This window comes from Cupriavidus sp. F041 (assembly GCF_057814235.1).
Window position 1 is genome coordinate 55,702 of record NZ_JBVASY010000001.1, and the last position, 57,671, is coordinate 113,372.

The 57,671-nt window shown below is 64.8% G+C and carries 46 protein-coding genes (1 of these 46 running past the window's edge); 29 read left to right on the top strand and 17 right to left on the bottom strand.

Annotated features, from left to right (window positions below; genetic code table 11):
- Positions 1–319 precede the first annotated feature (319 nt).
- Together ACZY0R_RS00270 and ACZY0R_RS00275 are read right to left on the bottom strand one after the other, a co-directional pair.
- Positions 320–589 (bottom strand): hypothetical protein, encoded by a 270-nt coding sequence (locus tag ACZY0R_RS00270; protein ID WP_488856619.1) that lies wholly within the window; start codon positions 587–589, stop codon positions 320–322.
- A 156-nt stretch (positions 590–745) separates the two neighbouring features.
- The gene (locus tag ACZY0R_RS00275) at positions 746–1,771 is read right to left on the bottom strand and encodes a sigma-54 interaction domain-containing protein (protein ID WP_488856620.1); all 1,026 of its coding nucleotides are present in this window, start codon (positions 1,769–1,771) and stop codon (positions 746–748) included.
- A 332-nt stretch (positions 1,772–2,103) separates the two neighbouring features.
- On the opposite strand from ACZY0R_RS00275, the gene ACZY0R_RS00280 reads away from it, so the two are divergent.
- Positions 2,104–3,513 carry a sigma-54-dependent transcriptional regulator gene (locus ACZY0R_RS00280; protein WP_488856622.1) on the top strand — a complete coding sequence of 470 codons (1,410 nt, stop codon included), beginning with the start codon at positions 2,104–2,106 and terminating at the stop codon, positions 3,511–3,513.
- 146 nt (positions 3,514–3,659) lie between these two features.
- Positions 3,660–4,511: a sensor histidine kinase gene (locus tag ACZY0R_RS00285; protein WP_488856623.1), complete on the top strand. Its 852-nt coding sequence runs from the start codon at positions 3,660–3,662 to the stop codon at positions 4,509–4,511.
- Between the two features lie 442 nt (positions 4,512–4,953).
- Here ACZY0R_RS00285 and ACZY0R_RS00290 read toward each other — a convergent pair whose 3' ends face one another.
- On the bottom strand, positions 4,954–6,900 hold the full coding sequence (locus ACZY0R_RS00290; protein ID WP_488856625.1) for a hybrid sensor histidine kinase/response regulator: 1,947 nt from the start codon (positions 6,898–6,900) through the stop codon (positions 4,954–4,956).
- Between the two features lie 554 nt (positions 6,901–7,454).
- Here ACZY0R_RS00290 and nthA point away from each other — a divergent pair.
- The 5 genes from nthA (at position 7,455) to ACZY0R_RS00315 (ending at position 11,548) form a co-directional block, all read left to right on the top strand.
- Complete coding sequence (gene nthA, locus ACZY0R_RS00295) at positions 7,455–8,147, top strand: nitrile hydratase subunit alpha (RefSeq protein ID WP_488856626.1); 693 nt, start codon at positions 7,455–7,457, stop codon at positions 8,145–8,147.
- Positions 8,144–8,815: a nitrile hydratase subunit beta gene (nthB, locus tag ACZY0R_RS00300; RefSeq protein ID WP_488856627.1), complete on the top strand. Its 672-nt coding sequence runs from the start codon at positions 8,144–8,146 to the stop codon at positions 8,813–8,815. The genes nthA and nthB overlap by 4 nt, the downstream gene beginning before the upstream one ends.
- Complete coding sequence (locus ACZY0R_RS00305) at positions 8,808–9,197, top strand: nitrile hydratase accessory protein (protein ID WP_488856628.1); 390 nt, start codon at positions 8,808–8,810, stop codon at positions 9,195–9,197. Before nthB ends, ACZY0R_RS00305 begins: the two co-directional genes overlap by 8 nt.
- Positions 9,198–9,451: 254 nt before the next feature.
- A complete protein-coding gene (gene ribA / locus ACZY0R_RS00310) occupies positions 9,452–10,048 on the top strand; it encodes a GTP cyclohydrolase II (RefSeq protein ID WP_045238727.1) in 597 nt (198 codons plus the stop codon).
- A gap of 162 nt (positions 10,049–10,210) precedes the next feature.
- Positions 10,211–11,548: a sensor histidine kinase gene (locus ACZY0R_RS00315; RefSeq protein ID WP_488856629.1), complete on the top strand. Its 1,338-nt coding sequence runs from the start codon at positions 10,211–10,213 to the stop codon at positions 11,546–11,548.
- A gap of 33 nt (positions 11,549–11,581) precedes the next feature.
- Here ACZY0R_RS00315 and cqsA read toward each other — a convergent pair whose 3' ends face one another.
- From cqsA to ACZY0R_RS00335, 4 genes are all read right to left on the bottom strand, one after another.
- On the bottom strand, positions 11,582–12,904 hold the full coding sequence (gene cqsA / locus ACZY0R_RS00320; protein ID WP_488856630.1) for an alpha-hydroxyketone-type quorum-sensing autoinducer synthase: 1,323 nt from the start codon (positions 12,902–12,904) through the stop codon (positions 11,582–11,584).
- An 884-nt stretch (positions 12,905–13,788) separates the two neighbouring features.
- Positions 13,789–14,208: a hypothetical protein gene (locus ACZY0R_RS00325; protein ID WP_488856631.1), complete on the bottom strand. Its 420-nt coding sequence runs from the start codon at positions 14,206–14,208 to the stop codon at positions 13,789–13,791.
- A 160-nt stretch (positions 14,209–14,368) separates the two neighbouring features.
- A complete protein-coding gene (locus tag ACZY0R_RS00330) occupies positions 14,369–14,902 on the bottom strand; it encodes a GGDEF domain-containing protein (RefSeq protein WP_488856632.1) in 534 nt (177 codons plus the stop codon).
- Entirely contained in the window at positions 14,874–16,073 is a 1,200-nt protein-coding gene (locus tag ACZY0R_RS00335; RefSeq protein WP_488856633.1) for a site-specific integrase, read from the bottom strand. The genes ACZY0R_RS00330 and ACZY0R_RS00335 overlap by 29 nt, the downstream gene beginning before the upstream one ends.
- 136 nt (positions 16,074–16,209) lie before the next feature.
- On the opposite strand from ACZY0R_RS00335, the gene ACZY0R_RS00340 reads away from it, so the two are divergent.
- Complete coding sequence (locus tag ACZY0R_RS00340; RefSeq protein WP_488856634.1) at positions 16,210–17,178, top strand: DNA-binding protein; 969 nt, start codon at positions 16,210–16,212, stop codon at positions 17,176–17,178.
- A 91-nt stretch (positions 17,179–17,269) separates the two neighbouring features.
- Here the strand turns inward: ACZY0R_RS00340 and ACZY0R_RS00345 are convergent, their stop codons facing one another.
- Positions 17,270–18,139, bottom strand: coding sequence for an alpha-amylase family protein (locus tag ACZY0R_RS00345; RefSeq protein WP_488856635.1), 870 nt, complete (start codon positions 18,137–18,139; stop codon positions 17,270–17,272).
- A gap of 688 nt (positions 18,140–18,827) precedes the next feature.
- On the opposite strand from ACZY0R_RS00345, the gene ACZY0R_RS00350 reads away from it, so the two are divergent.
- Complete coding sequence (locus ACZY0R_RS00350; protein WP_488856636.1) at positions 18,828–19,775, top strand: hypothetical protein; 948 nt, start codon at positions 18,828–18,830, stop codon at positions 19,773–19,775.
- Between the two features lie 169 nt (positions 19,776–19,944).
- On the opposite strand, the gene ACZY0R_RS00355 is transcribed toward ACZY0R_RS00350, so the two are convergent.
- The 9 genes from ACZY0R_RS00355 to ACZY0R_RS00395 all read right to left on the bottom strand — a co-directional run bounded on the left by ACZY0R_RS00355 (position 19,945) and on the right by ACZY0R_RS00395 (position 31,244).
- Positions 19,945–20,826 carry a type VI secretion system accessory protein TagJ gene (locus tag ACZY0R_RS00355; RefSeq protein ID WP_488859456.1) on the bottom strand — a complete coding sequence of 294 codons (882 nt, stop codon included), beginning with the start codon at positions 20,824–20,826 and terminating at the stop codon, positions 19,945–19,947.
- Between the two features lie 151 nt (positions 20,827–20,977).
- Positions 20,978–22,807, bottom strand: coding sequence for a glutamine--fructose-6-phosphate transaminase (isomerizing) (gene glmS / locus ACZY0R_RS00360; RefSeq protein ID WP_488856637.1), 1,830 nt, complete (start codon positions 22,805–22,807; stop codon positions 20,978–20,980).
- Between the two features lie 306 nt (positions 22,808–23,113).
- Complete coding sequence (locus tag ACZY0R_RS00365) at positions 23,114–24,769, bottom strand: DUF2334 domain-containing protein (RefSeq protein WP_488856638.1); 1,656 nt, start codon at positions 24,767–24,769, stop codon at positions 23,114–23,116.
- 10 nt (positions 24,770–24,779) lie between these two features.
- Positions 24,780–25,262, bottom strand: coding sequence for a hypothetical protein (locus ACZY0R_RS00370; protein WP_488856639.1), 483 nt, complete (start codon positions 25,260–25,262; stop codon positions 24,780–24,782).
- Between the two features lie 60 nt (positions 25,263–25,322).
- A complete protein-coding gene (locus ACZY0R_RS00375) occupies positions 25,323–26,948 on the bottom strand; it encodes a bacteriophage N4 adsorption protein A (protein WP_052685997.1) in 1,626 nt (541 codons plus the stop codon).
- The gene (locus ACZY0R_RS00380) at positions 26,945–28,999 is read right to left on the bottom strand and encodes a glycosyl transferase family protein (protein ID WP_488856640.1); all 2,055 of its coding nucleotides are present in this window, start codon (positions 28,997–28,999) and stop codon (positions 26,945–26,947) included. Before ACZY0R_RS00380 ends, ACZY0R_RS00375 begins: the two co-directional genes overlap by 4 nt.
- A 35-nt stretch (positions 29,000–29,034) precedes the next feature.
- Positions 29,035–30,333 carry a non-hydrolyzing UDP-N-acetylglucosamine 2-epimerase gene (gene wecB, locus ACZY0R_RS00385; protein ID WP_488856641.1) on the bottom strand — a complete coding sequence of 433 codons (1,299 nt, stop codon included), beginning with the start codon at positions 30,331–30,333 and terminating at the stop codon, positions 29,035–29,037.
- Positions 30,330–30,524, bottom strand: coding sequence for a hypothetical protein (locus tag ACZY0R_RS00390; RefSeq protein ID WP_488856642.1), 195 nt, complete (start codon positions 30,522–30,524; stop codon positions 30,330–30,332). Before ACZY0R_RS00390 ends, wecB begins: the two co-directional genes overlap by 4 nt.
- 450 nt (positions 30,525–30,974) lie before the next feature.
- The gene (locus ACZY0R_RS00395; RefSeq protein ID WP_488856643.1) at positions 30,975–31,244 is read right to left on the bottom strand and encodes a hypothetical protein; all 270 of its coding nucleotides are present in this window, start codon (positions 31,242–31,244) and stop codon (positions 30,975–30,977) included.
- 171 nt (positions 31,245–31,415) lie between these two features.
- Between ACZY0R_RS00395 and ACZY0R_RS00400 the strand changes: the two genes are divergently transcribed.
- From ACZY0R_RS00400 to ACZY0R_RS00495, 20 genes are all read left to right on the top strand, one after another.
- Positions 31,416–33,248: an acyclic terpene utilization AtuA family protein gene (locus ACZY0R_RS00400; RefSeq protein ID WP_488856644.1), complete on the top strand. Its 1,833-nt coding sequence runs from the start codon at positions 31,416–31,418 to the stop codon at positions 33,246–33,248.
- A gap of 249 nt (positions 33,249–33,497) precedes the next feature.
- On the top strand, positions 33,498–34,268 hold the full coding sequence (locus tag ACZY0R_RS00405; protein WP_488856645.1) for an AraC family transcriptional regulator: 771 nt from the start codon (positions 33,498–33,500) through the stop codon (positions 34,266–34,268).
- 98 nt (positions 34,269–34,366) lie between these two features.
- Positions 34,367–35,179, top strand: a complete 813-nt coding sequence (locus tag ACZY0R_RS00410; RefSeq protein WP_488856646.1) for a TIGR03084 family metal-binding protein — start codon at positions 34,367–34,369, stop codon at positions 35,177–35,179.
- Positions 35,176–36,078 carry a phosphatidylglycerol lysyltransferase domain-containing protein gene (locus ACZY0R_RS00415; protein ID WP_488856647.1) on the top strand — a complete coding sequence of 301 codons (903 nt, stop codon included), beginning with the start codon at positions 35,176–35,178 and terminating at the stop codon, positions 36,076–36,078. The genes ACZY0R_RS00410 and ACZY0R_RS00415 overlap by 4 nt, the downstream gene beginning before the upstream one ends.
- Positions 36,079–36,298: 220 nt before the next feature.
- A complete protein-coding gene (locus tag ACZY0R_RS00420) occupies positions 36,299–37,921 on the top strand; it encodes an acyl-CoA carboxylase subunit beta (RefSeq protein WP_488856648.1) in 1,623 nt (540 codons plus the stop codon).
- 62 nt (positions 37,922–37,983) lie between these two features.
- Positions 37,984–39,138, top strand: a complete 1,155-nt coding sequence (locus tag ACZY0R_RS00425) for an acyl-CoA dehydrogenase family protein (RefSeq protein WP_276285953.1) — start codon at positions 37,984–37,986, stop codon at positions 39,136–39,138.
- Positions 39,139–39,170: 32 nt separating this feature from the next.
- Positions 39,171–41,171: an acetyl/propionyl/methylcrotonyl-CoA carboxylase subunit alpha gene (locus ACZY0R_RS00430; RefSeq protein ID WP_488856649.1), complete on the top strand. Its 2,001-nt coding sequence runs from the start codon at positions 39,171–39,173 to the stop codon at positions 41,169–41,171.
- Positions 41,172–41,228: 57 nt separating this feature from the next.
- Positions 41,229–42,014 carry an enoyl-CoA hydratase/isomerase family protein gene (locus ACZY0R_RS00435; RefSeq protein WP_488856650.1) on the top strand — a complete coding sequence of 262 codons (786 nt, stop codon included), beginning with the start codon at positions 41,229–41,231 and terminating at the stop codon, positions 42,012–42,014.
- Positions 42,015–42,109: 95 nt separating this feature from the next.
- Positions 42,110–43,699, top strand: a complete 1,590-nt coding sequence (locus ACZY0R_RS00440; RefSeq protein WP_488856651.1) for an acyl-CoA synthetase — start codon at positions 42,110–42,112, stop codon at positions 43,697–43,699.
- Positions 43,700–43,950: 251 nt separating this feature from the next.
- Entirely contained in the window at positions 43,951–45,363 is a 1,413-nt protein-coding gene (gene tnpC, locus ACZY0R_RS00445; RefSeq protein WP_488856652.1) for an IS66 family transposase, read from the top strand.
- Positions 45,364–45,554: 191 nt separating this feature from the next.
- Positions 45,555–46,166, top strand: coding sequence for a methyltransferase domain-containing protein (locus tag ACZY0R_RS00450; protein WP_488856653.1), 612 nt, complete (start codon positions 45,555–45,557; stop codon positions 46,164–46,166).
- A gap of 273 nt (positions 46,167–46,439) precedes the next feature.
- The gene (locus ACZY0R_RS00455) at positions 46,440–47,312 is read left to right on the top strand and encodes a branched-chain amino acid ABC transporter permease (RefSeq protein WP_428180351.1); all 873 of its coding nucleotides are present in this window, start codon (positions 46,440–46,442) and stop codon (positions 47,310–47,312) included.
- A 7-nt stretch (positions 47,313–47,319) separates the two neighbouring features.
- The gene (locus ACZY0R_RS00460; RefSeq protein WP_276285818.1) at positions 47,320–48,396 is read left to right on the top strand and encodes a branched-chain amino acid ABC transporter permease; all 1,077 of its coding nucleotides are present in this window, start codon (positions 47,320–47,322) and stop codon (positions 48,394–48,396) included.
- 13 nt (positions 48,397–48,409) lie between these two features.
- Entirely contained in the window at positions 48,410–49,207 is a 798-nt protein-coding gene (locus ACZY0R_RS00465) for an ABC transporter ATP-binding protein (RefSeq protein ID WP_488856654.1), read from the top strand.
- Entirely contained in the window at positions 49,204–50,016 is an 813-nt protein-coding gene (locus tag ACZY0R_RS00470) for an ABC transporter ATP-binding protein (protein ID WP_488856655.1), read from the top strand. Before ACZY0R_RS00465 ends, ACZY0R_RS00470 begins: the two co-directional genes overlap by 4 nt.
- An 87-nt stretch (positions 50,017–50,103) precedes the next feature.
- Positions 50,104–51,933 (top strand): AMP-dependent synthetase/ligase, encoded by a 1,830-nt coding sequence (locus ACZY0R_RS00475; protein WP_488856656.1) that lies wholly within the window; start codon positions 50,104–50,106, stop codon positions 51,931–51,933.
- Positions 51,934–51,960: 27 nt separating this feature from the next.
- Positions 51,961–54,219, top strand: a complete 2,259-nt coding sequence (locus tag ACZY0R_RS00480; RefSeq protein WP_488856657.1) for a 3-hydroxyacyl-CoA dehydrogenase NAD-binding domain-containing protein — start codon at positions 51,961–51,963, stop codon at positions 54,217–54,219.
- 89 nt (positions 54,220–54,308) lie between these two features.
- Positions 54,309–55,481 (top strand): ABC transporter substrate-binding protein, encoded by a 1,173-nt coding sequence (locus tag ACZY0R_RS00485; RefSeq protein WP_488856658.1) that lies wholly within the window; start codon positions 54,309–54,311, stop codon positions 55,479–55,481.
- An 82-nt stretch (positions 55,482–55,563) separates the two neighbouring features.
- Positions 55,564–57,174, top strand: a complete 1,611-nt coding sequence (locus ACZY0R_RS00490) for a class I adenylate-forming enzyme family protein (protein ID WP_488856659.1) — start codon at positions 55,564–55,566, stop codon at positions 57,172–57,174.
- 219 nt (positions 57,175–57,393) lie between these two features.
- Positions 57,394–57,671, top strand: the beginning of a protein-coding gene (locus tag ACZY0R_RS00495; RefSeq protein WP_488856660.1) for an AraC family transcriptional regulator. 580 nt of this gene lie beyond the right edge of the window; 278 of the gene's 858 nt are visible here — the first part of the coding sequence; its start codon is at positions 57,394–57,396; the stop codon falls past the right edge of the window.

The window sequence follows — 57,671 nt, forward strand, 5'->3', positions numbered from 1 at the left end:
CGCTCACAAACTGCTTGGAATGTAATGGGGGATCACCAGGAAAGCCAGCCCGCGGACGATGCACGGCCAAAGGGAAAGCGGCGGCGCGACCAGGCCACCGTGGGACCGGGCAAGGGAAATTTTTGCCATAGTTCCTCGGCAGCAGCCCGGTAGATCCGGTGAAAAGTGCCGTATTCGGCATCATAGGGACGAGAGTGCGAACTGCCGTGCACCTGGAACCTTGCCTCTCAGGATGAAGTGGACGTCCCAGACATCGAAAGCCTGGCCCGGCACGCCGGACTGCGCACCTGCCGAATCAAAGCGGCCTGGTCAGGCCGGCTCAATCAAACTCTACATAGATCTCGCCGCGCGGGCCGTCATAGCCCAGGCGCGGTAACTTGCCGTGCTCGCGGCTGGAGCGGGCGAGAGCGCGGAGCTCAGCCTTGCGGGTGGGCTCGCGCAGCATGCGACGGGCACCGGTGCTGATTTCGACGGGGCCGCACTCCGGGTTATTGCACTCGAACCGCACCCACTGCCCGTAGCTGCCGCGACGGGGCTGGGCTTTGGCCTCAGCGCCGCAAAGAGGACAGATTTCTTGTTTTTCCTTCATAGGCTGATTCTATCGTCGAGACCATGCCGGACATTGCAAACAAGTGTGCGCAGTCCAGTGCCGCGCGGCTGCCCCTCTTCCGGGGGGGATCGCCGGACGCGAGGTGAGTGCTTCTCACGGTGCAGGCAACAGCCGCGCCACCGGCAGGCAGGCGAATCAACCCGCGCGGTACGCGTCGAGCCGGTTGTACAGCGTCTTGAGACTGATGCCCAGCGATTGGGCTGCCTGCCGCTTGTCGCCGTCGAAGCGCGCCAGCGTGGCCAGGATGATCTCGCGCTGGGCGTCGGCCAGCGACGTCCCGATGCGCACGTTGACGAAACCGTTCAGCGTCGCGGGGCGGGGCGGCTGGGTAGAGATATTGGGGTTGGCGATATCGACGACACGGTCGGCCAGGATAAAGGCACGGTAGATGGTGTTCTTCAGTTCGCGCACGTTGCCGGGCCAGCCGTAATGCCGCAGGCGTTCCAGGGCGGTGGAAGCGAAGGTCTTCTCCGTCCCCTCCATGGCATTGAATTCCGTAAGGAAGTGCCCGGCCAGTTGCGCGATGTCCTCGCCGCGCTCGCGCAGCGGCGGAATGTGCAAGGGAAACACGGCGAGCCGGTAGAGCAGGTCTTCGCGCAACTGGCCGGCGCGCACGGCTTCGACCGGATCGCGGTTGGTGGCGGCGAGAATCCTCACGTCGCACACGATCTGCGCGTCGCCGCCCACGCGGTGGAAGGTGCGCGTCTCCAGCACCCGCAGCAGCTTGATCTGCATGTCGGGCGCCATCTCCGTAACTTCATCGAGGAACAGCGTGCCGCCGCGTGCCTGCTCGAAGTACCCGTCCTTTTGCTGGATGGCGCCGGTAAAACCGCCTTTCTCGTGGCCGAACAATTCCGACTCGATCAGCGTTGCGGGAATCGCGCCGCAATTGACCGCGATGAACGGCCCGGCCCGGCGGGCGCTGCGGTCGTGCACGGCACGCGCCACCAGTTCCTTGCCGGTGCCGCTCTCGCCAACCGCCAGCATCGTGACCTCGGTAGCGGCCACGCGGTCGATCTGCGTCAGCAGTTGCTGCATGACGGGCGAAGAACTCTGCCACAGCAACGCCGTGGGCCCGCCCGGGACAGCGTCACGGCGCGGCGCACCGCCGGCCGGCGCGGCGGGACGAGGGGAAGGGGCAGGGGGATCGCAACTTGTCATCGGCAACCAAGGGAGGGTTTCAGCCTAATCCTATCGCCTGCGTTGACCTGAAGCCACTGTTTTGATCGGCTGGCACGCGTTCGTGCATTTGGTCCGATCCGCGCGTGAAGTTGTCAGACGGACACTGGTACCGGTGCCGGTGACGCCTGCCTAGAATAAGACGTATCCCCGGATTCACCCTTGGCGCCGAGGCGCATGCTCGCCGTGTTCAGACATAGGGCCCGCGTTGTGTTTGCCGTCGCCCGCATGGAACATGCCCGAACGACGCACCCGGATTGCCCGCGGTCCCCGCGGCGCATCTGGTGGCGTTGTACGCTGCCGATACGGAATATATGCCTCACATTCTGATCGTCGATGACGATGAAAATACCTGTGCTGCACTGTCGGAGATCGCGGCGGCTGAAGGCTTTACATCCGCCACAGCCGGCGATCTGCGCGAGGCCTGCCTGCAAATCGGCTGGCAGATGCCCGATGCCGTGCTGGCCGACCTGAAGCTGCCCGACGGCAACGGCATGGACCTGTTCAATGAGGTCGGCACCGCAGGCGTCGAAGTGATCCTCATGACCGGCTACGCCAGCGTGGAATCCGCTGTCGACGCCTTGCGCCGGGGTGCAACCGACTACCTGGTCAAGCCGATCAACGTGACACGGCTGTGCACCATCCTGAAACGCATCGCCACCACTGGCGACCTCAAGGCAGAGATCCATTCGCTGCGCGGCGAGTTGCGCCGCTACGGCCGTTTCGGGCGGCTGCTCGGCAGCTCGGAGGCCATGCAGGTGGTCTATGACCAGCTTGGCAAGGTTGCACCTACCGAGGCCACCGTGCTGCTGGTGGGAGAGAGCGGCACCGGCAAGGAGCTGGCCGCGCAGACGCTGCACGAGCTATCGGCCCGCCGGCGCCAGCCTTTCCTGCCGGTCAACTGCGGCGCCATTTCTCCCACGCTGATCGAATCCGAGATGTTCGGCCACGAGCGCGGCAGCTTCACTGGCGCCGAGCGCCAGCACAAGGGCTACTTCGAGCGGGCCGACGGCGGCACGCTTTTTCTCGATGAAATTACCGAGATGCCTATCGAACTGCAGGTCAAGCTGCTGCGCGTGCTGGAATCCGGCGCCTTCATGCGGGTCGGCACTAACCGCGAACTGCATGCCGACGTGCGCGTGGTGGCCGCCACCAACCGCAATCCGGAAGAAGCCGTGACCGACGGCAAGCTGCGCGCCGACCTCTATCACCGGCTCAATGTATTCCCGATCGAATTGCCGCCGCTGCGCGCGCGTGGCGACGATGTGGTGCAGATCGCCAATACGCTGCTGGAACAGATGAACGGCGAGCACGGCACCCAGCGCCGCTTCGCACCGGAACTGTTGGACAGCCTGTTACTGCATGCGTGGCCGGGCAATGTGCGCGAGCTGCGCAACTTCGTGCAGCGGGCCTACATCATGGCCGACCGGGACTTGATTGCCGATGCCCATGTGCCGCTGCAGGTGGCGGCGGCGAACCCGGCCGCCACCGCCGTGGTGTCGGTGCCGGTGGGCATATCCCTGGCGGACGCCGATCGCCAGTTGATCTTTGCCACGCTGGAGCAATGCTCCGGCGTAAAGAAGCATGCCGCCGAGATCCTCGGCATCAGCCTGAAGACCTTGTATAACCGCCTGGAGGAATATGCCTCGAAAGGCGAGCTACCCGAGTGGCTGCGAGCCAATGGCGCGGGCGCCGCGCAGAACGGAACCACGGCGTCGAACTAACGTGCGGTGCGCGTGGTCCGGCACGCGTCAAGCCTGCCGGACAAGTGCCTGATTGCGGCTTTGGTCCGCGCGCATGCGGCGGTTCCGCCGCGCGGTATGCTAATTGCATGGCAACCGGGTGAGCACGCCGCCCGCACAAGGTACCGATGTCGCAGCAACACAACTCCTCCGAAGACCCCGGCGCACCCGGCCAACCCGCGTCCCGCGACTCGCATGAAACGCATGAAGCATGCGAGCCACGGGAACCGGTCCAAAGCAGCGCCGAAGTCGCCACGCTGATCGGCCAGGTCGCACATGACCTGCGCTCCGCGCTCAACGGGGTGCAGAGCTGGGCCTATGTGCTGGACCACTCGCTGGACATGCCACCCACCTCGGCGCAGCGCGCGCTGGCCGGTATCCGCACCGGCATGCTGCAGCAGCTAGGCCTGATCGAACACATGGAAGAGGCCGTCGCGCTGCTCACGGACGACAGCCCGCCGCAATGGCAACGCGTGGATCTGCTGGCGGCGCTGGAAGCGGCCATGGACGCGGCACGCTCCATGGCGCAAGCGCGTGCCGTGAACCTCGCGGCGGCACATGTGGACAGCCCGGATGGCACCTCATCGAACCACGCATTGGTAATCGATGCCGACCCGCGCCGCCTCGAACCGCTGCTGCGTTATCTGCTGGTGCATTGCATCCGCCACGCGCGCAACGCCGATACGGTCGAAGCACACCTGAAGCCAGAAGCGGGCCGCATCCGCCTGCGGATCACCGAGAACCGGGCTCCCAGCGACGCCCGCAGGGACGAGCGCGTCGCCGTGCTATCCGACTTCTTCAGCAGGCGCCCCCCCGATGGCGGCGCATCGGCGCCGCGCCAGGGTACCGCGTTGCTGCTGGCAAGGCGGCTCGTGGAAACTCAGGGCGCGCACATCGTGGCGGAAGGACAGGGGTGCTCCACGGACAGTGGATCCGTATGCGTCGCAGTGAGTTTCCCGGTCCATGCGGAGCGGGGCTGACCTAGCCCGGACCCCGTAGTTTTTACCGGTTTCGGCATAAAGTGCATGGTGCCCGCATGCGCGGGCATCGTCTTTTTTGCATGCCGTTGTGCCTTGCGTGGCGGATCGGCGGCTCCCGCAGGCTGGAGTTCGCTGATTCCAGCAGAGGCAGCCACACGGCCGTCACAGGCGGAGCCCCGGTGTTCTGCGTCCACTCAGGCGCGCTGCGGCGGGGGCGCTGGCAAATCCCCTGGAGGCGGGTCGCTGACAGGCGCCGGGGGATCGGGATCGGGCACTGCCGGTTGTGGAACGTCGGGGTCGGGTGGCGCCTGATCGGGTTCGGGCGTGATGTGGAACTGATTCCGCATATGTCTCTCCTGGGTCTGTAGCGCGGCCGGTTGCGGGGTAAACCGAGTTGCGGTCATAGGCAAGGGCGGGGCAAGCGCCTGGCTCAGGCTCGGGCTCAGCTGGCTTCCCCCGGTTCATCCAGGATACGCGACAGCGCCTCCAGGTCCACCGGCTTGACCAGGTGGCGATCGAAACCGGCCTGCGTTGTACGCTGCCGGTCCGCCGGCTGGCTGTAGCCGGTCAGCGCCACCAGGCGTACGTGCTGCAATTCCGGGATGGTCCGCAGGCGCCGGGCGATCTCAAAGCCGTCCATGGCCGGCATGCCGAGGTCGAGCAAGATGACGTCGGGCTGGGTCTTGACCGCGCGCACGATGGCGGCGGGACCGTCGATGGCGGTCACCACCGTGTGCCCCATGGCTTCGAGTGTAAGGGCTATGGCCTCCAGCGCGTCGATGTTGTCGTCCACCACCATCACCGTGCGCGGCGTGCCCGGCGGGGACCTGAGCTTGCCGACCTCTGGCCGCCAGCTCTGCCAGGGCTGGGCGGGCAGTTCCACCACGAAGGCGCAGCCAAGGCCAGGGCCGGCGCTCTCGGCATGGACATTGCCGCCATGCAGCTTGACAAGCTTTTGTACCAGCGAGAGCCCGATACCCATGCCCTCCTGTCCGGCGGCGGCAGGGCGCTTGTCGCCGTGATGCGCCGTGGCCGGATCGAAGATGGCCTGCAGCGCTTGCGGCGACAGCCCGGGCCCGTTGTCCCGCACCTTGACGGTAAGCAGGCTGCCGTCGCTCGTGACTTCAAGCGCGAGCTGGCCGTCCGGCTGCGTATATCGCGCGGCGTTGTGCAGCAGGTTGCTGAAGATCTGGGTCAGCCGCACCAGGTCTCCGCGCACGGGCATCGGTCCTTCCGGTACGCTCAGCCGCAGCGAGTGGCCACGCGCGTCGATCAGCGGGCGCACGGCTTCCACAGCGGTGCTCAGCGCCGTGCGCAACTCGACAATATCGTCGCGCAGCACAATACGGCCCTGGGTGAGGCGCGAGATATCGAGCAGGTCGTCGACCAGCCGGGTCAGGTGATGCAGTTGGCGGGCGATGATGTCGCGGGCCTTGAAGGTCTCCTCGCGCGTGGGTGCGCACCGCATCAGCAGGTCGGCAGCGCTGCGCATCGGCGCGAGCGGGTTCCGCAGTTCGTGGGCCAGCATGGCCAGGAAATGGTCCTTGCGGTGGTCTTCTTCCAGCAGCATGCGCTCGGCGCGCTTTTGCGGCGTGATGTCCTGGCAAATGCCGGCCACGCGATAGAAGACGCCCGCCGTATTGCAGACCGGGAACGCGCGCGCGCGGACTTCGCGCACCACGCCATCGCCCCGCACCAGCCGGAACTCGGCATCCATGTGGCCGTCCGCCATCATCGCGCCGAAGGCCAGTTCCATGCGTTCGCGGTCCTCGGCCTGCACGCAGTCCAGCCAGGTGCGCGGGTTGTGCTTCAGTTCCTCCAGAGGACGGCCCCACAACCGCGCGAACGACGGGCTCATGTACAGGAACTGGCTCTCCGCCGGATCGAGGATCCACAGCGCATCGGAAAGGTTCTCGGTCAGCTGGCGGAACAATTCCTCGTTCTCGCGCAAGGCTTGCGAGGACTGGCGGCAAGCTTCCTCGGCCTTGCGCATGCGCAGCAGGGCCTTGATGCTCGACACCAGTTCCTCCGCTTCCACCGGCTCGCTCAGGTAACTGTCGGCGCCGCCATCGAGCGCCTGCACGCGGTGGCGCGACTCGGTCAGCGCGGCAGAGGTCTGCAGCACCAGAGTACTGGCGGTTTCGGGATCGCTTTTGATCAGCCTGCACACTTCCAGCCCGTTGATGTCGGGCAGATTCACATGCAGCAGCACCAGGTCCGGGGCGTGCTGGCGGATCAGCGACAGCGCGGCCTGTCCGCTCGCGGCCTCCAGCACGGAGAAGCCGGCGCGTTGCAGGATGCGGCCCTTGACGTAGCGAGACCCGTCGCTGTCGTCGACATTGAGGATCAGGGGCCGCCCGGCGGCGTCTGGAGAGGGCAGAATGTTCATGGCAAGCTCAGCGATATTGGGTATCGAACGAGGCGGCCGGACGCGCGCGCGCGGGGTAATGGGCGGGGATCACCGGCGCATCCACGGGGGATGCGCCGGTGATATTGATGATGGCAGGTTCGCCTGTAAGAGCTTGTAAGAACTACAAGGAAGTCCGGGCTCTCATCGGTAGATTCTGCATGTAGTGTTCGCGCCACGAGTCTCCCCTTGCTGAGCGCAATGCCTGGCGTTCCTTTGCAGGCCAATGTTGGCGGGCGAGCCACGCAACCAAGCCAGTCCGCTACGGCTCATGCGGCGGGCGGGATCGCAAAAATCGCGCAAAAGCCGTGCCCGCGTGTAGACACCTGGACACCAAGACACCAGGGGACGCCCGGAATGCGGCGGCAAGGAACGGTAACGTGCGCGCGGCGCCGCCGCCGCGGGCGCCTTCACCGGATGCCGTGCCACCGGTGAGGCCGGCGCCGCGCAGCCATAAGCGGCCGGATTGCCAAGTGCAGCAGGCGCGACCATACTGGCCGTTCCGCAGTGTCAGAGCCAGAACGAGCCCAACGCCGATGCGCCAGGATCCTCCCCACCCGCCGAACTCCCTGCAGGAAAAAGCGGCCGCTGTGCATGGCCATGACCATGAACACGGCGGCAGCACGCTGTCCGAGATGGACCTGCGCGTGCGCGCGCTGGAATCGCTGCTGGTGGAGAAGGGTTACGTCGACCCCGCCGCGCTGGACATCCTGATCGAGACCTACGAGCAGCATATTGGCCCGCGCAATGGCGCGCGGGTGGTAGCCAAGGCCTGGCGCGACCCGGCCTACAAGGCCTGGCTGCTGGCGGACGCCACCGCGGCGATCGCCTCGCTGGGCTTCAGCGGGCGCCAGGGCGAGCACATGATCGTGCTGGAGAACACGCCCGAGACCCACAATATGGTGGTGTGCACCTTGTGTTCCTGCTATCCCTGGCCGGTGCTTGGCCTGCCGCCGGTCTGGTATAAGTCCGCGCCGTACCGGGCCCGGGCGGTGATCGATCCGCGCGGCGTGCTGCGCGATTTCGGCTTCACGCTGCCGGACGCGGTGCAGATACAGGTGTGGGACTCCACAGCCGAGCTGCGCTACCTGGTGCTGCCCATGCGTCCGGCAGGCACAGATGGCTGGAGCGAGGAAGCGCTGGCCGCGCTGGTCACGCGCGATTCGATGATTGGCACCGGGCTGCTACCCGACATCGTGGCGCCGGCAACGGCAAAGGAACCGGCATGAACGGCGCGCAAGACCTTGGCGGCATGCAGGGCTTCGGCCCGGTCCGCCCCGAACCCGGCGAACCTCCGTTCCACGCCGAATGGGAGCGCCGGGTACTGGCGCTGACACTGGCCATGGGCGCGGTCGGCAAGTGGAGCATCGATACCTCGCGCGCGGCCCGCGAAAGCCTCCCGCCAGCGCAGTACCTGGGCAGCAGCTACTTCGAGATCTGGTTTGAAGGGCTCAAGACCCTGCTGATCAAGACGGGCCTGGCCGACGCCGGGGAGATCGCCAGCGGGCATTCCAGCGTGGCGCCGGTCCCCCTGGCGCGCATCCTGGAAGCGGAGCAGGTAGCGCCCGCCCTGGCACGCGGCTCGCCCAGTGCGCGGCCGGCCACGGCCGAGGCGCGCTTCCACCTGGGAGAGCGGGTCCGCACCCGTCAGATGCATCCCGCGGGCCATACCCGGCTGCCGCGCTATTGCCGTGGCCGGCAAGGCGAGATCGTGGCGGTCCATGGCGCCCATGTCTTCCCGGATGCCAGCGCGGCCGGCGCCGGGGACCAGCCGCAATGGCTGTATACGGTGCGCTTTGCCGCCAGCGAACTGTGGGGCGCAGATACCACCGCGGCTTCGGTCAGCGTGGATTGCTGGGAGCCTTACCTGGATCCGCTGGAGGCTGCTCATGGCTGAGCCCATTGCCACCCCGCCGGCGCCGCCGGCCACCCTGCAAGCCATGCGCGCCGCGTTGCCGGCCTTGCCGTGCGACAGCACCGGCCCGGTCTTCCGCGAGCCATGGGAAGCCCAGGCCTTCGCCCTGGCGCTGGCGCTGCATGAACGCGGCGCCTTCACCTGGACCGAATGGGCAGCCAGCCTTTCCCAGGTCATCCGCGATGCCCAGGCCACCGGGGACCCGGACACCGGCGAGCATTACTACCTGTTCTGGCTGACCGCGCTGGAACAGATCAGCGCCGCCAAGGGCCTGGTCGACCATGCCGCGCTGCTGGACCGGCGCGACACCTGGATGGCCGCAGCCCGGCGTACCCCGCACGGGCAGCCAATCGAGCTTGGCTGAGGCAGTTCGCGGCAGCCTGGCCTGGACAGCGTTATGCTTGTTCCCTGCGCGGCGCGCAGAGTGGAGCCGGCTTGCCGGCCGGGAGGTTCAAGGCGGACTTCCGGGCAGACAGGTATGGCTGCTTAGAGCGCCAGATCAAGTGCCGAATCACGCGCCGCCTGCGGTCCGGCCCCGCTCGTGCTACCGTAGCGGGCTAGACGCTGCAAAGCGCCCCGATGCCGTGCCACCAAGGCCGGCGCCAAACTCCGACTGACATGACTGACACAGAGATCCAGCTGATCGGCTCCGCCCGCCTGCCGACCCGCTTTGGCGAATTTACCGCCCACGCCTTCAAAGGTGCCGTTTCGGGCACCGAACACCTGGCGCTGAGCGTCGGCGATATCACCGGCGAAGCCGTGTTGACCCGCCTGCATTCCGAATGCCTGACCGGCGACGTGTTCGGCTCGTGCCGCTGCGACTGCGGCGAGCAACTCGACTTGGCGATGAAGAAAATCGCCGAAGAAGGGCGCGGCATCCTGCTCTACCTGCGCGGCCAGGAAGGGCGCGGCATCGGCCTGGGCCACAAGATCCGCGCCTATGCGCTGCAGGACGGCGGGCTCGACACGGTCGACGCCAATCTGGCGCTGGGCCAGGAAATCGATAGCCGCAACTACGCCTTCGCCGCCGACCTGCTGCACCAGTGGGGCGTCAAGTCGATCCGGCTGATGAGCAACAATCCCAAGAAGAAGCAGGCCCTGGAAGCCGCCGGCATCACGGTGGTGGAGCAGATGCGCCACATCGTGCCGTCCAACGCCGAGAACGAGAAATACCTGGAGACCAAGCGCGAGCGAATGGGGCACCTGCTGGACTGATCGCGCCAGGCTGAGGCCGCAGGCCAGCGAGCCCTGGGGCCAGGCCGGCCGCGAAGGTGGGCCCGAGCAACTAAAAGCGCACAAAATCGGCAAGCTAACCGATTTATCCGGCTACACTTTCGTATCAGCGCCACCATCCACAGCCATTAGCCGGTTCTCAACATGCTTGCCCAGATTCAACGCAGTTGCGGTGAAAGCGCGATGCGCCTGCGCCGGGTGCTTGCCAGGGAAGTTCATCTGGACATCCGCCAACCAGCGCAGGTCAAGCGCATCCGTCTGCTGGGCTGGCTCGCCTTCATCGGGTTTCCGACCTTCTACGTGGTCTGGAAATTCGTCTTCCCCCAGCCGTATGAAAGCCTGACCCTGCGGCTGGTGGCGATGGTGATGTGCCTGCCACTGATCGTGAGTCGCGACTTGCGGGAAAAAAAGTGGCTACCGTTGCACTTTTGGGTGACGCTGACGTACGCGCTGTCGTTCTTCTTCGTCTACATGTATCTGATGAATCACGGCAACCTGGTCTGGTCCCAGTCGCTCGTGATTGCCGTCATCATCCTGTTCAACTTCAGCGGCTGGCTGGGCGGCGCCACCTCGCTGCTACTGGGCACGGCGACGGCCTGGCTGGTCTACAACTACGTCACCCCGCCGCCCGCGGCGCTGCTGGCGGTGAACTGGCCGATGGAGCTGCCGATCATCGGCTTCACCATCTGCACCATCGCCGTGCTCAAGATCGACCAGCGCATCCTGATCCAGGAAAAACTCGACGGCATGGCGATTGCGCTAGGCACCGTTGCCCACGAACTGCGCACGCCAATCCGCAGCATCGGCTCGACCGCGCTGGGCATGGGCCGCTACCTGCCAGGCCTGATCCGCTTTTACGAGGAAAACGAGACGCCGGAGAACTCGCTGAACCTGCCGCGTGCGCATTTCGGCTTGCTCAAGGATGCCTTGCCGCGCATCCAGTTGGAGGTCGACCGCATGAACCACGGCATCGACGTGCTGCTGGTCAAGGCGCAACAAGGGCCCAGCGAGCATTTCCCGCTGGGCCAGGCGATCGAAGAGGCGCTGGCGCGCTATCCCTTCGAACCTGGCCAGCGCGACCTTGTGCATGCCGACCTGTCGACGGATTTCCCTATTCACGCCGACCAGAAGCTGATGGTGATGGTGCTGTTCAACCTGCTCAAGAACGCCCTGCATGCGCTGGCGCGGGCAGGGCACGGCGAGATCCGGCTGCACATGGAGCTAGGCACCCGGCGCAACCGCCTGATCTTCCGCGACACTGGCACAGGCGTGCCGGAGCGCGAGCTGTCGTCCATCTTCAAGCGCTTCCATACCTACCCGCGCAACGAGGGCACGGGCATCGGCCTGGCGTTCTGCAGGGAGACGCTTGAAGCCTGGGATGGCCGTATCCACTGCAGCTCGGTCGAGCACGAATATACGGAGTTCGTCCTCGAATTCCCGCCAGCCACGCCGCGCCGTGAAGGCGCAGGCACCGCTGGCTGAGGACCGCGGGACGCGGCGGCCTCTCGCCGGCGCTCAGGCCGTGCCGTGCAGCGCTTCCAGCGTCTCGTGCAGCACGGACTGCCTGGCCATCGGCGGCCGTGCCACGGCCGCGCGCGGCTTGCGCTGGGAGGAACGCCAGCCGGCCAGGTTCACCTCGTCGCGGATTTCCGCGCAGACCTGGATCAGCCGCTCGATTTCCACGGCGGTCAGGCAGGCGTGCATGGTCAGACGCATCAGGGCGCGGTCGCGCGCCGTGGCCGGCGCGCAGAACACGGCGCCAAAGATGCCGCGCGATTGCAGGGCATTGCGCAGCACCAGGGTTTGTTCCTCGGTGCCGGATTCCAGCGCAATAATCTGCTCGGACCCTGCCGAGACGTTGTATCCCAGCCCGGACAAGGCATTGCGCACCTGCGCCGAGACCGCGTGCAGCTGTGTGCGGCGTTCATCCGCCTCGGCAATGAAATCCGCGGCGGCGTCAAACCAGGCCAGTTCATGTTGCAGCAGGCCCGAGCTGAAAATGGCCGGGCGCGATTCCGCCGCGAAATAGCCCTTGAACGACGAAGGGCATGTGACCAGCCCGGCACGGCCGCCGAAGGCCTTGGCCAGGCTGGCGGTCTGGAAGTGAACCCGGCGCGAGAGCCCGAGCTGCGCGACCAGCCCGGCGCCGGCCGGGCCATGGGTGCCCAGCGAGTGCGATTCGTCGACCACGATCACGCTGCCCGTGCGCTCGGCCACCTCCACGAAATCGGCCAGCGGGCAAAGGCTGCCATTGGTGCTGTAGACGGAATCCACCACGATGATGCCCGGGCCATCCTTGCTGATCTGGCGCTCGGCGTGCTCGGCATCGTTATGCATGAACGGCACGGCACGCGCACGCGCCGCGTGGGCGCCTTCCCATAGCGACATATGGGCCAGCATATCGAGATAGACCGGCGTGCGTTCATTGGCGATGCTTTGCAGCAGCCCCACATTGGCCGCCCAGCCTGACTGGCACAGGATGCTGTCCTCCGCGCCGCTGAATGCCGCCAGCTTGCGCTCGAGCCGGCTGGTGGGATTGTCGCCGTACTGGAAGACCGCCGACATCAGCAGTTCGCTCTCCGGCCCGCGCATCGCGGCGGTCTGGGCCCTGACCAGCTTCTCTTCGCCAAGCAGGCAAAGGTAGTCATTGCTGGAAAAATGGACGGCATCCGGTCCGGGTTGCCGGCCGTGCAGCAAATGGCTGCCGCCCCAGCGCTTTTGTACCCGCTCGACCTCGTGGCCCGCGACCCGCTGGGTGACGAATTCCGGCCAGGCGGCCACTGAGGCGGCGTGGCAGGTACGGCTAGTTTGCAGGCGACCCGAGTCCATATTGATCATTACATTCCCCTAGGAGGTACTCCGACAAAAAATTCGGCCAAATGGCCGAAGACCGGTCGTGGCAATGCAGGCGCTGCCCGCGCCCTTTGTTTGCATGTATGTTCCGGGGCGGGCGAGGTGCCTGTTACGTCTTTCGAAATTCGAGTTTCGTGATGCGCCGACAAGCTATTCTGCCGTGTGTCGGGGAGTTCGCCTCGTTCACTCGCGCACGACTGGCGTGGCAAAACCACGCTTGCGGTCACGCGAGGGCCGCGGCGGCAGTATCCGCGGGGTGGGGCGGACAAGATTCAGTTGAAGATATTTTTCCGGAGTGGGTCCCGGCGCCCGGCGGAACATCTCCGGGAAGCCAGTCGCGCTGCCTTGGTTGGCGTCACTTAGTCGATAAAAGCGCTTAATTTGCCACTTTATAGTAAGACTTGGCGGGAACCGAAGCATGGCCACGGTACAGCGTGGCCGGCGCGCACTACATCGTGGCTGGGTCAGCCTGCGCACCGGTGGAGGGCCAGTACCAAGGCGTACCGCGCAACCACGACCTGATCCGCGACGTGCGCAACCGTTATCGCGCGACCTGAGGCCTGGCGCCCGGCCTGGTCGGCCGGCACGGTGCTCATCCAGGATTGGCATCCCCCCGGAAAGCCTTCTAAGATCAAAGTCCACCCCATCCAGGACCAGACAATGAGCAAGCCCGCCGCCCCGGCTCCGCCGGCTTCACCACCGCCCAAAGTTGCACCTGAGCCCGGCAGCAAGGACGACCATGTGGAAGACGAGTTGGATGAAGCGCTCAGGGAGACCTTTCCCGCGAGCGACCCGATTTCGGTGGACCATGGGAGCCCGGCCCGGCCTCGCAAATAACCGGCGCGCCGCGCCGTCCGGGCCGCGTGTGCCTAGACCAGTTGCCGCAACTGCGCGACGACCTTCATCAGTTGCCCGTGCGCGACGATTACGCCGGACTCGTCCTGCAGGGCTTGCTGGTAGCGATCGCGAAACGCCTGGTCGCTGTTGGGGCCGAACAGCTTCTCGGTGGCTGCGGCAACCGCGCGGCAGGTTTCATCATGGTGCTCGGGCGCATCCAGTTCTTCGTCGATCTCGATAATCAAGCGTGACAGCGGATCGAGCCAGCGAAAATAGGTCTCCTCGGTCACAACCTGCACGAACAGTCCAGCCGGGATCGGGCCATGCAAGCGCTCGTACTCCGTGCGATTCAGTGCGATCACTTCCTTGTGCACTTTCAACAGAGCGGCACGCAACGCGCGCAGTCCACTGCGGCGATCTTCCTGCTTGGCGAGGAACTGTTCGTGTGGCATATCCCTTCTCCTATTCCCATTTCTATTCGCGTTCCGTTCCTGTTCTTTCGGCCTGGAGCGCGGGGGCCGCCTTGCGGCCCGCTAGTCAGTATAGGCAGGTGAGCAAGGCTGGCGGCAGCCCCGCACACTCGGGGGCATCCCTGATGGATAGTTTGCGAAATCACTGAATCCGGCCGGCTTCCGCCATGGGTTGCGGGTGATGGCCAGCCTTCCGGAAAGCCTTGTTCTCGTACATGGAGGCATCGGCCTCGGCAAACAGCGCGGCGATGCCATCGTGGCGCGCGGGCTCGAACTGGATGGCTCCCACGCTGAACTCGATGGCATAGCCACGGGCGGCGTGCCTGTTGAGCGCCGCCATCTCAGCCTCCAGGCGTGACAGCGTGGCGCTGCACACGGTGGCATCGGTGCCGGTGAGCAATGCCACGAACTCATCGCCGCCCAACCGGCCAACCACGTCGGAGTCGCGCAGGGCGTGGCGCAGTTGCGCCGCGAAGGCGGACAGGGCACGGTCGCCCTCCGCGTGACCGAAACGGTCATTGATGGTCTTGAATCCATCCGGGTCGAAGAACAGCAGCGTGGCAGCCTTTTCCAGCCGCCTGCAAACGCTGAGCGCTTGTTGCGCCAGCGCGCAGAACCACGGCGGTTGGGAGCGGGCCGGCGGCAATTCAGCGCGGCGCGTCCTTGTCGCCTTCATCCTGGGTTTGACCCGCTTCCTGGCCTGGATCCGGCACGCCGATCAGGTCCGCCGCCGTCGAGCGCCGCGCGTCCGCCGCCCGGAAATACCGCACCAGCGTAGCCACGCTGGTATGCCCGGTCATGGCCATGGTCTCTGCCAGCGGCACCTGCCGTGCAGCCGCCTCGGTGACAAAGCCTGAGCGTAGCGAGTGCGCCGAGAAGTCGCCCTTCAGGCCTGCCGCCTCGCAACGCTGCTTGACGATTTTGCGCACGGCGGCGTCCGATAGTGCCTCGCCAACATGGCCCCCCCGGCGAACACGCCGGAAGATGGCGCCCTCGCTAAGCGCCGCCGCCTGCAGCCACGCCTCCAGCGCCGCGCCCGCGGCGCCAATGACCGGCTTGTCGTTGTCCGGCAGATCCGCGCCGGCCTGGTTGGTCTTCGACCAGCCCAGTAGGTAGACGAACTCCCCGGGTGCGATGCGTGTGAGGTTGGCCAGCGTAGCGCCCGCCACCTCCGAACGCCGCCGGCCGCCGCTGGACCAGGCAAACAGCAGCAGGGCACGGTCGCGCAGGCCGATCAGCGAATCGTCGCAGGTTGCCAGCAGGCGGGACAGGGGTTCGCGTGTGAGCGCCGCCTTGCGCGCCGGGCGCTCGCCACGCTTCGCGTAAGCGCGCCGCGTGCGCGATACCAGTTCACGCACGGCAGGGTCCGCGCAAGGGTTATCCGCGTTCTCCAGCCGGTGCGCCTTGGCGATGACCGCCAGCCGGTGCATCAGCGTGGCCAGCGCGGGTGGGCCGGCGCGCGCCTTGAGCCCGCGCGCCACCAGCGCGGCATCGATCGCCGGCGGCAACGCACTCACCGGCCCCTGCGGTGTGGACCGGGTGGCGTGGTCTACCACGAACTGGATAACGACCGCCGGCAGCAAGGGAAGGGCGATCGGCTGGCCGTAGCGCAGAGCGAACCAGCCCGCCCAATACCGTAGGGCGGAACGATAACTGGCCACGGTGTTGGCGGATTCTCCCTCGCGGTACAGCGCCTCGGCGGCCTGGCGGCCAAGCGGATCGAGTTCGGACGGGTGAAGCGGCGCAGGAAAATCGGCATGAACGGGCGTCAGGCTGGAGGATTCGGGGCGTTTGGGCTGGCTTTCGGCGGGACTGCCCGGAAGCGGCTGCGATTTGCGAGTGATCATAATAAATATGATGTATGCTGTATTAAATTATACATCAAGAACGGATAAGGCGCGATAACTATTCCTTATCGAGCCTTATCTAAGTGGCGCGACCAGAACTCGCCGAAAAACTTGCCCGACCATGCAAATTGCCAACATGCCCGCCGCAACGCGCTCCCGCTCCATCACCCAACAAGATGTCTGGCAGGCCGCCGATGCCTTGCTGCTGGCTGGCCAGCGGCCCACCATCGAACGCATCCGGCTGCATCTGGGGAGAGGCTCACCGAATACCGTCAGTCCACACCTGGATGCGTGGTTCGCGGGGCTAGGCGCGCGATTGCAGGATCCGCAAGCCTTTGCCGCTCCCGCAAACCTGCCGGACCCGGTGAACCAAGCGGCACGCTATCTTTGGGATGCGGCACAGGCCGAAGCCAGGGCCAGCGTAGCGGCCAGCTTTGCATCGCGGGAAGCCACGATGCAGCAGGCGCAGGAAGCCCTGGAAGGGGAGCGGGTCGCGCTCGCCCAGGAACGCGCCATCCTCAAAGCCAGACTGGAAGCCGCCGACAGCGCCCTGGCCGAACTGGCCCGCGCCCGCGACGAAGCCAGCGAACGCGCGGCCCGTGCCGAGGCGCAGTTGCTGGCGCAACAGGCAGACAGCGAAGCCCTGCGTGCAACGCTGGCACGCTCACATGAAGAAAAAGACTCGCTGCTGCGCGATACGGCGAGCCAGCGCGCCGCCTGGGACAAGGAGCGCGAGACCATGTCCGAGCGCTTTGGCGCCAACGAACGGCGCATGGCGCTGGAACTGGATGCCGCGCGCGTAGCGTCCAGGGAAGGGCAGCGCTTGCTTGAGAATGAGCGCAAGGCCGGTCAGCAGAGGCTGGCGGAAGCCGCCGAGCGTGCCAGACGGCAGGCTGAAGACGCTGCACGGGTGGCGAATGCGGCGGCGGTGCTGGATGAGCGGGTCAGGCAACAGGATGGCCTTCTGGCTGAGTACCGGCAGCTGCTCGATAGCCGCGCGGAGGCGGACGCGGATTCCGCGCGGGCCGGTAGCACGCCGGCGCGGCAGGGTGTGGCCAGGGCCAGACCTCTCAAGCCGGCGCGGCGGCCACGTTTCAAGGTTTAGAGACTGCGCCCATGCGCATGGCGTAGCCGTTGCCGGAGGCAGCGCGCGTCGCAGGCTACCAGCATGCCTGGCTGGCGCTGCGCAATTCACCTCAGGCGTTTCCGCACACCAAATGCACATGCCCCCCGTTGTGAAACGTGGCGCGGACTGTGTCCGCGAGTTCGCGAATCCAGCAATCCGCGGCCGCTCCCTCCAGCGAATGAACGCGCAAGCCGTCAATTCGGAAATCAGTTAGCCAGTACATTGCGTTTTCAGTAAAAAATTGCCGCACCTCGGACTGCTGGAAATTAATGGAATTTCCTAATTCATCGCGTTTAAAAAATGGGCTCGCATAACGGAAAAGGTGGTTATCCTCACAGCCGAATTGGTCATAGACGAGGTCCATCAACACCATCATTCCAAGGCCGTGGGCATGGTCCACCAGCGCACGCAGATGATGCGGGCAACCGTATGAACGCTCGGGGGCAAATGGCAGTGGAGCGTGACGCAATTTTTTCGCGGGCGAACTTTGCAATGGCGGTTTCAGGCCGATCGCATTGTATCCGCGTGCCACGAGCGTAGGCAGGTGGTTTAGCAGATCCGCAAAGCTTCGATGGAGCCCGATGTCCAGTTCATGGATGACAGCCGCTTCCATAGGGCGGCCGCGCCATTCTGAATTGCGCCACGCATACTCGCTGGCATCGCAAAGGATGCTTGCACCATGGACATCCACGGCCTGCGCACGCGACGCCGGATCGGGAACCGAGATGCCGTCATCCAGGCGAAACCAATAGCGGCTGCCAGGGCCGCATGGTGCCTCCGCTTCAAGCCAGCCATTGCCGCACTCGTGCATCGGCCTCGGCCCAAGGCCAAGCACTTCGAGGCGCACCGGGCAACCTTGTGCAACGGCGTCGGGCGCCCACAAACGAAAGCGGGTAGGACCACCACCGGAAAACTGAGGACCAAATTGCCATGCGGTCATTTCCATTCCTCCTGCCCGGATCGACACCAACGGTAGTGCAGCCGATCACGGTCTAACGATGTCCTCGACACACGCATCGGCAACGCGAGGACTGTGCTCTTCAGCCTTGGCGCAGCCGATATACGCCAGCTTAAGACAACCGCACACAGATGGCACGACCCTATGTGCGACTAGCAACCAATCAAGCCGCGATGGCCTCGTGCGAGCATCGACGAGCGACGCCCCACGCCTTGCCGATTGCCCGACAATCGCTTGCGCCAAACCTCGCTGCGGTGGATGCAAACCAAGTAAGCCTTGTTAATCGGTTATCATGTCGCCGGACTCCAGCAATCGACGAACAACCGAGTGGCTGCCACTGCGCAGACCGCCTCACATGCCGATAGTGCCGGGTCACTCACACGACGTATGACAGCACTTTTGCTCATACTGCACATATAAAGACACGAGATCTTTGGTGCACGGGAAGCCAAGAGCAAGCGAGCTATCAAGCACGAAATTATCCGAATGCAAGCACCGGAAGGGGCTTGATCACGTTCGGAAATTGCTATTGGATCCGGGTCGACCCCACATTTTTCTATTCCGGGGAATTGACTTGTCCACGATGCACCGGTTGGCGATGCATAGTGGACTGAACGGAACTTTATAGATGAGAAAAGCATTACAAGTATTGAAAGTGGCGATTGCGGCAATGCGCACGCGGACCGCTGCGACCCTGTTCATTGCGCTGGCAGCGGGACTGTCCATGGGCGCCGCGAGCGGCCAGGTGGCGAGGCCAAAAGCCCCCATCTATGGCGTGACGCTGGATGACCTGTCGAACCTTGATGCCATCGTGGCGTCGCTGACGAATCTGCCGTACAAGCCGACGGTGCGCGTGGTGTTCGATCCCGGCACTTCGGCGGCTTCCTACTACAAGGCCCTTGTGAGGTTGCACTCCGTTGCCTATGTGATGGGTGAAATCATGGATTCGTATTACTTCCCGACGGACGCGGCGACGTATACGGCGAGAACCAAGGAATTGGTGACAGGGCTCGCGGGAACCGTGGACGTCTGGGAAATCGCCAATGAGATCAACGGCGAGTGGTTGCGCGCACATCCGGCCGGGACGCGCACGCAAGTGCAGGCTGAAGAGACCGCGATCGGGCAAATGGTTGCTTCCGCCTACGATATCGTGAAGGCCTCCGGCGGCCTGGTGGCCGTCACGCTGTACTACAACGACGACGGCAAGGGTAACAACTGCTACGAGAAGCCCGCCGACTCGTGGCGCACGTGGTCGCAAGCCTTCCTGCCGTCGCGCGTACTGCAGGGGACCGACTATGCGTTGCTCAGCTACTATTCGTACCAGGATTGCACGGGGCTGCAGCCGCAATGGGCGTCGGAATTCGCGCTGCTTGAGAAGATCTTCCCGAACGCCAAGGTTGGCTTTGGCGAGATTGGCACCTCCAGCACCAATGCACCGACCTCCGTCCAGCAGAGCCTGATTACGACCTACTACCCGATGGCCGACCAGCTGAACGATCCGCGATTCATCGGCGGCTATTTCTGGTGGAACTATGCCGAGCAGATGGTCCCTTACCAGACCAGTTCGTATTGGGCACTCCTGCGCAAGACGATCTCGCCATTGCGTGCGCCCAATTGATCTGATTGATCTTCCAGGCCAGGTATCGGGACGATGCAGTACGGCACTGACCGTGCTGGTTCCGAGATAGGTATCACGGCGGGTTGGGGGCGGGTTGGCAGCAATCAATGCCGAGCCGCCCCCGAACAGCCGTGCAGCAGCGCCGCATCCATTCATGATCAGCCTCTCGCTAGTGCGGAAGGTTCGAGTCATTGCGGCCTCCGACATGCGCTTCAAAGCGGATAAATGTCAGGCGGGAAATACGCCATTGACCACCCCGATCGCAGCGAAACTGCCGCTCGCCGAGTCCGGCCTGCAGCTCCCCCCCCAATTGAATCCATAGCGTCGTCTGGCCAAGCTTGAGGTCATCGTCGGCAAATTGCGTGCCGACATAGCGCGCGGGCAACAGTCCTACGAAGCTTTCGCCGCTCCTGAGGCGCACGATAACCTGGCGCCAGACCCGATCCACCAGGGACATGACAGGGGCCAGGTTGACTTCGCAAATGATGTCAAACGGTATCCAGAAGTATCGCCCCCCAAGGAAAATCTCACAGGTCTGCCCAAGCCGAGAGTCGCTATCGATCAACCATCCAAACTTGCCAAGGTTGGTCACGCCCGGGATTTCCGATGGCTTGAGCACTACATCCTCGGGAACGGAGAGTGGCGGCACTGGCCTGCTTCGGTTTATTGCGTGCATCAGTGCAAGCCTCTCCTTGATCAGGTCCTGCGTGCCAGGCAGGGAGCCGGGGTGCGTGGATGGCTCATCGGCAGAGCCTTTGAAGACGTTAGCGCGTTGAACTTCCGCGAAGGCGCAACCGCAGTATCGATCGAAATAGGGTATGAATTCAGGCTTCAAGATTGCGCATCGCTCAAGCATTGCTATGGCAAGCTCCCATTCGCCAACAATGATGCACCATTGAAATGCAATCCAGAAAAGCGACCACGATTGTGGGGTCTTGGTCGCGAGCCGCACTGAATCCCTAAGCAAGGTCCCGATGCTGGGACGCGCAGAGAGAATCGACGCCGCCCCGATCTCGGGCACATAGTCATGCTTATGCGCAATGCGTCGCATACCCAAGTACGATCTGGTGGATCGATCACACCGATTTTTACGCGTGAATGACACGAAACCCCTCTCGCTTGCAAGCTTCGATCCATCGGTACAAGTGCCGAACATGCCCAATGAGAGTGAAGCCAGGGTTTCACCCTGGCTTGATCTCCCTCTATTCAACAGTGACAGATTTGGCCAGGTTCCGTGGCTTGTCGACGTCGGTGCCGCGCCTGCAGGCTGTGTGATACGCCAGCAACTGCAGAGGCACGACGTGAAGGACAGGCGAGAGCAGGCCGTAGTTCTCCGGCATGCGAATGACATTTACGCCATCCGAGGAACCAATCATGGTGTCTGAATCGGCAAGGACGTACAGTTCGCCGCCACGCGCCCGGACCTCCTGCATGTTGGACTTGAGCTTCTCCAGCAACGTATCGTTGGGGGCGATGGTCACAACCGGCATCTGGTCGGTCACCAGCGCCAAAGGCCCATGTTTCAGTTCACCCGCCGCATAGGCCTCGGCGTGGATGTACGAAATCTCCTTGAGCTTCAATGCCCCCTCCAGGGCGATGGGAAAATGCACGCCCCGGCCCAGAAAGAGCGCATTCTCCTTTTGCGCAAGGACGTCCGCCCAGGACATGATCAGTGGCTCGAGCGCAAGCACCCTGATGATCGAAGCCGGCAGGCTGCGCAATTGTGCAAGGATGGCCTGCTCCTGTGTGGGATCGATCCTCCCGCGTTGCTTTGCCAATGTGACGGCCAGCAGGAAGAGCCCAACCAGCTGCGTCGTAAACGCCTTAGTGGAGGCAACGCCTATCTCGGCGCCCGCTCGCGTCAGGTAGTGCATTCCGGCTTGCCGCACGATGGCGCTATCCGGCACGTTGCATATCGCAAGCGTGTGCCCGTGCCCCAGGGACTGCGCATGCTTGAGCGCCGCGAGCGTGTCTGCCGTCTCGCCAGACTGCGAAACCACGACCACGAGCGTGTTGGGATTCGGTACGCTGTCCCGGTAGCGATACTCGCTGGCGAACTCCACCTGGGTCGGTAATCTCGCAATCGATTCGAACCAGTATTTCGCTGTCAGCGCGGAATGGTAGCTCGTACCGCAAGCCAGCAGGCGCAGGGAGTCGATCTGGCTCAGCGCACTCTCGGCGGCAACCCCGAAGAGTTCGGGGCCAATCGATTCAAGATGCTCCGTGCGATCTGCGATAACGGCTGGCTGCTCAAAAATCTCTTTCTGCATGTAGTGCTGGTAGGGAGCAAGCTCCACCGCTCCATTCCATGTGTCCAGTTCCCTGACTTCCCGCGCGACGACGACTCCGTCCCGGTTGAGGATCGTGATGTCGGCGCGCGACAAGGCGACCATATCGCCTTCTTCAAGGTAGATGAAGCGATTCGCACTGCCAGCCAGCGCCATCGCGTCGGACGCAAGATAGTTGCCGTCTTCCCCCAACCCCACCACCAGTGGTGAGCCGCCACGAGCCCCGATCACCATGTCCGGCTGGTCGAATGTGAATACCGCAATGGCATAGGCGCCATGCAACTCCGCCACGGTGCGCCGGACAGCATCGAGCAGACTGGCACCTTGTTCCTGGTGATAGTGATAGTGAACCAGGTGGGCAATGACTTCGGTATCCGTCTGAGACTCGAAGGCATAGCCGCGCTCGCTCAAGGATTTGCGTAGTGCTTCGTGATTCTCGATGATGCCGTTGTGAACAAGCGCAATCTCACCGCAGGAGAAAATGGGATGGGCGTTGCAGGTGGCCGGTGCGCCATGGGTTGCCCACCTGGTATGGGCGATGCCCAAGGTGCCGGACAAGCCCGTCTCCGCTACCTGTTCGGTTAGGCTGGCCACGCGAGACACACTGCGCAGCCGCTGTGGTCTTCCTTCCTTGAGCACTGCGATTCCGCAGGAATCGTAGCCACGGTATTCGAGCCGCCGCAGTCCCTCCAGCAGAGCAGTAGTCACGTTACCTTGCGCAATTGCGCCGACAATGCCACACATGGTAATACTCCTCAAGTCCTTAAGCAGATGATCCACACCGATCATCTGCCGTTCGGCTACCCACGCACGCTGCCCGCAGGCATCGCGGTGCCTACATGGGACGGATTGCGGCAAGTAAGCAACAGAGATCGCGGATCAATTCGATGTCATCTCAGGCGCGGCAATGTGTCGGGCCGATGAAAACGGCCCTTATGCCACGTCGATATTATCTCCCTGCATCGATATATAAAGAATCAGACTCGGCTTGGGCGTGGGGAAGGGAGGAGCAGTACCGCAAGCCACCCGCTACTGCTCCATGTTATTACCTTAGAAGGTACTGGCATCCGCCCACGTATATCCGAGCTGTGTGATCCCCTGGACAAGGCTCTTGAAATCCGCGAATCCCGGCGTGCCGACATCAGGTTCGAGCCAGAATGGGTGGAAGAAGAAGGACGCTACGCTGTCCTGCACGAGTAGTGCATATTGCGCATTGAGATAAAGATCCTGCCACGTGTACGTCAGGCACGAAGTGGGATCAATATTGCAGATGTTGTACTCGATATTACCGAGATTCTCCGGAATGACTTTCTGGCCGTAATAGTCTTTCTTGATGAGGTAGGGGAAGAATTGCCCAACGGAAAAATCACGATTGATTGCCGTGGAGTTCAAGGTCGTCGGATTGTCTGACGTGTAGTAGACCACCCGCTGATAGGTCGTGGGGAACCGCGAAGGCACGGCCTTGATACTGAGCGGCGAGGACTGATAGTGCGGCGCTTCCCAGGCGAATGGGGTAAAACCACCGGCGACCAGCTCCAGACGTCCGCTGTCCAGGCGGCCTCCCGCCCACTGTATCGAATCCTCGGCGACCGGGGTATTTGCGACAGCATTCCAGAACTCGAAATCGTCGCCGCTGACAGCCGTGTTAAGGTTTCGCATGGAGTTGTATTGGTGCGTAAAACCATGCATCACGATTTTCCCGCCGCGAGCCACCGCGTATCTGAGCGCGCTCTTCAGGCCCGTTGCTTGCGCAAAGGGGATGTCTTGCGCGACTCCGCCGTTATATATGCCCAGCGGATCACGGTAGTGCGGGATGGTGGCAACCGAGAACGGTATGTGCTGCCCGACGAGGTAGTCCGAGAGTGTCCTCATGGTGCTTACACTCACCAGCGCACCCACGTCCTCCAGCCTTACCAGGGCTTTGTGACCAGGCGTGCTCGCACGGTTCACCATGCTGAAGAGCATGTCGCAGAGGACCAGGTAGCGATCACGGGGGCCGATGAACGAGAAGGGCATGTCAGCCACGTACCAGAAATTGCCGGAGCGGATGATGTATGGCACTTGCTCGTTCGTCTTGCTGTCCATGATACTGACCAGCACTTGCGCCTTGGTCGCATCGGTGACTGCCGTCACACCAACGTCGGGATCCGCGCGTACGACGCCAGTAGCGGCATTGAAGTCGAAATACTTGAGGAGGTTTTTATTCTTATAGATCACCGTGTCGAAAAATCCCGGCGTCGGATTGCTGGAGGACGGCGAGGAATCAAGCCCTCTCAATCCGCTGAACGAGATACCGTAGCGCTGCGTGAACGGATACGTGGCGTTCCATGCGGCCTGCCAGAGGTTGTATTTGAACCAGACGACTGTCTTCTGCGTCGTGGTGACATCGCTCAGGAACGCCGCAGGCACGCCGGGATTGTCATAGTAGGCGCCGAGATAGAAGGTGGCCTGGTAGTTCTCCACCATCCCTGCCGTGTACTGGTCCACGGGCTTAAGCGTGACAGTGCCGTCAAAGTGGCCGAGCAGATTACCCAGCATGATGGCGTAGGCCTGCCCCAGTTTGCTATACGCGTCGTTGGGCGGTGCATCGTAGAGGACCAGGGCGCTGATCGGCCCTGTTCCCGTCTGTGCGCTGGCGGTTTGCTGCGTTGCGCCGAAACAGAATATGCCTAGTACCAGCGTAATCGCGATCAGTAGTTTTCTCATGATAGTCCCCTCAGTCCCTCGTGAATCCACCAGTGGCGCTATCGAACTTGCCCTGGTTGTAGCCGCCATGCCTATGCCCATGTTCCATTTTCTTCATCTGCTCCGCAGGAACGCCGGGCTCGATCGAGGTAAGGTAGGGCGGACGTGGGGGAGGGGTAACGCGCTTCTTGGAACCCTTGTCATTCTTGCTCGAATCGGCATTCAGCGCGCTGTTCATCGAGTCAATCTGAGTAGCGGTTTGCGCTGCCGGGGTGGTACTGGACTGCGCATGAGTTGTCCCCGCCGCGCAGCCGAGCGAGACAGCGCCTGCCATGAGAAGTAGTTTTATTCGGGTCGCCGTGCTGCGTAGATTTGTCATGATGGTCTCCTTGCGCTGCATAAAGAGGCTGGATTCAAGCCCTTGAACGGGCTGCCCGGCCTGGGTATTCCAATCATCGGTTTCGACGTCGAGGGCCCGTATCGCGGACATCGATCCTAAGCCGTCGAATGACACATCTATGCTGTACGACGACCTGTTCACTAGGGGGATACTTTCATCGCTAGGCGCATCTCCCTAAAACCAGAGGATCAGGCGAGTGACGAGACCCTCGGCCCTTTCCGCTGAAGTGAGTCGAAATCGATACTGGATGCTGACGTCGAGCCAGCTCGCCGGCGCACTGTCGCGCGTTTCGCGAAACCAGTAACGGAACGCAATGCCAGGCCCGATGCCAAGTGCGGTTTGTGTCAGCGCCCGGTTGTCGTGGTCGCCGGCCAGCACCAGATGGGGGTAAAACACCATTCTTTCGCTGACCGTCGCCACGCGCCGGCTTTGGCCATACCGCAGCTCACCACTCAGGATGAAGCGGCCGGCCTGCAGGAAGTACGCGCCTTCGGTGTAGATCTGCCATGTTTGCCAAGGCGCACCGACCGGCTTCAGATCGATGCCGCGGTCGTTGGAGTAACCTATCCGCATGAGCCAGTCGTCGGTTGACAAGTGCCCGATGCGAAACAGCCGCTCGGTGGTGAAGACAAGGTTCATGTCGCGCACGGGCTTGTAGCGGGCGCCAACCGCGCCCTGGACAGTCGGCATGCCGGTCGGGCCATCCTTGCCGTCATACACAGTGCCGTAGGCACGGGTGAAGACCTGGAAGATACGGCCGTCGCGATACCCGATATCCGGCGGCTGCCAATAGGCTTCGATACCAGTCTGCAGGTTTTCCACGCTACTTTGCGGATTGAACCCGCTGGCCTGGTACGGAGCGCTGAGCACGAAACCCCATTGCCGCTGAAGGGTCTCGACCTCGCGGCGATAGCCGAATCTACGCTCAGGATCGAATGACACATCGCCTTCGCCTGCTGCCAGGCTGCGTTTGAAGAGGTCGATAGCCGTTTTATTGTCACCCAGGCGTTTGGCAGCATAGGCTGCATCGGCCAGATTGCCGGCATTGCCATATCCTGCCGCAAAACTGCCCTGGAACAGTTCCAACGCTTGCTTGTCATCGTGCTGCCGCATTTGCTCGTAAGCTTGATCCAGTTTGTTGGGGGCCTGGGAACGGTTCTGCTCTGCCTCGATTGCGCGCTTGGCCTGTTCGACGCGTGACTGCACCTCGCTGTCACCGGCGAACTCCTTCTGCGATGCAAGCGGTTCGATGGCTTCCAGCGCCTGTCTGGGGCGCCCGGCACTCATTTCGCTGTCGGCCCATGCCAGGCGCAGATTGCGTACTTCGGTACTGTTCCATCCCCCAAGCCGCAACGCTTCGGCAAACTGTTCGGACGCCAGCGTGAAGTCCTGCTGGCGCTGGGCAAGGAACGCGCGTTGGGCGTGGATCTTTGGATCGTCGGGATACTTCTGCAGCAAGAATTCCGCATAGGTGCGTGCTTCGGCGAGCAGGTTTGCCCGGACCAGCAGGTTCAGCCGCAGCGACTCGCGGTCGCGGTTATTGGGCTCCAGGGCCAGGGACGCTTCCACGGCCTTCCTGGCGCCGTCAATGTCTTCGGTTTCAGCCAGCTTGTAGGCGCGTTCCGCCAGGCGATATGCCTGTGAATCCATGCTGGAAGCAGGGGGATCCTGGGACTGCCCCGATGGTTCTGCCGTGGCCTGAGCGTTTGCGCCAAGGCTCATTGTCATCAGGAGCGGCGTGGCGAGGATCAGGGCGGAGCGCCCCGGGCGGAAGAACGTTGACCGGCGGGAATGGTTCATGGCGTTTCCGGGTTGTTATTTCCGACGCCAATATTCCGTGGTAGCGATGTAGATTGCAAGTGGGACGAATCCACCCCTTTTTCAGGGCTGGCGGGGGAGGAACTCCCGGGAGCCGGTGCCGCGAAGGAAGCGGTTGTGAGGGTGGAAACCTTTCGTTGATGCTGCACCTGGCGGATTTCCAGGGCGGCAATCACCTCGTGCGCGCCTGCGATGAAATACTTGACCTCGGCGTTAGCGGCGGCGCCGATTGCGCTGAGCGCCGCCTGGTCCGGAGGCGCGTAGGTCGCGAGACAGAGCCCGACGTCGATACCGTACGAGAACGGCACCACCTTATACTGCAATGCAACGTCTTCCGGGAAGCTGCCGACAAACAACTGGCAGGGTATTTCCCTATCGACGAGGCTGATCCGCGGCAGCGCGGATGCCTCGGCAATGGCGTCGGCCAGTATGTTCGCGTCGACGCATTGCTGTTCCAGCAGGATTTGATCAAGCGAACGTCCGCTCTGCGCCTGCAGGCTGCAAAGCTGCTCCAGGCGCTTGATGTCGATTGCCCCCTTGGCAATCAGGATTTCGGGAAGCGTGCGCCTGCGCTCGCCAGCTTCCACGCTGGTCGGATAAGTGTGGCTGGTCTTGTCCCAGGCGATCGGCTTCTTTGTCACCAGATGCAGCACAAAGACCTTCCAGGCGCGGCACGCAGCAAAGAAATTGATGAAGTTATTGACCGCGATCCGTGGGATGGCGAGCAATCCGTGCTCGATTCCGTTGAGTTTTGAGACAAAATACACGCGCTGCGCAACCCGGTTGGCGAAAAGCACGCCATTGATGACGACAATGGGGGCCAGCACCGCGAGCCCTTGCGTGGAATCGCCATGTGCAACCGTCACGTAGCCAGCGCCTTGCAGCAATCCGACGGCAGCGAAGTTCGCGGTGATCGCATAGGCGGCGACGCTGAAGAACGATGTCACCAATGTCTTCCTGTCATGGAAAAAAAGGTACTTCGTGCTAAGACTGCCGCGCCATCCAAGTTGCTGCCAGCCCTGAAACGCGATACCGAGAATCCAGCGGGCACGCTGGCGGTACGCGGCCCGGAATTTGCTAGGGAAGTACTCGCGGGCACCGATATAGCTCCGGATCTTGACCTCGCGGTTCAACAAGCCACGCAGGTAGCTGCGCTTGACCGTATAGGTCACGGGACAATGGACAAACAACTCCCGCATGCCGAGATCGTGCATACGAAAACTGAAGTCGTAGTCTTCCGTCAGGGTCGTGGTGTTGAACGGGTTGTCGCTATTGTGCTTTGTGATTGTCTCTATGGCATGCCGGCTGTAGCAGGAGGCAACTCCGGCACCAGGGACAAGCCCGCTCAAGTTGGCACGCACGACGATGTCCTTCGAGTGAGACTCGCTGAAATCGTCCATATAGGTGCCGGCTACGAAGTCATTCCACTTCCGATCGAGTGAAAGTACCGGTAACTGTATGAGGTCGGCCTCGCCGACAAAGTTGTTGAACAGGCTAAACTCGAGCGGGTGGATGACATCCTCGCTATCGTGCATGACTACGCCGGCGAAATGCACCTTGTGTGTGCGTTCGTACTCCAGGATGTCGTGGATGATCCAGTTCAGGCAATCCGCCTTGCAAGTGGGTCCGTCGTTGCCGACGGTCACCTTATGCACCTTTGCCGGATAGCGATGTGCCACGCGATCGACCTCTGCGATAGTCTGCGGATCATTCTGGTAAGCACCAATAAAGAGGACGTAGCGCTTGTAGTCGATGGTGTCCAGCGTGTTCTCGACCATCTGGGCGATCACGTCATGTTCCTGCCAGGCAGGGACCATGATTGCAAGGTATTCCTCTGCCTTGTCTTTCAGCTGGGAGGTGTCCGCCGTAGCGTGCGATGATCGTTCGGGCGGATTCCGAGACAATGCAAACGTCCAGTAGTAAAGATCGAAGAACAGGTCATCCAGCGTACTGACAAGAATCACGCTAGCTGTGACAATAGCCAGGATGACGAGAAAAGAAAGGTAATCGTCCCAGAGTGCAATGGAATGCATCTTCGCTCCCTGTTGCTCTGATCCAGACTGTTTTCTTACTCGTTGGTCTCTGACGCGGAGGGGTGGCCGGGCCGCCGGCGCCTGGTTGTTTTCTTGGGAGCGACAATCTCGGCAGGCAGGCCGGGCCGAATCTCGATGGCGTCGCTTGTGCGATCGCCTGACGGGAAAGCCGCGATGGTTCCGATGTGACCCGGGGCGGGGGCAAAGTGGTCGTTCCCGCCCAGGAGCGCAGCGGTGATGCGTTCACTGGCACGCCCATCGCCGAAGGGATTGTGTGCACGCGCCATCGCGGCGTATTCTTCCTCGCTCTCAAGCAGCAATTCCGTAGTGGCGAGAATACGGTCGATATCCGTGCCCACAAGCCGTGCTGTCCCGGCGGCAACGGCCTCGGGGCGCTCGGTCGTGTCGCGTGTAACCAGGACCGGTTTACCAAGCGCCGGCGCTTCTTCCTGAATGCCACCGGAGTCCGTAACGATCAGGTGGGCGCGCGTCATCAGGAAAACGAAGGGCAGGTAGTCCTGTGGTTCAATTAAATGGATATTCGGGTGATTGCTCAGGATGGCGTTCACCGGCTCCCGCACTCGTGGGTTTAGGTGCACGGGATAAACGATCTGGATGTCATCATGGCGGTTCGCCAGCGTGCGCAGCGCAGTGCAGAAACGCTCGAAAGGCGCGCCGAAACTCTCGCGACGGTGTCCTGTCACCAGGATGAGCCTGCGCGACATGTCAAGGAATGGATAGTATTTAGCGATGCCCGCCGCCAGGGCTGCGTTCGTCTCCAGTCGATGCTTGATCTGCAGGAGGGCGTCGATCCCTGTGTTGCCAGTCAGCCTGACGCGTATGGGATCGATGCCTTCGCCCAGCAGATTGTTCTGCGCTTGCAAGGTCGGGGCGAAGTGCCACGATGAAATAGCGTCGGTGACGCGCCGGTTCATTTCCTCGGGCCAGGGTGCGCTCATATTGCCAGTGCGCAATCCTGCCTCGACGTGCGCGACGGAAACCTGCCTGTAGAACGAGGCTAGCGTGGCGCCGAGCGTGGTGGTGGTGTCGCCATGCACGAGCACGACATCCGGGCCGTAGTCGACCAGGACATCGTCCACGCCTGCAAGAACCCGCGTAGTAATGTGGGAGAGGCTCTGTCCGATACTGATCAGGTTCAGGTCATAATCCGGAACGATATCGAACAGGCTAAGAACCTGATCCAGCATCTGTCGGTGCTGGCCGGTGACGCAGACACGCAGGTCGAAGTGCGGCGACGCACGCAGCGCATGAACAAGAGGCGCCATCTTGATGGCCTCAGGACGCGTGCCGAATACAGCAAGAACCTTCGTCATTTTTCTCCCCTGCTTTCTTTCTTATGTGCGGGATAAATGCGCTCATGCCCCAAGGGAATGAGTTCCCGCACTGGATTGCATTTTTTACAAATGCGTGCTGCATGCGCCTGCGCCATCAGCACCGAAGCGCTCTGGCCAGTTTTTTTGGGTGATACGGGAGCACCTGCAATGAGCCCGCCCGCAATAGCCATGCCATATTTTTCAAGCCATTGATTCTTAAGACTTTTATTCTAAAAAAAACAGGATATCCCAGCGGACGGCGCGACTCTGTCATAAGGCTGCAACGCAGTCAGGCGCGAGGGCCGCCATCGCGCAAATGCACCATGAGCCACATCGCGTGACGCACCGCTTGCATTCCATGTCAAACGCGGGAGCCAAGTGCTGTCAGAGGGAGGGTGAGCGCAGGGAATGCAATTTTTTCCCTGCTGATGAGTGGACGTAAGAATTACCAGGCATGTTCAGGCAACGAGACATGAACTCCGATGTTGCCGACCGTTTCCCGATTACGGTGGCGCCAAAAAGCAGTCTGGCTATCCAATTTAAGGATGAGACAGCGGGACGCTTTTAGATCAAAAGTATTAATGCAAAATAATAATGGTTGCGTGTCAGGCAACTTCTGTCCACGCGGCTACAGCAGATGGCTAACACCGGACGTCAGCATCGGATGCAAGCCCGCCAGCCCACACATGTTTCATTTCTGAAACGCGCTGCAAAGGCGAATGCGTCGCGAGCGGAGGCCGAATCAAGCCCTCGCGAGCGGGTTCAGCGCCTTTGGCCTTGCCGTCTTCCAGGATGAACGCCAGTTCCTGCGCGGCCAGCCGGTAGTTGATCGGGTTGAAGATCGCGCCCGGCCTGGCCGCCGCCATAAAGTCCGCGCCGCTTTTCTGGAAATAGCGATTAGCACTGTGCATATATGGATCCGGCGGGGTGAGCACCGTCCGTTGCACGGCAGGCAGGAGCCAATTGACGCAAGACGTGCCGGCAGCGCCTGGCTATCGTGCCAGCGAGGGTCGATGCGACATGACAGGCTGACGCATCGGCGACACGCCAATCGCTAGCGGAAGGAAGAGGAAAACGCGTCCATGAATAAGCAAAATCGGCAGGGCAAGGAAACCGTAAGGATCGGCGGCGCCTCGGGCTTCTGGGGCGACAGCGGGATCGGACCGGTGCAGTTGGTGGAGAAGGGCAAGGTCGATTACCTGGTGTTCGACTACCTGGCCGAACTCACCATGTCGCTGCTGGCCGCCGCGCGGCTGAAGAACCCGGATGCCGGCTATGCGCTGGACTTCGTCACCGGTGCCTTGCGCGCTGTGCTCAAGCCTGCCCTGGCGCAGGGCATCCGTATCGTCAGCAATGCCGGCGGCGTGAACCCGCGCGCGTGCGCGGCCGCGGTGCGCAAGCTGGCCGAGGAACTGGGCGTGCCGGTGCGGGTGGCGGTGGTCGATGGCGACGACCTCCTGCCGCAGCTGGATGCGCTGCGGGAGTCCGGCGTACGGGATATGCAGAGCGGCGCCGCCATGCCCGCGCGCATCCTGACCGCCAACGCCTACCTGGGCGCCGTGCCGATCCGGGCCGCGCTGGATGCCGGCGCGGATATCGTGATCACCGGGCGCTGCGTGGACAGCGCAGTGACGCTCGGCGTGCTGATGCATGAGTTCGGCTGGGAGCCGGGGGCGTACGACCTGATGGCGGCGGGCAGCCTTGCGGGACACATTATCGAGTGCGGCTGCCAGGCCACCGGCGGCCTGCACACCGACTGGGAGCAGGTGCCGGACTGGGCCAACATCGGTTATCCGGTGGTGACCTGCCGCCCCGACGGCACCTTCCTGGTCGGCAAGCCGCCTGGCACCGGAGGGTTGGTGAATCCCGCCACGGTCGGCGAGCAGATGCTGTACGAGATCGGCGATCCCGCCGCCTACCTGTTACCCGACGCGATCTGCGATTTCACGGGCGTGACGCTGCGCCAGGCCGCCCCGGACCTGGTGGAGGTGCGAGGCGCCAAGGGCCGCGCGCCTACCGCCAGCTACAAGGTGTCGGCCACTTATGCGGACGGCTACCGCTGTTCGGCGCAACTGACCATCGTCGGCTTCGACGCCGTGCGCAAGGCGCGGCGCAGCGGCGAGGCTTTCCTGGAGCGCAGCCGCGCCTTGCTGGCCCGGGCCGGGCTGCCGGACTTCACCGAGACCCGGCTGGACGTGCTGGGCACCGCCGCGTCCTTTGGCCCGCACGTGCCGCAGCCGCAGTTGTTCGAGGCCGTGATGTGGCTGGCGGTGGCCCACCCGGACAAGCGCGCGCTGGAACTGTTCGCCCGCGAGATCGCGCCGGCTGGCACGTCGTGGTCGCCCGGCACCACCGGGGTGGGCGGGCGGCCTTCCGTCAGCCTGGCCATCAAGCAGTTTCCCTTCCTGGTGCCAAAGACGATGGTCCGGCCCGCCGTGTGGCTGGACGAACAGCCGCTGCCGTTGCCGGCGGCGTTCGTCCCCGGAGATGAAGCCCAGGCCAGCCCGGCCTCCGGAAACGGGGCTGCCACCGCAGCCTCTGCTTTTACCCCGGCGGAGCCCGGCGGCGACTGGGTCGAAGTCCCGTTGATCCGGCTGGCCTGTGGCCGCAGCGGCGACAAGGGCGATTTCTCCAATATCGGCATCATCGCGCGCGATGCCGCCTATCTGCCGCTGATCGCGGGGCAACTCAGCGAGGCCGCGGTGGCCGCGTTCCTCGCCCATAACGTGAAGGGCAGGGTGACGCGCTATTTCCTGCCCGGCATCGGTGCCTTCAACTTCCTCTGCGAGCAGGCGCTCGGCGGGGGCGGCATGGCCTCGCTGCGCAACGACCCGCTGGGCAAGGGGATGGGGCAGGTCTTGCTGGCGATGCCGGTGCGGGTCCCCCCCGGGCTGGCGAGGGCACTGGGGGCATGAGCCGGTCCGCGGGCCATGCGAGTATCGGGATAAACCCCATCGGAGCGCTGTTCGGCCGGCTTCGCTGGCATGATGCTGGAGGCGTGGGAAGCCGCGGTGCGGCTGCCGGTGCCCGCGCCTTCTTGCCGAACCAGGTGCCAGCCGTCAGTCACTCGCGGCGCCGCGAACAGTGAGACCCAGATGCTGCCAGTCTTGGAATGCAAGCGGGATACCCCGGCCCGGTCCTGCGACCGGCCGAGCGGAAATTTCATGTGGATCGACCCCGACCGCGTGCTCTATGTCGGCCTGCTGGGCGCACCGTCGGTGCGCTCCATTGGCGCCATCCTGCTGTATGTGGCGCTGGACGCGCCGTTTCGCCTGAGCGTTGCACAGGGTGCGTGGGAGACCGCCGAGATTGCATTCGTGCCGCCCTACGTGCCGCACCGCATTGCTTCGGGCAGCCGCACCCTCTGCGGCTTCCTGATCGAGCCCGAGACCGTCGATATGTCAGGCTTGCCCGCGCTGCTGCGTGGCCCCGGCGGTGCGCTGGCCGCGCCCCGCCTGGCCCAGCATGCGCGCGACCTGATCGCCCAGTTGCGCGGCATGCGCCGGCCGGAACTGGATCCCCGCCTGCTGGATACGCTGTTGCTGGGGGAGCCGCTGCCGCCGCGCGCGCTCGACCCCCGTATCGACGCGGCGGTGCGGCAAATCAAGAGCGATCCAGGCAGCCGCAGCGCGGCCACCGATCATGCGCGCGATGCCAACCTGTCGTTCTCGCGTTTCCTGCACCTGTTCAAGGAGGAAGTCGGTACGCCGTTCCGCACCTTCCGCACCTGGAAACGCGCCCGCAGCCTGCTGCACTACGTCACGCAGGAGGCCAACCTGGCAGAAGTCGCGCTGGATACGGGCTATCCGGATTCCACCCATTTCAGCCATTCCATCCGCCGCGTCTACGGCCTCAAGCCGCGGGACATCTTTGCCGGTTCGCGCAAGCTGGCGCTGCATGGGCTGCCCCCGCTGACCGCCTGCCGCCCGCTGTAGGCCGGCGGCGACCAGTTGGCACAAGATCGCCGGGTCGCCTTGCGGCACAATTGCGGCCAACGACAATCAGCCCGTCAAGGGCAGCGGGATACCACCCCATGAAAGAGACCTGCCAGGACCTGCTGGCCGAATACAACGAGTTGCACGCGCTTGCCGCCTCGCTCAGCCCCGCGCAATGGCGCCTGCCCAGCGCCTTCTATGACTGGAGCGCTTGGGACGAGATTGCCCACCTGTGCTATTTCGACCAGACCGCGCTGCAGTCCGCCACCGATCCGGAAGCCTTCCTGCGTGACGCGCAGGCACTCAACACGCTGATGGCGGCGGGCGGGCATATCAGCGCGGTGGCGCGGGAAGTCTACCGCCACCTCGACGGGCCGGCACTGCTGGCCTACTGGCAGCCCGTGTACGAGCGGCTGGTACAGACCCTTGCCGCGCTCGATCCCAAGGCGCGCCTGCCCTGGTACGGGCCGCCCATGAGCGCACGCAGCTTTGCCACTGCGCGGCTGATGGAGACCTGGGCGCATGGCCAGGATGTCTGGGACACGGCAGGCCGGGCGCGCGCGCCCACGGCCCGCCTGAAGCATATTGCGCATATCGGCGCCACCACCTATGGGTGGACCTTCGTCAATCGCGGCGAGCCGGTGCCGGGGCCGGCGCCGTACGTGGAACTCACCGCGCCCGATGGCGGGCAATGGACCTGGAACGAACCCCAGCCGGATAATTTCGTGCGCGGCGGCGCGGAGGATTTCTGCCTGCTGGTCACTCAGCGCCGCCACCTGGACGACACCCGGCTGCGGTATAGCCCGGGCCCGGCGCAGCGATGGCTGGCGCAGGCACAGTGCTTCGCGGGGCCACCCGCCACGGGACCGGCCGCCGGCACGCGCGTATTGCGCATGGCGCCCGCGGAGTGAACGGGATCGCACTACCGCAGTGCGTGGCGGCCGGCGAACCGCTCACGCTGGCACTGGCCGCCGGGATCGATTCGGCCCTGCGTGCACTCAGCCTTGACCCGGCCGAAACCTGCCTGTCCGAACACTTCTTCGCCAACCTGTATCTGTTCCGGCAAGCCCACGCCTACCGGTACTTTGGCGGCCGCTATCCGCATATCAGCGGCCTGACCTATGACGGCGCGCGCCACGCGCTGCCGCTGTTTGATCTCGCCACGGCGCCGCGCCACGTCCTGCAGGCGCTGCTTTGCGAGCACCATTGTTTCTATCCGCTTTCCACGGCCCAGATGGCGCGCCTCGATCCCGCCGTCTTTACCGGGAACGAAGCGCGTGCCGACGCCGACTATCTCTATCCGGCCGCCAACTTTGCGGGCTATCGCGGCGCCACGCTGGCCAAGAAGCGCAACCTCATGAAGCAACTGCTGGCCGCGCATGCCGTCACCGTGCGGCCTTACCACGCCGGACTCGCCCTGGAAGCCCTGTCCGTGCACAAGGGATGGATGCACGCCAGGCACAAGGCCCAGGGCGAGGCCGATGACGCGCCGTGCGGCGAGGCCTTGCTGCACGCCGGTGCGCTGGGGCTGGAAGGCTTCTTGTACGAGGTGGCCGGGCAGCCGGTGGGCTTCGTGCTGGCGCAGGAGATCCGCCCGGCGGTCTTCGCCATGCGCTTTGCCAAGGGCCTGGTGGCCTGCAAGGGCATCTACCAGTACATGTTCCACCATTTCTGCACGGCCTTCGCCCGCCCGGTGGCATGGCTGAATTTCGAGCAAGACATGGGGCTGGAAAACTTCCGGCAGACCAAGCTTTCGTATGCGCCCAGCGCCTTGCTGCCGAAGTACCGGGTGCGGCTGCGGGCGGACTGAATGGCGGCCGCGGGCCGGTTTGCGCTGGTTCTGAAACCGCGCCCCCAAAGGCCCGAAGCAGCACAGCCAGTTCTCGCAAGACCGTACCGCCTCCCACCCCTACCATGACTTCACACCGGCGCACCGCGCGGCCCGGCGCGCCAGGCGGCCAGATGGCCGGCAGGCGCAACGGGCGGCAGTGCGGTGACGGCCGGACCGCCCCGAGCAAAGTGAAACCCACATGGCAAATATCGAATCCAGACTCTCCGCCGGCAGCGAAGCATTCCAGGCCAACCGCGCCGGCATGCTCGCCCTGCTGGAACGTATCCGCGCCTTCGAGCAGCGTGCCGCCAATACGTCCGCCGCATCGCGCGCGCGCTTCGAGCAGCGCGGGCAGTTGCTGCCGCGCGAGCGCCTGGCGCTGCTGCTTGACCCGGGCGCGCCGTTCATCGAACTGTCGTCGCTGGCCGGGCTGGGGCTGGATAACCCCGACCTGGACAAGAGCGTGCCCGGCGGCGGCCTGATCGCCGGCATCGGCTTTGTATCGGGACTGCGCTGCATGATCAGCGCCTCGGACTCCGGCATCAACGCCGGCGCCTTGCAGCCCAAGGGGCTGGACAAGCAACTGCGCGCGCAAGAACTCGCGCTAGAAAACAAGCTGCCGTACGTGCAACTGGTGGAGAGCGCCGGCGCCAACCTGATGACCTACAAGGTCGAGGATTTCGTGCGCGGCGGCAACCTGTTCCGCAACCTGGCGCGCCTGTCGGCGGCCGGCCTGCCGGTGGTGACGGTGACGCATGGCTCGTCCACTGCCGGCGGGGCCTACCAGACCGGTTTGTCGGACTACATCATCATGGTGCGGGGCCGTTCGCGCGCGTTCCTGGCCGGCCCGCCGCTGCTGATGGCGGCCACCGGCGAGGTAGCCACCGAGGAGGAACTGGGCGGCGCGGTGATGCATACCTCGGTTTCCGGCCTGGGCGACTACCTGGCCGAGGACGACCGCGATGCGCTGCGGATTGCGCGCGAGATCCTGGGCAAGATCGACTGGAACCGCGACCAGCCCGGCGCCGCGCCGCGCGCGTTCAAGCCGCCGCGCTACGACGCCGAGGAACTGCTCGGCGTGATGCCGATGGACCACAAGCGCCCCGTCGACATGAAGGAGGTGATCGCGCGCATTGCGGACGATTCCGACTTCCTTGAATTCGGCGAGAACTACGGCGGCGCCACCGTGTGCGGCCATATCAAGATCGAAGGCTGGCCGCTGGGCATCATCACCAACAACGGCCCCATCGATCCCGCCGGCGCGACCAAGGCCACCCACTTTATCCAGGCCTGCTGCCAGTCGCGCACGCCCATCCTCTACCTGAACAACACCACCGGCTTCATGGTGGGCCGCAGCTACGAGGAAGCCGGCATGATCAAGCATGGCTCCAAGATGATCCAGGCCGTGAGCAATGCCACCGTGCCGCAGGTCACCATCTACTGCGGCGCCTCGTTCGGCGCGGGCAACTATGGCATGTGCGGGCGGGGCTTCCATCCGCGCTTCTGCTTCTCCTGGCCCAATGCCAAGACCGCCGTGATGGGCGGCGAACAGGCGGCCCGCACCATGGCCATCGTCACGGAGGCCGCCATGAAGCGCAAAGGCGGGGAGGCTGACTCCGACCAGCTTGAGGCGTTGCAGAAGGGCATCGTGGAGCGCTTCGACCGCCAGATGAGCGTGTTCGTCACCAGCGCCCATGTGCTGGACGATGGCGTGATCGACCCGCGCAATACGCGTGCGGTGCTGGCCAATGTGCTGGCCGTCTGCCGCGAGGGCGATGCCAGGACACCGCAACCCATGCAATTCGCCGTGGCGCGGCCCTGACCTGCAGGCCACGGCCCCACCCGGAACATAAGACAAGAGAACAGAGAACGGAGACCCGAGACATGCAACTCACCCCCGAACACGAGGCGCTGCGCGCCACCATCAAGCGCTTTATCGCCGAGCAGATCAATCCGTACGTGGATGCCTGGGAAGAGGCCGAGATCTTCCCGGCGCATGAAGTCTTCCGCAAGATGGGCGAGCTTGGCCTGCTGGGCCTGTCCAAGCCGGAAGAGGATGGCGGCATGGGCCTCGATTACTCCTACAGCGCGGTGCTGGCGGAGACGCTGTCCGACATCAATTGCGGCGGCGTGCCGATGGCCATCGGCGTGCAGACGGACATGGCCACGCCGGCCCTGGCCCACCACGGCAGCGCGGAGCTGCGCCGCGAATTCCTGGCGCCCGCGATCCGTGGCGAGTACGTGGCCTGCCTGGGCGTCTCGGAGGTGGGCAGCGGCTCCGACGTGGCCTCGATCAAGACCACGGCACGGCGCGACGGCGACGACTACATCATCAACGGCGGCAAGATGTGGACCACCAACGGCACCCAGGCGGATTTCTGCTGCGTGCTGGCCAATACGTCGGATGGGGCACCGCACCGCAACAAGACGCTGATCGTGGTGCCGATGAAAACCCGCGGCGTCTCTGTGGCCAAGAAAATCCGCAAGATCGGCATGGACTCTTCCGATACCGCGCAGCTTTACTTCGACGACGTGCGCGTGCCGCAGCGCTACCGCATCGGCCAGGAAGGCATGGGCTTTACCTACCAGATGGAGCAGTTCCAGGTAGAGCGGCTGTGGGGTGCCCTGAGTTCGTGCAGCCGGTGCGCCAAGGCCATCGACCTCACCATCGAGTACACCCGCGAGCGCAAGGCCTTTGGCCGCTCCATCCTGGACAACCAGTGGGTGCACTACACGCTGGCCGAACTGCAGACCGAGGTGGAAGCGCTGCACGCGCTGTGCTGGCGCGCGGTGGAGATGATGGTGCGGGGCGAGGATGCCACGCGGCTCGCCACCATGGCCAAGCTCAAGGCGGGCCGGCTCTCGCGCGAGGTGGCGGATCGCTGCCTGCAGTTCTGGGGCGGCATGGGTTATGTGCTGGAAAGCCCGATCTCGCGCATTTTCCGGGACGGGCGGCTCACCTCCATCGGCGGCGGCGCCGACGAGGTCATGATGCAGATCCTGTGCAAGTTCATGGGGACGTTTCCCCAGGCGAAGTAAGCGTTCAACGCTAAAGACCAGAACAGGCCACCATGAAGCAGCCCACGCCATTCCATAAGATCCTGATCGCCAATCGCGGCGAAATCGCCCTGCGCGTGATGCGCAGCGCCACCGCGCTGGGCTACCGCACGGTGGCGGTCTACTCCAGCGCCGACGCCGATGCGCGGCATGTCCACGAGGCCGGCCAGGCGGTGTATATCGGCGAGGCGCAGCCGGCGCAATCCTATCTGCGCATCGACGCCATCATCGAGGCCGCCAGGCGTTGCGGCGCCGATGCGGTGCATCCCGGCTACGGCTTCCTGGCCGAGAACGCCGCCTTCGCCCGGGCCTGCCGCGAGGCGGGGCTGGTGTTTATCGGCCCGTCCGCCGAGTCCATCGTGGCGATGGGCAACAAGGCCGGCGCCAAGCGCCTGATGATGGCGGCCGGCGTGCCCTGCATCCCGGGCTACCAGGGCGAAGACCAGGACGAGACGCGCCTGTGCGCCGAGGCCGGACGCATCGGCTTTCCGGTGATGATCAAGGCCACGGCGGGCGGGGGCGGGCGAGGCATGCGGCTGGTGCCCGATGTGCGGTCCTTTCCCGAGTTGCTGCGCAGCGCGCGCTCGGAGGCGCAGGGCGCCTTCGGCGATCCGGAGGTGATTCTGGAACGGGCCGTGGTCGAACCACGCCATATCGAGATCCAGATCCTGGCCGACCGTTATGGCAACGCCATCCACCTGGGCGAGCGCGACTGCTCGGTGCAGCGGCGCCACCAGAAGCTGATCGAGGAAGCGCCATCGCCGGCGGTGAGCCCCGAGTTGCGGGCCCGCATGGGCGCCACCGCCGTGGCCGCCGTCAAGGCGATCGGCTATGAAGGCGCCGGCACGCTGGAGTTCCTGCTGGACCGCGACGGTAATTACTACTTCATGGAAATGAACACGCGGCTGCAGGTGGAGCATCCTGTGACGGAGGCGATCACCGGCCTGGACCTGGTGGCGCTGCAATTGCGGATCGCCGCCGGCGAGCCGCTGCCGCTGGCGCAGGACGACGTCACCTCCTCCGGCCACGCCATCGAAGTGCGGCTGTGCGCCGAAGACGCCGACCGGGGCTTCATGCCGCAAAGCGGCGCCATTGCGCTGTGGCAGGTGCCGCCCGCCTTGCGGGTGGAGCATGCGCTGGACAGCGGCGCGGCGATTCCGCCTTACTACGATTCCATGATCGCCAAGCTGGTCAGCCACGGCGGCACGCGCGACGAAGCCTGCCGCAAGCTGTCCCGCGGACTGGAAGACCTGGTGGCGCTCGGCGTGACCACCAACCAGGTATTCCTGGGCCGCTGCCTGGCGCATCCGGCCTTTGCCGCAGGCGAAGCCACCACGGCCTTTATCGGCCAGCACCAGGATGCGCTGTTGCGGCCCGACGCGGCGCTGCGCCGGCGTGCGGCCGCGCTGGCCGCGCTGCTGCTGTACGAAACCTCCCCCGAGCGCCAGCCCGGAGAGCCCGCCGCCAGCCTGGCGCCGACGCTGCCGATCGGCCTGCGCTACCGGCTCGACGGCGCGGAGCACCAGGCTGCGCTGGCGTTCGGCGGCGGCAATCGCTTTGAAGTCGCCATGGGCGAAACGCGTTTCGCCTTCGAGACCCTTGCGCTGGGCGAGCATGCCGTGCGGTTCCGCTGCGACGGCGTGGTCGAGAGCGCGGTCTTCCATCGCGACGGCAGCACGCTGCTGCTGCAATACCAGGGCGCGCCGCTGCGCGTCGAGGACCATACGCGGGCGGCGGCCGCGCGGGCCGGCGAAGCCGCTGGCGATGGCAAGCTGCGCGCCTCGATGAACGGCCGGGTGGTCAATGTCATGGTTGCCACCGGCGACCAGGTCGAAGCCGGCCAGCCCATGGTGACGCTGGAAGCCATGAAGATGGAGCATATCCACGTGGCGCCCGCTGCCGGGCGGGTCGGCGCCGTGCATGTGCAGGTCGGCGACCAGGCCGCGGCCATGCGCGTGATCGCGGAGATCGAGTTCGAGGCGACGCCGGCTGAGCCGGTGAAGGCTGCCGCTTGAACCGCCTCTGCCACTTCCTTTTCCCTGAGACAGACACAGCCTATCCGGCGGAGCACCATGAGCGAATCGGAAAACCCAGCCGTCCTGCATGAAAAACGCGGCGCCGCGTTCTGGATCACCATCAACCGGCCCGACAAACGCAACGCCATCAACAGGGAAGTGGTGGACGGCATCCGCGCCGGCTACCGGGCGGCTCACGCCGATCCGGCCATCCGCGCCATCGTACTCACGGGTGCCGGCGACAAGGCCTTTTGCGCCGGTGGCGACCTGCAACCGGGCAAGGGCTTTGCCTTCGACCTGTCGCGGCCTAATGTGGACTACGCCGACATGCTGCGCGAGGCGCAGCAGGCCACGCTGCCCAGCATCGCGCGGATCAACGGCACCTGCATGGCCGGCGGCATGGGACTGCTGTGCATGACGGATATGGCGGTGGCAGCCGACAACGTGCTGTTTGGCCTGCCCGAAGTCAAGGTAGGCGTGTTCCCGATGCAGGTGCTGAGCCTGCTGCAGACGCTGGCACCGCCCCGGCTGGTGCGCGAGTGGTGCATCAGCGGCGAGCCGTTTTCCGCCGCCGAGGCCAAGGCCGCCGGGCTGGTCAACCACCTGGCCGCGCCGGGCGAACTGGACGCCCGGACCGAATGGCTGATCGCCCGCGTGGCCGACAAGTCGCCCACCGCGATACGGCGCGGCAAGTACGCGATGCAGGCGATGGCGTCGATGAGCTTCGCTGAGGGCATCGCCTATACCGAAAGCCAGATCGCGCTGCTGGCCATGACCGAAGATGCCCGCGAAGGGCTGGCCGCCTTCAACGAGAAGCGCAAGCCGGTCTGGACGGGGAAGTAGACCGCGAAGCAGATCGGGCAAATCGACGGGTAATCCGGGCGCCGGGCAGGGAAGGGCGCGCCGGTTGTCAGGTATTTGAGGAACGGGAGCCGAATATGAACGCAGCATCGTCCTTGCATCCGGCCCTTGCCGGCGCAATCCATGACAACAGCGACAGCGCGGCAATGCTGGCGCCCGGCATGGCGGAATGGCTGCGCCGCCGCGCCGCGCGCAGTCCGGACCGCCCGGCGCTGACCTGCGCGGGGCAGACCTGGACTTACGCCGGACTCGTGGCGGACGTGGAACGGATGGCTGCCGTGCTGGCGGCCGGCGGCATCGGCCGTGGCCAGCGCGTGGGTTACCTCGGGCTGAACGATCCGCTGTTCCTGGTGACACAGTTCGCCTGCGGCTGGCTGGGCGCCATCTTCGTGCCGCTCAATTTCCGTCTGACCGGCCCGGAGCTGGCCTATATCCTCAACGATGCCGGCGTGCATACGCTGTTTGCCGACGAAGACCATGCCGGCCTGATCGACGAGGTGCGCGCGAGCCTGGAATGCCAGCGCTACCTGCGGCGCGCCGCGGCGCCGGGCTGGGAGGCACTGGTGCCGCTGATGGCGCAGGCCAAGGCCGCACCGTCTCCTGCGCCCACCCATCCCGATGAAGTGGCCGCGGTAATGTACACCTCGGGCACCACCGGCCACCCCAAGGGCGCCATGCTGACGCACGGCAACTTCTGGGCCAATAACCTCAACGTGATGATGATGAGCGACCTCGCCAGCAGCGATGTCGCGCTCAACTTCGCTCCGCTGTTCCACGTTGGCGGCATGTGCTGCGTGAGCTTGCCCATCCTGATGGCGGGCGGCCACCTTGTGCTGCAGCGCAGCTTCGATCCGGCCGGCGTGATGCAGGCGGTGGCCGAGCACCGCGTGACGGTGAGCTTCGCCGTGCCCGCCATGCTGCTGTTTGTCAGCCAGCATCCGGAATTCGAACGGGCCGACCTGTCCAGCCTGCGGGGCATCTCGGTGGGCGGCGCACCCATGCCCGAGCCCTTGTTGCGGCTGTTCGTCGCGCGCGGTATCCCCGTCAACCAGGGCTACGGCCTGACCGAGACCGCCGCCGCGACCACCTTCCTGGACCCCGGGCGCGCGCAGGACAAGCTCGGCTCCTGCGGCACGCCGGCCATGCTGACTGAAGTCTGCATCCGCGATTTCGACCGCAGGCTGCTGACCGAACCCCACGCGCGCGGCGAGATCTGCGCGCGTGGCGGCAATATCATGAAGGGCTACTGGAACCGCCCGGACGCCAGCGCCGCAGCGTTCTATGAAGGCGGCTGGTTCCGCACCGGCGACGTCGGCTATGCCGACGAAGAAGGCTTCTACTATGTCTGCGACCGCCTCAAGGACATGGTCATCACCGGCGGTGAGAACGTCTACCCGGCCGAGGTGGAGAGCGTGCTGTACGAGCATCCCGCCATCGCGGAAGTCGCCGTGATCGGTGCGCCCGATCCGCGCTGGGGCGAGCACGTGGTGGCGGTGGTGGCACTCAGGCCGGGGGCCAGCCTGACGCTCGAGGCATTGCAGGCCTTTGCGGAGCCGCGGCTGGCGCGCTACAAGCTGCCGCGTGCGTTGCGGGTGGTGGCGGCGTTGCCGCGCAATCCAACGGGGAAGGTGTTGAAGGTGCGGTTGAGGGAGATGGGATTGGAGTAGGGGGGTGGTCCGTGGCGGGGGTGGTCTTGCTGATTCTTTCGCTGTTTCTTTGTGCGGCGTTGGTTTTTGCACCCAAAAGCCATATGACATCCCCCTACGGGGGTGGTCGGTGTTTTCTTGAGCGGCGATGGTTATTGCACCCAAGTGCATACGACATCCCCCTGCGGGGGCTGCCGGTCACTCTTCTTTGCTTCGGCGTAACTATTCAGCAGATGTTGTAAACCGATGCGAAGTGCTTCATAGTGCTACGCATGACGAAGATCCCCAGCCTCAACGACCTGACGCCAGAGCAGAAGGACGCGCTCATCATTGAGCTGGTGACGCGGCTGAATGCGCTTGAGGCGAAGCTGGAGAAGGATAGCCACAACTCCAGCAAGCCGCCTTCGACCGACGGCCTGAAGCGCAAGCCGAAGTCGCTGCGCGAGTCGGGCACGAACCCGCCGGGTGGTCAGCCCGGCCATCCGGGCAAGACGCTCAAGCGGGTGCAGGACCCTGATCACACGGTGACGCACCCGGTGCCCGAGCGCTGCGACGTCTGCGGCAGTGCCATTGCGGCAGATCAGGTCACCGTGCTGCCGCAAGGCCGCCAAGTGTTTGATCTGCCCGCGATCCGCTTTGAAGTGATCGAGCATCGTGTGCAAGTTGCCCAGTGCCGTTGTGGCAAGACCCATACCAGCCAGTTCCCGAGCGGGGTCAGCCAGGCGGCGCAGTATGGCCCTCGGGTCAAAGCCGCGGGGGTCTATCTGACGCAGTACCAGCAAGTGCCGATCGACCGTACAGCACAAGCCCTGCGAGATCTGTTCGATCTGCCGGTGAGCACGGGCACCATTCAAAACTTCATCAACGAGGCTGCCGGCGCGCTAGCACCGGCAATTGATCAGATCCGTCAAGCGATCCTGGCCGAGCCGGTGGTGCACTTTGATGAGACAGGCATGCGGGTTGGGCGCAAGCAGCACTGGCTGCATAGCGCTTCGACAATATGGCTGACCTGGTATGGCCCGCACGCCAAGCGTGGCAAAGAGGCATTGGATAGCTTCAACATCTTGCCTGCCTTCGACGGTGTGGCCGTGCATGACGGCTGGCGCCCTTATGCCGACTACGCGTGCCAGCACGCGCTGTGCAACGCGCATCATCTGCGCGAACTCATCTACATTTGGGAGACCACCCAACAGACCTGGGCTCAGGACATGATCACCCTGCTACGCCAGGCCAAGCGCGAAGCCGACGACAATCTGACGCGGGGCAACACCAGCCTGGCGCCAGCACGCCTGGCCGACTACCGGCGCCGCGCTGAGGCGCTGATCGCGCAGGGACAGCAGGACAATCCTGCGCAGGCACGGAATCCAGCCCTGGACCCGCGCGGCAAGACCAAACAGTCCTTCGCCTACAACCTGCTGGCTCGCCTCCAGCGATATGCGACCGAGGTGTGGCGCTTCATCGCCGATCATCGTGTGCCGTTCGATAACAACCAAGCCGAACGGGATATCCGCATGCCCAAGCTCAAACAGAAGATCTCCGGAGGCTTCCGCGTCATACATGGGCTGCAGGCGTTTTGCACCATCCGCTCTTACCTCGCCACGCTGCGCAAGCAGCAGCGTGAGCTCTTCACGGCTTTGACCTGCACCTTCTCTGGCTGCCCACCTTCGCCTATCCCCGGCTGCTGAATAGTTACGCCGACGCAAAGAAGAGTGACCGGCGTCCCCCGCAGGGGGATGTCGTACGCACTTGGGTCCAACAGCCAACACCGCTCAAAGAAACAACGACCAACCCGCAAAGCACAAGGCGCATTCGCCCCACCAGACCAGAACCATCCGAACTCGGCAGGGAAATTTCGCAAAATGAGGAGGAGCACCCAATGGCAGGACCAACCATCGACTTCTGGCAAGCCCGCTTCGAATCCGGACAAACCCCTTGGGAACGCGAAGCCGCCAGCCCGCAACTCCAAGCCTGGCTAGCGCAAGGCGCCATCCAGGCCGGGGAGCGCGTGGTCGTGCCCGGCTGTGGCGGTGGCTGGGAAGTCGCCGCGCTGGCCGCGCATGGCGCGCGGGTCAGCGGTATCGACTACGCGCCCGGGGCGCTGGCCCGCACGGTTGCCCGGCTGGAGCCGAGCGGACTGCAAGCGGACCTGGAAGAGGCGGACGTGTTGCATTGGCAGCCGGCGGCGCCGGTAGACGCCGTCTACGAGCAGACCTGCCTGTGCGCGCTGCATCCCGACCACTGGATCCGCTATGCCTCCCAGCTCCATGCCTGGCTGCGTCCCGGCGGACGCCTGTTAGCGTTATTCATGCAGATGCGCCGCGACAGCGCCAGTCAGGGCATGGTGGAAGGGCCGCCGTATCACTGCGACATCAACGCCATGCGCTCGCTGTTCCCCGCCCAGCAATGGGAATGGCCCAAGCCGCCGTTTAGCGCTGTCGCGCATCCCAGCGGCGCATTCGAGCTTCCGCTGGTGCTGGTGCGCCGCTGATCCCCTGGCGGCGCACAGCGCCAGCCGCGTTATCCATGGGTAATCCCCAATCCATATACAGCCAGTCCACACAAGAGCCACACCGGTAGTTTTGTTACGGTGGCACCAGCGCACCAGTTGCATCAGTCGCACCAGTCGCAACACGGCGAAGCGCAAGACGGTACGTGCCGCACCCGGTGCCATCGGGCGCGCGTGACCCACCTAATTCCGAGATCGACCCTTTGCCGCCCGCACACCGCGCGCGGCAAGGGGCGGCCGGCACAGGAGACAAGATTGGAGATCCTGCAATTGACGATCTCGGGCATCGCGCTGGGCTGCATCTACGCGCTGATCGCCCTGGGTTTTGTGCTGATCTACAAAGCCACCGAGACGGTGAACTTCGCGCAGGGCGAGTTCATGATGCTCGGCGCCTTCGCCGGCGTGGTACTGACCATGCTCGGCCTGCCCCTGCTGCTGGCGGTGCCGCTGACGGTGGCGGGCATGGCCGGCTTCGGCATGCTGGTGGAGCGCCTGGCGATTCGCCCCATCCTCGGCCAGCCACAGTTCACGGTAGTGATGCTAACCATCGGCATGGGCTACGTGATGCGCGGCCTGATCACCATGGTGCCGGGCATCGGCGCGGGCACGCATACCCTGCCGGTGCCTTACCAGGGCATGGTATGGCGCACCGGCGGGCTGGTGCTCAGCGTGGAGCAGGTGGCGGTCATCGGCGTCACCGCCGCGCTCTGCGTGGTGCTCTACCTGGTGTTCCGCTACAGCCGCATCGGCGTGGCCATGCAGGCCAGCTCGCAGAACCAGCTGGCGGCCTATTACATGGGCATTCCGGTGCGGCGGCTGAACGGGCTGGTGTGGGGGCTGTCGGCTTCGGTGGCGGCAATCGCGGGCCTGCTGCTGGCGCCCATCACCTTTGTCCACGCCAGCATGGGCATGCTCGGCCTCAAGGCGTTCCCCGCTGCGGTGGTCGGTGGCTTCGGCAGCCTGCCGGGCGCGATCGTGGGCGGGCTGGTGATCGGGGTGGTGGAGTCGCTGGCGGGCTTTTACCTGCCGGAAGGCTTCAAGGATGTGGCGGCCTATGTGGTGGTGCTGGTCATGCTGGTGATCAAGCCCAACGGCCTGTTCGGCGAGAACCTGCGTAAAAAGGTGTAGAAACGCGATGCGATTCCTGTTCAAGACCGACTATCGCCAGGACCTCAGCCTGGCAAGGCACTCCGGCCACGTGTTCTGGTACGGCTTGCTGCTGGTTTGCCTGCTGATCGCGCCGGGCTGGGCCAGCAGCTACTGGATTGCGCAGCTTGGCTTCGTGCTGATCTACGCCATTGCGGGGCTGGGCCTGATGGTGCTGTCCGGGTACACCGGGCTGCTGTCGATCGGGCATGCGGCATTCCTGGGCGTTGGCGCATATGCGCAGGCCTGGCTGACCAGCCACGGCGTGCCCTTCGTGCCGGCCTTGCTGGCGGCGGGGGCGCTGTCGGCGCTGGCGGGCGTGGTGGTGGGGCTGCCGGCGCTGCGGGTCAAGGGCATCTACCTGGCCATCGCGACGCTGGCCTTCGGGCTGATCGTCGAGGAAGTCCTGGCGCGCTGGGACAGCGTGACCGGCGGCAATGCGGGGCTGCCGGTGGCCGCGCCGCAACTGTTCGGCTACGTGCTGGAGGGGCCGGTGGCGTTCTACTACCTGGCGCTGGCGGTTTGCCTGCTGGCTACGCTGGCGGTGCTCAACCTGCTGCGCAGCGCCACCGGGCGGGCGTTCATCGCCATACGCGATTCCGAGATCTCGGCCCAGAGCATGGGTATTCACCTGGCGCGCTACAAGACGCTGTCCTTTGCGCTGTCTGCCGCGCTGGTCGGCATCGCGGGAGCGCTCTACGCCCACAAGCTGCGCTATATCTCGCCCGAGCAGTTCGGCATCGCCCAGTCGATCGACCTGTTGCTGCTGGTGGTGGTGGGCGGCCTGGGCTCTGTGCACGGCGCCTTCCTCGGCGCGATCTTCCTGATCGTCATGCCGCAGACGATCGTGCTGGCCAAGGATTTCCTGCCGCCGGCCATTGCGCAGGCCAGCGGGCTGCAGGCGCTGGTGTACGGGACGGTGCTGATGGCATTTGTCCTGTTCGAGCCGCTCGGGCTGTATGGGCGCTGGTGCAAGATCCGTACTTACCTGGAGTTGTTTCCCTTCTATCGCCAGGGCATGTTCCGGCGCCAGAAGGCGTTCCAGCGCTCCGAGCGCCTGAAATAAGGAGGCCGGCACCATGACAGACACTCTTCTCAGCGTGCGCGACCTGTCGGTCCGCTTTGGCGGCGTGCTGGCGCTCAACGGCGTGAGCTTCGATGTCCGGCGCGGTGAGGTCTTCACACTGATCGGCCCCAACGGGGCCGGCAAGACCACGGTGTTCAACCTGATCAGCCGCATCTATCCGCCCACCAGCGGCGAGATCCTGTGGCAAGGCGAGGTGCTGACGCAGTTGCCGCCGCACGCGATCGCAGCGCAGGGCATCGCGCGCACTTTCCAGAATATCGAGCTGTTCGAGCACGCCACGGTGCTGCAGAACCTGCTGATCGGCCATCACACGCATCGCGCCGCCGGGTTCTGGGCCGACCTGCTGTTCACGCCCGCAGCGCGCCGTTCGGAACTGGCCGCGCGCCACAAGGCTGAAGAAATGATCGAGCTGCTGGACCTGCAGGCGCACCGCGATGCGCTGGTGGCCGGCCTGCCTTACGGCGTGCGCAAGGTGGTGGAACTGGCGCGCGCCCTGTGCAGCAGCCCGCGCCTGTTGCTGCTGGATGAGCCGTCCTCCGGGCTGAATGTGGAGGAGACCGAGGACATGGCCTGGTGGATCCGCGACATCCAGAGCGAACTGGGCATCACCGTGCTGATGGTGGAGCACGACATGAGCCTGGTATCACGCGTGTCGGACCGGGTGCTGGCGATGAACCAGGGCCAGGTGCTGGCGCAGGGCACGCCGGCCGAGGTGCAGGCGCATCCCGGCGTGATCGAGGCTTACCTGGGCACGGTGGACGACGTGGCCTCACTGCGGAGGGCGGCATGAACCTGATGGAAGGCACGGACAAGATGCGCGAGATCCAGGATGCCCCCGTGCTGGCGCTGGCCAACGTGGAAAGCGCCTACGGGCCGGTCAAGGCGATTCGCGGCGTAAGCCTGGCGGTGCAGCGCGGCAGCATCGCAACGGTGCTGGGCGCTAATGGCGCCGGCAAGACCACCATCCTCAAGACCATTTCCGGCGTGCTCGACCCGACCCGCGGCAGCATCGCCTTCAAGGGCGAGAGCATTGCCGCGATGGACCCGGCGCAGATCGTGCGGCGCGGCCTGAGCCATGTGCCCGAGGGGCGCGAGGTATTCCCGCTGCTGTCGGTGCGGGACAACCTGCTGATGGGCGCCTATACGCGGCGCGACCGCGACGGCGTGGCGCGCGACATGGAAGCGGTCTACAGCTACTTCCCGGTGCTGCGCGAGCGCGCCGGCCAGGACGCAGGCCTGCTGTCGGGCGGCCAGCAGCAGATGCTGGCGATCTCGCGGGCGCTGATGGCGGCGCCGGAGCTGATCCTGCTCGACGAGCCGAGCCTTGGCCTGTCGCCCAAGCTGACCAAGGACATCTTCGAAATTGTTGTCCGTATCAACCGCGAGCGCGGCACCACCATCCTGCTGGTGGAGCAGAACGCCAACATGGCGCTCAACGCGGCGGACTACGGCTACGTGCTGGAGAACGGCCGCATCGTGGCCGAAGACACCTGCGCCGTGCTGCGCGAGAAGGACGATATCAAGGAGTTCTACCTCGGCATGAAGGACAGTGGCGTGCGCGGCGAGCGCCGCTGGAAGAAGCGCAAGACCTGGCGCTAGCACGCGGCAAGGGCCTCCGCAACCGATACCGAAACCGATCACCCGTTTTCCCGAGAGCAACCAATGGCAATGGCGACAGCGCACACCATGAAGCCCCTTTCCGAAGCGGCATTCGACACCCTGCCGCAAATGTTCTGGCATGGTGTGGCCGAGCGCGGCGACGCGGTCATGATGCGGCAGAAGGATCTCGGCGTCTGGCGCAGCTACCGCTGGCGCGAAGTGGGCGAGATCGTGGCCGATGTTGCCGCCGGCCTGGCCGAACTGGGCCTGCAGCCGGGCGAGGTGGTGTCGGTGCTGTCCAATACCAACCGGGAATGGGTGTGGAGCGACCTGGGCGCCTTGACGGCCGGCGCCGTGGTAAGCGGCATCTACCCCACCGATGCGCCTTCGCAGGTGGAATACCTGTGCCACGACTCCGGCAGCGTGATGCTCTTCGTGGAAAACGAGGAGCAGCTCGACAAATACCTGGAAGTGCGCGAGCGGCTGCCACGGCTGCGCAAGGTGGTGGTCTACGACATGGAAGGGCTGGCCGGCTTCGACGACCCGGACGTGCTCAGCTTCGACGCGCTGCTGGCACTCGGCAGGCAGGTGCGGGCGCGAGAGCCGGATCTGGTGGCGCAACGGCTGGCCGCCGGGCGCGCCGATGCGCTGGCGGTGCTCGTGTACACGTCGGGCACCACGGGACGGCCCAAGGGCGCGATGCTGTCGCACCGCAATGCGCTACGCAGCTGCCTGACGCTGCGCGAGTTCCTGCCCGCCACCACCATCGGCGAGCGCATGGCCTTCCTGCCGCTGTGCCACGTCTCGGAGCGGATCTTCGGCGAGTATTACTCGATCCTGTCCGGCGCTGTCGTCAATTTCGTCGAAAACCCGGACACCATCTTCGACAACATCCGCGAGATCCAGCCCGATGCTTTCCTGGCGGTGCCGCGCGTGTGGGAGAAACTCTATTCCAGCGTCACCATCGCGGTACGCGAGGCCACCCGCCTGCAGCGCTGGGCCTATGACTGGGCCATTGCCGCCGGACGGGCCCGCGTGCACGAAGACGGCCAGGCAAAGCCGCTGCCACCCGGCGCGCGCCTGAAGCTCTGGCTGGCCGATACGCTGGTACTGGGCAACGTGCGCCGCATGATGGGGCTGAACCGCGTGCAACTGGCGGTGACCGGCGCGGCGCCGATCTCGCCGGATCTGATCCGCTGGTATATGGCGCTGGGCATCGTGCTCCACGAGCTATGGGGCATGACCGAGATCACCGGCGCGGCCACCTGCAACCCGCCGGGACGGACGCGGCCCGGCAGCATCGGCATCGCCTTGCCGCATACCGAGGTGAAGATCTCCCACGAGGGCGAGTTGCTGGTGCGCGGGCCGCAGGTGTTCATGGGCTACCTGAACCTGCCCGGCAAGACCGCCGAAACGATGGTGGACGACTGGCTGCGCACCGGCGACGTGGGCCGGGTGGACGGGCAGGGCTATTTCTATATCACCGACCGCATGAAGGACCTGATCATCACCGCCGGCGGCAAGAACGTCACGCCCTCGGAGTGGGAGAACCAGCTCAAGTTCAGCCCCTACGTAACCGACGCCGTCGTCATCGGCGATCGCCGGCCCTACCTGAGCTGCCTGGTGATGATCGACCAGGACAACGTGGAGCAGTGGGCGCAGGAGCACGACGTGCATTTCTCCGACTACGGCTCGCTGTGCCGCAGCAAGGAAGTGATCGCGCTGGTGGGGCAGGAAATCGACAAGATCAACAAGCAGTTTGCGCGGGTCGAGCAGATCAAGGCGTTCCGGCTCATCGAGACCCGCCTCGGCGCCGAGGACGAGGAACTGACCCCGACCATGAAGCTCAAGCGCAAGCTGGTCAACGACAAGTACAGCGCGCTGATCGAGTCGATGTACCTGGCTAAGGTGGCCTGAACGCAAGCGGCCCCAACAGGAGGCGCCATGAGCGATGCAGACAAAGCGGTTCCCGTCAGCCTGGTGCGCCACGGCCGCATCGGCCTGCTGTGCATCGACCATCCGCCGGTGAATGCGCTCTCGGTGGCCACGGTAGCAGGGCTGGATGCCAGGTTGGCCGCCTTCGAGGCCGATCCCTCCCTCGATGGCTTGCTGATCTGGTGCGCGGGCCGGACCTTCGTGGCCGGTGGCGACATTGCCCAGTTCGACGCGCCGGATTTCACCGCCGCGCCTTACAACCGCATCCTGGCCCGGATCGAAGCCAGCGAACGGCTGGTGGTGGCGGCCCTGCACGGCACCGCGCTCGGCGGCGGGCTGGAACTGGCGCTGGCCTGCCATTACCGGGTGGCCTTGCCCGGCACGCGGGTCGGGCTGCCGGAGATCAAGCTGGGGCTGCTGCCGGGATCGCTCGGTACCCAGCGGCTGCCGCGCGCCTGCGGGGCAGCGCTGGCACTGGACCTGATGCTGAGCGGGCGCATGCTCGACGCCGAGGCGGCGCTGGCCGCCGGCATCGTCGACGCGCTGGTGCAGGGCGAGCCGCTGGCCGCGGGCCTCAACTTCCTGGAAGACCTGCTTGAGCGGCTGGCGCCACCGCGACGCCTGTCCACACTATCCGTACCCGTGGCTGGCCTGCCCAAGGACTTCTTCACGCAAGCCATGCAACATGCCACGCAGCAGCGCGCGCACTATCCCGCCGCCGCGGCCATCGTGCAAGCGGTGGAAGCGGCAGCGACGCTGCCGTTCGCGCAGGGCGAGGCGAGGGAGGCAGCCTTGCTCACCGCCTGCGTGGCCTCGCCCGAATCGCGGGCGCTGCGGCACCTGTTCTTTGCCGAACGGCAAGCGGCCCGCGTGCCCGGCATGCCTGCGGGAGCAACGCCGCGCGCGCTGCACACGGCAGGCGTGGTCGGCGCCGGCACCATGGGCAGCCGCATCGCCATGAGCCTGGCGGATGCCGGCTTGCCGGTGACGCTGGTGGAAGCCAGCGGCACCGCGCTGGCGAGGGGCCTGGCCTCGGTGCGCGCCCAGTACGAAGCCAGCGCGGCGGCGGGGCGGATACGGCCGGACCAGGTCGCCAGGCGCATGGGCCTGATCGCGGGGGCCCTGGACTATGAAGCGCTGGCCGGCTGCGAACTGGTGATCGAGGCGGTGGACGAGGACATGGCGCTCAAGCAGCATGTATGCGCCCGGCTCGGGCGCATCTGCAAGCCCGGCGCGATCGTCGCCACCAACACCTCGACGCTGGATGTGGAAGTGCTGGCCGAGGCCAGCGGCCGGCCCGCCGATTTCGCCGGCCTGCATTTCCGCAATCCGGCCAACGGCGGGCGGCTGATCGAGGTGGTGCGCGGCAGTGCCACCGCGCCGGATGTGCTGGTGACGGCCATGCAACTGGCCCGGCGGCTCGGCAAGGTGGCGGTGGTGTCGGGCGTGTGCTTTGGCTTTATCGGCAACCGCATGGCCGAAGCTTACCTGCGCGAGAGCGAGTTCCTGCTGATGGAAGGGGTAAGCCCGGCGCGGCTCGACGCCGTGATGCAAGCCTACGGCATGGCGATGGGCCCATGCCGCATGCTGGACCTGGCCGGGATCGACGTGGGCGCCAAGATCGTGCTCGAGTACGGCAAGGCGGGCGGGCTGCCGCCCGATCCCGCCTATCGCGCGGTAGTGCGCACGCTGTTCATGCTAGGGCGGCTCGGCTGCAAGAGCGGTGCGGGCTATTACCGGTATCCGGACGGGCAAGCTGTGCCCGACCCCGAAGCGGAACGCATCTGCGCCGCGCTGGGGCGCGCGCACGGCATCGCCCGCCGCATGGATATCGCCGATGCCGAGATCGTCGAGCGCCTGCTCTATCCCCTGATCAACGAGGCCGCCAAGCTGCTGGAAGAGGGCGTGGCCTGCCGGCCCGGCGACATCGATATGGTGTGGACTGCGGGCTACGGCTTTCCGGATTACCTCGGCGGCCCGGTCTGGCAGGCCGACAGCATTGGCCTGCCGCGCATCGTGGCGGGACTGGAGCGCTATGCGCGGCTGCGCGGCAATCCTTACGACTACTGGGACATCTCACCGTTGCTGGCGGCACTGGCGCGGGGCGGGCAGCGCTTGTCCGGCTGGTCGGCACCGCTGGCCCCGGCCGATGTGCCAGCGCCGGCGGGGCAGGGACGTTCCACAGCAACCATCTCGCTCTCGCCGGACCCGCTGGCCGGGCCAGGCAGGGTCCACGCGGGACCCAAGCCGCCACAGAGCGTCCATTGACCAAGGCAGTCCGCCGGTTCCCGGCCCCCTGAAGCACCATCAGCACCACCATAGAGCGCCATAAAGCACCATAAAACAAGGAGACAACCATGATCTTGAAGACCACCATCGCCGCCCTTGCCCTGGCCTTGAGCGCCGGGGCCGCTGCGCAGACCCGCGGCGTCACCGACAAGGAAATCGTGCTCGGCCTGATCACCGATATGTCCGGGCCGATCGTCAACTACGGCAAGGAATCCCGCAACGGCATGACCATGGCCGTGGAAGAAATCAACGCCCGCGGCGGCGTGCAGGGCCGCAAGCTGCGGGTGGTGGTGGAAGACAACGGCTATGAACCCAAGCGTGCCGTGCTGGCAGCGCAGAAACTGGTCACGCAGGACGGCGTGTTCGCCATCATCGGCCACCTGGGCACCGCGCCCAATATGGCCACGCTGCCGTTCCTGGTGCAAAGCAAGGTCTTCAACTTCATGCCGCAGAGCGCCGCGCGCGACATGTATGAGCCCGCCAGCCCGTACAAGATAGCACTGGGGCCGTCCAATTTCCTGATGTCCACCACCATCATGGATTACTTCTTCAAGCAGAAGCCCTACCAGCGGGTGGGCGCGCTTTACCAGGACGACGACTACGGGCGGGAGTCGGTGGAAGGCGTGCAGGCCTATCTCAAGGCCAGGAACATGACCCTGGTGGAGAAAGTGTCGTACAAGCGCGGCGCCACCGATTTTTCCTCGCAGATGGCGCGTCTCAAGGCGGCCAACTGCGACCTGGTGTTCAATGCCTCCACCATGCGCGAGTACATCGCTTCGGTCCAGGAAGCGCGCAAGATCGGCTTCAACCCGGTCTTCGCCGGCACCTCGGCCAATTACGCGCACCAGGTGCCGCTGCTGGGCGGCAAGGCCATGGAAGGCCTGCATGCGGCGGCCTTCATCATGCTGCCCTATGCGGATGACGCAAACCCGGCGGTACGGCAATGGGCAGCCGCCTACAAGAAGCGCTTCAATGAAGACCCGGGCGTGTACTCGATGTTCAGCTACTACGCCTACACCACCTTCGCCACCCTCGCCGACAAGGCCGGGCGCAACCTGACCGCCGAGTCCTTCAACGCCGCCATGGAGTCGACCAAGCTGCCGCAGGACACGCTGGGCAACCCGGGCTTCAATGTCTCCGCCAGCAACCGCCTGAGCAACGACCGCATCCGCATCATGAAGGTGGCCGGCGACAAGTGGATTCCCGCCAGCGACCTGCTGCCGCCGCCCAAGATGAACTGAGCGCGGCGAGCCACAACGGGATGGCGATCCCCGCCGCCATGACAGGCGGCGGGTCCGGAGCAACGGACAATCGGAGACAGACATGAGCACAGCAACGGAACAGGCGCGCGAGCGCATCGGCCGCATCGCCCTGGGCGATGTGGTCCACCGCTCCGCCCGGCGCTTCGGCGGCCGGACGGCGCTGATCGAGGGCGACCATAGCCTGAGCTACGCGGCGCTGAACGCCGCCACCAACCAGTTCGCCCATTACCAGCTGGCGCAGGAAATGCGCAGCGCCGAGCGTGTCGGCATGCTGTGCAACAACTCCATCGGCATGATCGTGGCGCTGCTGGGGATCCAGAAGGCGGGCATGGTGTGGGTGCCGATCAATACGGCCCTGGCGCCGGACGCGATCCAATACATCCTGGAACACGCCGAGGTCACGCGGCTGGTGGCGGACGCGTCCGTGCTGGCGCGGCCCGGCATCGCGGAGCTGGTGGCGGCGCTGGGCATTCCCGTTGTGCTCCTGGTGCCCGCAGGCGAGGTGGCAGGCGACCTGGCGGGCCTGTCCGTGACGAAGTACTCCGACGCGCTGGCCGGCCAGCCGGAGGCGCTGCCCGACGTGGATATCGCCAGCGGCCAGCTGGCGCAGATCATGTACACCAGCGGCACCACCGGCCCGCAGAAGGGCGTGATGCATTCGCACGCTTCGGTCCATTCGGTGCTGTCCGCCAACCTGGTCGATACGGGCTGCGGCACGGCGCGGGAGCTCTTTACCTGCCTGCTGCCGATGTTCCACTGTGCCCAGCACGGCAATACCATGAGTGCGCTGCTAGGCGGGCACACCGTGGTGGTGGGTCGCGGCTTCGATCCCGCCCGCGTGCTGGCCGACCTGGCCCGGCACCGCGTCAGCGTCGTGGTGGCGCTGCCAATGATGTACCGGGCCATGCTGGAGCACCCGCAGTTCGCCGACACCGATCTTTCCAGCGTGCGGCTGTGCATCTACGGCATGGCGCCGTTGCCCAAGAACCTGCTGCTGCGCCTGCAGGATGCGTTCTGCCCCAACTTCATCCTGTGCTCTGGCCAGACCGAGATGTACCCGGCGGCCACCATCTTCGAGGCGGAGGAACAGCGCAAGCGCTTTGGCGCTTACTGGGGCGTCGGCACGGTGGTCAACGAGGTGGCGGTGATGGCCGACGACGGCAGGCTGCTCGGCCCCGGCGAGCCGGGCGAGATCGTGTTTCGCGGGCCCAACGTGATGCTGGGCTATTACAAGGACCCGGAGGCCACCGCTCGCGTGCAGCGCTTTGGCTGGCATCACTCCGGCGACCTGGGCGTGCTGGACGAGGACGGGCAACTGCTGTTCCTCGACCGCATCAAGGACATGATCAAGACCGGTGGCGAGAACGTACCCTCGATCAAGGTCGAAGAAGTGCTGCTGCGCCATGCCGCCGTGGCCAATGCTGCGGTGGTGGGCCTGCCGCATGCGCGCTGGGGCGAGGCGGTGACGGCGTTCGTCACGCTCAAGCCAGGCGCGGCGGTGGAGCAGGAGGAGCTGGGCGCCCACTGCAAGGCGCATCTCGGCGGCTTCGAGGTGCCCAAGGACGTGGTGCTGCTGGCCGCGCTACCGGCGACTTCCACGGGAAAGATCCAGAAGTTCGAGTTGCGCCAGCGTTATCGGGAGCACTACGATACGGCGGGAGCGCCTCGCTGACCAGCACACGGTCCGGCCCCTGGCGCCACCGGGCCGGAACGCCTGGCCATAGCCACCTGACGCAAGACGTAGCTGGCTGCTCCGGCTACGCTGCTTTTTGCGCCGCGGCACGGCAGCACCGCCCGGTCAGCGTCGTCCGAAGCACCCAGACCGCACAACCAGCAGGCCTGACGACGCACCAACCGGTGCGCGGACAGCGCCCGGCAGGAGACAAAGGACATGCAGATGCAAGCACAAGGCATTGCGTGCCCGCCAGCCATGACCTTGGCGCCGGGCGCCAGGGCAGGGACCGGCCGGGTAATGTGGCTCACGCCGGACCGGCTCTTCTACGCCGGCCTGCTGGGCTCGCCCTCGGTCCGCACCATGGGCGGCTTGCTGATTTATGTGGCTTTGCGTGCACCCATCCGCATCCGTTTCGACGGCGGGCCCTGGGAGTCCACGGAACTGGCGGTGGTGCCAGCCTATATGCCGCACTCGGTGGCCTGCGATGACCGCAT

Excerpts from the sequence above, each read along its gene's own strand:
- ACZY0R_RS00270 (WP_488856619.1), bottom strand. The coding sequence starts at position 589 with ATGAAGGAAAAACAAGAAATCTGTCCTCTTTGCGGCGCTGAGGCCAAA.
- ACZY0R_RS00275 (WP_488856620.1), bottom strand. The coding sequence starts at position 1,771 with ATGACAAGTTGCGATCCCCCTGCCCCTTCCCCTCGTCCCGCCGCGCCG.
- ACZY0R_RS00280 (WP_488856622.1), top strand. The coding sequence starts at position 2,104 with ATGCCTCACATTCTGATCGTCGATGACGATGAAAATACCTGTGCTGCA.
- ACZY0R_RS00285 (WP_488856623.1), top strand. The coding sequence starts at position 3,660 with ATGTCGCAGCAACACAACTCCTCCGAAGACCCCGGCGCACCCGGCCAA.
- ACZY0R_RS00290 (WP_488856625.1), bottom strand. The coding sequence starts at position 6,900 with ATGAACATTCTGCCCTCTCCAGACGCCGCCGGGCGGCCCCTGATCCTC.
- nthA (WP_488856626.1), top strand. The coding sequence starts at position 7,455 with ATGCGCCAGGATCCTCCCCACCCGCCGAACTCCCTGCAGGAAAAAGCG.
- nthB (WP_488856627.1), top strand. The coding sequence starts at position 8,144 with ATGAACGGCGCGCAAGACCTTGGCGGCATGCAGGGCTTCGGCCCGGTC.
- ACZY0R_RS00305 (WP_488856628.1), top strand. The coding sequence starts at position 8,808 with ATGGCTGAGCCCATTGCCACCCCGCCGGCGCCGCCGGCCACCCTGCAA.
- ribA (WP_045238727.1), top strand. The coding sequence starts at position 9,452 with ATGACTGACACAGAGATCCAGCTGATCGGCTCCGCCCGCCTGCCGACC.
- ACZY0R_RS00315 (WP_488856629.1), top strand. The coding sequence starts at position 10,211 with ATGCTTGCCCAGATTCAACGCAGTTGCGGTGAAAGCGCGATGCGCCTG.
- cqsA (WP_488856630.1), bottom strand. The coding sequence starts at position 12,904 with ATGATCAATATGGACTCGGGTCGCCTGCAAACTAGCCGTACCTGCCAC.
- ACZY0R_RS00325 (WP_488856631.1), bottom strand. The coding sequence starts at position 14,208 with ATGCCACACGAACAGTTCCTCGCCAAGCAGGAAGATCGCCGCAGTGGA.
- ACZY0R_RS00330 (WP_488856632.1), bottom strand. The coding sequence starts at position 14,902 with ATGAAGGCGACAAGGACGCGCCGCGCTGAATTGCCGCCGGCCCGCTCC.
- ACZY0R_RS00335 (WP_488856633.1), bottom strand. The coding sequence starts at position 16,073 with ATGATCACTCGCAAATCGCAGCCGCTTCCGGGCAGTCCCGCCGAAAGC.
- ACZY0R_RS00340 (WP_488856634.1), top strand. The coding sequence starts at position 16,210 with ATGCCCGCCGCAACGCGCTCCCGCTCCATCACCCAACAAGATGTCTGG.
- ACZY0R_RS00345 (WP_488856635.1), bottom strand. The coding sequence starts at position 18,139 with ATGACCGCATGGCAATTTGGTCCTCAGTTTTCCGGTGGTGGTCCTACC.
- ACZY0R_RS00350 (WP_488856636.1), top strand. The coding sequence starts at position 18,828 with ATGCGCACGCGGACCGCTGCGACCCTGTTCATTGCGCTGGCAGCGGGA.
- ACZY0R_RS00355 (WP_488859456.1), bottom strand. The coding sequence starts at position 20,826 with ATGCGACGCATTGCGCATAAGCATGACTATGTGCCCGAGATCGGGGCG.
- glmS (WP_488856637.1), bottom strand. The coding sequence starts at position 22,807 with ATGTGTGGCATTGTCGGCGCAATTGCGCAAGGTAACGTGACTACTGCT.
- ACZY0R_RS00365 (WP_488856638.1), bottom strand. The coding sequence starts at position 24,769 with ATGAGAAAACTACTGATCGCGATTACGCTGGTACTAGGCATATTCTGT.
- ACZY0R_RS00375 (WP_052685997.1), bottom strand. The coding sequence starts at position 26,948 with ATGAACCATTCCCGCCGGTCAACGTTCTTCCGCCCGGGGCGCTCCGCC.
- ACZY0R_RS00380 (WP_488856640.1), bottom strand. The coding sequence starts at position 28,999 with ATGCATTCCATTGCACTCTGGGACGATTACCTTTCTTTTCTCGTCATC.
- wecB (WP_488856641.1), bottom strand. The coding sequence starts at position 30,333 with ATGACGAAGGTTCTTGCTGTATTCGGCACGCGTCCTGAGGCCATCAAG.
- ACZY0R_RS00390 (WP_488856642.1), bottom strand. The coding sequence starts at position 30,524 with ATGGCTATTGCGGGCGGGCTCATTGCAGGTGCTCCCGTATCACCCAAA.
- ACZY0R_RS00395 (WP_488856643.1), bottom strand. The coding sequence starts at position 31,244 with ATGCACAGTGCTAATCGCTATTTCCAGAAAAGCGGCGCGGACTTTATG.
- ACZY0R_RS00400 (WP_488856644.1), top strand. The coding sequence starts at position 31,416 with ATGAATAAGCAAAATCGGCAGGGCAAGGAAACCGTAAGGATCGGCGGC.
- ACZY0R_RS00405 (WP_488856645.1), top strand. The coding sequence starts at position 33,498 with ATGTGGATCGACCCCGACCGCGTGCTCTATGTCGGCCTGCTGGGCGCA.
- ACZY0R_RS00410 (WP_488856646.1), top strand. The coding sequence starts at position 34,367 with ATGAAAGAGACCTGCCAGGACCTGCTGGCCGAATACAACGAGTTGCAC.
- ACZY0R_RS00420 (WP_488856648.1), top strand. The coding sequence starts at position 36,299 with ATGGCAAATATCGAATCCAGACTCTCCGCCGGCAGCGAAGCATTCCAG.
- ACZY0R_RS00425 (WP_276285953.1), top strand. The coding sequence starts at position 37,984 with ATGCAACTCACCCCCGAACACGAGGCGCTGCGCGCCACCATCAAGCGC.
- ACZY0R_RS00430 (WP_488856649.1), top strand. The coding sequence starts at position 39,171 with ATGAAGCAGCCCACGCCATTCCATAAGATCCTGATCGCCAATCGCGGC.
- ACZY0R_RS00435 (WP_488856650.1), top strand. The coding sequence starts at position 41,229 with ATGAGCGAATCGGAAAACCCAGCCGTCCTGCATGAAAAACGCGGCGCC.
- ACZY0R_RS00440 (WP_488856651.1), top strand. The coding sequence starts at position 42,110 with ATGAACGCAGCATCGTCCTTGCATCCGGCCCTTGCCGGCGCAATCCAT.
- tnpC (WP_488856652.1), top strand. The coding sequence starts at position 43,951 with ATGACGAAGATCCCCAGCCTCAACGACCTGACGCCAGAGCAGAAGGAC.
- ACZY0R_RS00450 (WP_488856653.1), top strand. The coding sequence starts at position 45,555 with ATGGCAGGACCAACCATCGACTTCTGGCAAGCCCGCTTCGAATCCGGA.
- ACZY0R_RS00460 (WP_276285818.1), top strand. The coding sequence starts at position 47,320 with ATGCGATTCCTGTTCAAGACCGACTATCGCCAGGACCTCAGCCTGGCA.
- ACZY0R_RS00465 (WP_488856654.1), top strand. The coding sequence starts at position 48,410 with ATGACAGACACTCTTCTCAGCGTGCGCGACCTGTCGGTCCGCTTTGGC.
- ACZY0R_RS00470 (WP_488856655.1), top strand. The coding sequence starts at position 49,204 with ATGAACCTGATGGAAGGCACGGACAAGATGCGCGAGATCCAGGATGCC.
- ACZY0R_RS00475 (WP_488856656.1), top strand. The coding sequence starts at position 50,104 with ATGAAGCCCCTTTCCGAAGCGGCATTCGACACCCTGCCGCAAATGTTC.
- ACZY0R_RS00480 (WP_488856657.1), top strand. The coding sequence starts at position 51,961 with ATGAGCGATGCAGACAAAGCGGTTCCCGTCAGCCTGGTGCGCCACGGC.
- ACZY0R_RS00485 (WP_488856658.1), top strand. The coding sequence starts at position 54,309 with ATGATCTTGAAGACCACCATCGCCGCCCTTGCCCTGGCCTTGAGCGCC.
- ACZY0R_RS00490 (WP_488856659.1), top strand. The coding sequence starts at position 55,564 with ATGAGCACAGCAACGGAACAGGCGCGCGAGCGCATCGGCCGCATCGCC.